This is a genomic window from Desulfonispora thiosulfatigenes DSM 11270, from assembly GCF_900176035.1.
Lineage (GTDB): Bacteria > Bacillota > Peptococcia > Peptococcales > Desulfonisporaceae > Desulfonispora > Desulfonispora thiosulfatigenes.
In genome coordinates, this window is record NZ_FWWT01000023.1 from 1 (window position 1) to 57671 (window position 57671).

General features: G+C 30.5%; 54 protein-coding genes, 8 tRNA genes, 1 rRNA gene, 2 pseudogenes and 2 other annotated features (1 of these 67 running past the window's edge). Of the genes and pseudogenes, 17 read left to right on the top strand and 48 right to left on the bottom strand.

Annotated features, from left to right (window positions below):
* The 3 genes from B8965_RS11190 to tyrS all read right to left on the bottom strand — a co-directional run.
* Nucleotides 1–281 (bottom strand): 16S ribosomal RNA (locus B8965_RS11190); the annotation flags it as partial.
* Between the two features lie 312 nt (nucleotides 282–593).
* Nucleotides 594–1289: a sporulation protein YunB gene (gene yunB, locus B8965_RS11195; protein WP_084054286.1), complete on the bottom strand. Its 696-nt coding sequence runs from the start codon at nucleotides 1287–1289 to the stop codon at nucleotides 594–596.
* Nucleotides 1290–1350: 61 nt separating this feature from the next.
* Nucleotides 1351–2580, bottom strand: coding sequence for a tyrosine--tRNA ligase (gene tyrS / locus B8965_RS11200; RefSeq protein WP_084054287.1), 1230 nt, complete (start codon nucleotides 2578–2580; stop codon nucleotides 1351–1353).
* 48 nt (nucleotides 2581–2628) lie between these two features.
* Nucleotides 2629–2828 (bottom strand) — a binding site (T-box leader).
* A gap of 143 nt (nucleotides 2829–2971) precedes the next feature.
* Here tyrS and B8965_RS11205 point away from each other — a divergent pair.
* Nucleotides 2972–5836, top strand: coding sequence for a PBP1A family penicillin-binding protein (locus tag B8965_RS11205; RefSeq protein WP_084054288.1), 2865 nt, complete (start codon nucleotides 2972–2974; stop codon nucleotides 5834–5836).
* A 31-nt stretch (nucleotides 5837–5867) separates the two neighbouring features.
* Here the strand turns inward: B8965_RS11205 and B8965_RS11210 are convergent, their stop codons facing one another.
* From B8965_RS11210 to ytxC, 12 genes are all read right to left on the bottom strand, one after another.
* Complete coding sequence (locus tag B8965_RS11210; RefSeq protein ID WP_084054289.1) at nucleotides 5868–8234, bottom strand: endonuclease MutS2; 2367 nt, start codon at nucleotides 8232–8234, stop codon at nucleotides 5868–5870.
* 28 nt (nucleotides 8235–8262) lie between these two features.
* Nucleotides 8263–10800, bottom strand: a complete 2538-nt coding sequence (locus B8965_RS11215) for a U32 family peptidase (protein ID WP_084054290.1) — start codon at nucleotides 10798–10800, stop codon at nucleotides 8263–8265.
* Between the two features lie 15 nt (nucleotides 10801–10815).
* The gene (locus tag B8965_RS11220) at nucleotides 10816–11763 is read right to left on the bottom strand and encodes a Nif3-like dinuclear metal center hexameric protein (RefSeq protein WP_084054291.1); all 948 of its coding nucleotides are present in this window, start codon (nucleotides 11761–11763) and stop codon (nucleotides 10816–10818) included.
* A gap of 96 nt (nucleotides 11764–11859) precedes the next feature.
* The gene (locus B8965_RS11225; protein ID WP_084054292.1) at nucleotides 11860–12123 is read right to left on the bottom strand and encodes a cell division protein ZapA; all 264 of its coding nucleotides are present in this window, start codon (nucleotides 12121–12123) and stop codon (nucleotides 11860–11862) included.
* A gap of 86 nt (nucleotides 12124–12209) precedes the next feature.
* The gene (gene pheT / locus B8965_RS11230) at nucleotides 12210–14645 is read right to left on the bottom strand and encodes a phenylalanine--tRNA ligase subunit beta (protein WP_084054293.1); all 2436 of its coding nucleotides are present in this window, start codon (nucleotides 14643–14645) and stop codon (nucleotides 12210–12212) included.
* An 11-nt stretch (nucleotides 14646–14656) separates the two neighbouring features.
* Nucleotides 14657–15679: a phenylalanine--tRNA ligase subunit alpha gene (pheS, locus tag B8965_RS11235; protein WP_084054294.1), complete on the bottom strand. Its 1023-nt coding sequence runs from the start codon at nucleotides 15677–15679 to the stop codon at nucleotides 14657–14659.
* Between the two features lie 131 nt (nucleotides 15680–15810).
* Entirely contained in the window at nucleotides 15811–16587 is a 777-nt protein-coding gene (locus tag B8965_RS11240) for a TrmH family RNA methyltransferase (protein WP_084054295.1), read from the bottom strand.
* Between the two features lie 71 nt (nucleotides 16588–16658).
* Nucleotides 16659–17009 (bottom strand): 50S ribosomal protein L20, encoded by a 351-nt coding sequence (rplT, locus tag B8965_RS11245; protein ID WP_084054296.1) that lies wholly within the window; start codon nucleotides 17007–17009, stop codon nucleotides 16659–16661.
* 22 nt (nucleotides 17010–17031) lie between these two features.
* On the bottom strand, nucleotides 17032–17229 hold the full coding sequence (gene rpmI, locus B8965_RS11250) for a 50S ribosomal protein L35 (RefSeq protein WP_084054297.1): 198 nt from the start codon (nucleotides 17227–17229) through the stop codon (nucleotides 17032–17034).
* A 15-nt stretch (nucleotides 17230–17244) separates the two neighbouring features.
* Nucleotides 17245–17763 carry a translation initiation factor IF-3 gene (infC, locus tag B8965_RS11255; RefSeq protein WP_423237181.1) on the bottom strand — a complete coding sequence of 173 codons (519 nt, stop codon included), beginning with the start codon at nucleotides 17761–17763 and terminating at the stop codon, nucleotides 17245–17247.
* Nucleotides 17764–17774: 11 nt separating this feature from the next.
* Nucleotides 17775–17902, bottom strand: a sequence feature (ribosomal protein L20 leader region).
* A gap of 50 nt (nucleotides 17903–17952) precedes the next feature.
* Nucleotides 17953–19863, bottom strand: coding sequence for a threonine--tRNA ligase (gene thrS, locus B8965_RS11260; protein WP_084054299.1), 1911 nt, complete (start codon nucleotides 19861–19863; stop codon nucleotides 17953–17955).
* Between the two features lie 291 nt (nucleotides 19864–20154).
* Nucleotides 20155–21009: a putative sporulation protein YtxC gene (gene ytxC / locus B8965_RS11265; protein WP_084054300.1), complete on the bottom strand. Its 855-nt coding sequence runs from the start codon at nucleotides 21007–21009 to the stop codon at nucleotides 20155–20157.
* Nucleotides 21010–21158: 149 nt separating this feature from the next.
* Here ytxC and B8965_RS11270 point away from each other — a divergent pair.
* Nucleotides 21159–21235 (top strand) — tRNA-Pro (locus tag B8965_RS11270).
* A gap of 36 nt (nucleotides 21236–21271) precedes the next feature.
* Here the strand turns inward: B8965_RS11270 and B8965_RS11275 are convergent.
* From B8965_RS11275 to B8965_RS11295, 5 genes are all read right to left on the bottom strand, one after another.
* Entirely contained in the window at nucleotides 21272–21484 is a 213-nt protein-coding gene (locus B8965_RS11275) for a YlzJ-like family protein (protein ID WP_084054301.1), read from the bottom strand.
* Nucleotides 21484–22236, bottom strand: a complete 753-nt coding sequence (locus B8965_RS11280) for a ClpP family protease (protein ID WP_200805923.1) — start codon at nucleotides 22234–22236, stop codon at nucleotides 21484–21486. Before B8965_RS11280 ends, B8965_RS11275 begins: the two co-directional genes overlap by 1 nt.
* Nucleotides 22237–22316: 80 nt before the next feature.
* Nucleotides 22317–23981, bottom strand: a complete 1665-nt coding sequence (locus B8965_RS11285) for a ribonuclease J (RefSeq protein ID WP_084054302.1) — start codon at nucleotides 23979–23981, stop codon at nucleotides 22317–22319.
* A 212-nt stretch (nucleotides 23982–24193) separates the two neighbouring features.
* Nucleotides 24194–25753: an MBL fold metallo-hydrolase RNA specificity domain-containing protein gene (locus tag B8965_RS11290; RefSeq protein WP_084054303.1), complete on the bottom strand. Its 1560-nt coding sequence runs from the start codon at nucleotides 25751–25753 to the stop codon at nucleotides 24194–24196.
* A 100-nt stretch (nucleotides 25754–25853) separates the two neighbouring features.
* A complete protein-coding gene (locus B8965_RS11295; protein ID WP_084054304.1) occupies nucleotides 25854–26480 on the bottom strand; it encodes a hypothetical protein in 627 nt (208 codons plus the stop codon).
* 162 nt (nucleotides 26481–26642) lie between these two features.
* Here B8965_RS11295 and B8965_RS11300 point away from each other — a divergent pair.
* From B8965_RS11300 to B8965_RS12515, 4 genes are all read left to right on the top strand, one after another.
* Nucleotides 26643–26719, top strand: a tRNA-Glu gene (locus B8965_RS11300).
* Between the two features lie 11 nt (nucleotides 26720–26730).
* Nucleotides 26731–26816, top strand: a tRNA-Tyr gene (locus tag B8965_RS11305).
* A gap of 5 nt (nucleotides 26817–26821) precedes the next feature.
* Nucleotides 26822–26896, top strand: a tRNA-Gln gene (locus tag B8965_RS11310).
* Nucleotides 26897–27274: 378 nt separating this feature from the next.
* Nucleotides 27275–27673, top strand: coding sequence for a potassium channel family protein (locus B8965_RS12515; protein WP_159446346.1), 399 nt, complete (start codon nucleotides 27275–27277; stop codon nucleotides 27671–27673).
* A 239-nt stretch (nucleotides 27674–27912) separates the two neighbouring features.
* Here B8965_RS12515 and B8965_RS11320 read toward each other — a convergent pair whose 3' ends face one another.
* The gene (locus tag B8965_RS11320; protein ID WP_084054306.1) at nucleotides 27913–28743 is read right to left on the bottom strand and encodes a CvfB family protein; all 831 of its coding nucleotides are present in this window, start codon (nucleotides 28741–28743) and stop codon (nucleotides 27913–27915) included.
* A 59-nt stretch (nucleotides 28744–28802) separates the two neighbouring features.
* Nucleotides 28803–29450 (bottom strand): PAQR family membrane homeostasis protein TrhA, encoded by a 648-nt coding sequence (trhA, locus tag B8965_RS11325; RefSeq protein WP_084054307.1) that lies wholly within the window; start codon nucleotides 29448–29450, stop codon nucleotides 28803–28805.
* A gap of 226 nt (nucleotides 29451–29676) precedes the next feature.
* On the opposite strand from trhA, the gene B8965_RS11330 reads away from it, so the two are divergent.
* Together B8965_RS11330 and B8965_RS11335 are read left to right on the top strand one after the other, a co-directional pair.
* Nucleotides 29677–30435 (top strand): 3'-5' exonuclease, encoded by a 759-nt coding sequence (locus B8965_RS11330; protein ID WP_084054308.1) that lies wholly within the window; start codon nucleotides 29677–29679, stop codon nucleotides 30433–30435.
* Nucleotides 30436–30542: 107 nt separating this feature from the next.
* Nucleotides 30543–31673 (top strand): amidase domain-containing protein, encoded by a 1131-nt coding sequence (locus B8965_RS11335; RefSeq protein WP_084054309.1) that lies wholly within the window; start codon nucleotides 30543–30545, stop codon nucleotides 31671–31673.
* A 117-nt stretch (nucleotides 31674–31790) separates the two neighbouring features.
* On the opposite strand, the gene B8965_RS11340 is transcribed toward B8965_RS11335, so the two are convergent.
* From B8965_RS11340 to B8965_RS11370, 7 genes are all read right to left on the bottom strand, one after another.
* Nucleotides 31791–32639 (bottom strand): hypothetical protein, encoded by an 849-nt coding sequence (locus tag B8965_RS11340; protein WP_144015918.1) that lies wholly within the window; start codon nucleotides 32637–32639, stop codon nucleotides 31791–31793.
* 175 nt (nucleotides 32640–32814) lie between these two features.
* A tRNA-Gly gene (locus B8965_RS11345) sits at nucleotides 32815–32889 on the bottom strand.
* A gap of 5 nt (nucleotides 32890–32894) precedes the next feature.
* Nucleotides 32895–32970, bottom strand: a tRNA-Phe gene (locus tag B8965_RS11350).
* 3 nt (nucleotides 32971–32973) lie between these two features.
* A tRNA-Asp gene (locus B8965_RS11355) sits at nucleotides 32974–33049 on the bottom strand.
* Nucleotides 33050–33060: 11 nt separating this feature from the next.
* Nucleotides 33061–33136: transfer RNA gene (locus tag B8965_RS11360), tRNA-Val, on the bottom strand.
* Nucleotides 33137–33285: 149 nt separating this feature from the next.
* Nucleotides 33286–34143, bottom strand: a complete 858-nt coding sequence (gene speB, locus B8965_RS11365) for an agmatinase (protein ID WP_084054311.1) — start codon at nucleotides 34141–34143, stop codon at nucleotides 33286–33288.
* Between the two features lie 134 nt (nucleotides 34144–34277).
* Nucleotides 34278–34724 carry an NUDIX domain-containing protein gene (locus B8965_RS11370; protein ID WP_159446347.1) on the bottom strand — a complete coding sequence of 149 codons (447 nt, stop codon included), beginning with the start codon at nucleotides 34722–34724 and terminating at the stop codon, nucleotides 34278–34280.
* Nucleotides 34725–34956: 232 nt separating this feature from the next.
* Here B8965_RS11370 and B8965_RS11375 point away from each other — a divergent pair, with 232 nt between their 5' ends.
* Complete coding sequence (locus B8965_RS11375; protein ID WP_084054313.1) at nucleotides 34957–35142, top strand: 2-hydroxymuconate tautomerase; 186 nt, start codon at nucleotides 34957–34959, stop codon at nucleotides 35140–35142.
* A 47-nt stretch (nucleotides 35143–35189) separates the two neighbouring features.
* Nucleotides 35190–37888: pseudogene (locus tag B8965_RS11385) on the top strand (UPF0182 family membrane protein).
* A 22-nt stretch (nucleotides 37889–37910) separates the two neighbouring features.
* Here B8965_RS11385 and B8965_RS11390 read toward each other — a convergent pair.
* The gene (locus B8965_RS11390) at nucleotides 37911–38171 is read right to left on the bottom strand and encodes a hypothetical protein (protein ID WP_084054316.1); all 261 of its coding nucleotides are present in this window, start codon (nucleotides 38169–38171) and stop codon (nucleotides 37911–37913) included.
* Nucleotides 38172–38355: 184 nt separating this feature from the next.
* On the opposite strand from B8965_RS11390, the gene B8965_RS11395 reads away from it, so the two are divergent.
* The 4 genes and pseudogenes from B8965_RS11395 to B8965_RS11405 all read left to right on the top strand — a co-directional run bounded on the left by B8965_RS11395 (nucleotide 38356) and on the right by B8965_RS11405 (nucleotide 40391).
* On the top strand, nucleotides 38356–39027 hold the full coding sequence (locus B8965_RS11395; protein WP_084054317.1) for a hypothetical protein: 672 nt from the start codon (nucleotides 38356–38358) through the stop codon (nucleotides 39025–39027).
* Nucleotides 39028–39255: 228 nt separating this feature from the next.
* Nucleotides 39256–39576, top strand: a complete 321-nt coding sequence (locus B8965_RS11400; RefSeq protein WP_084054318.1) for a hypothetical protein — start codon at nucleotides 39256–39258, stop codon at nucleotides 39574–39576.
* A 44-nt stretch (nucleotides 39577–39620) separates the two neighbouring features.
* A pseudogene (locus B8965_RS13090) lies at nucleotides 39621–39713 on the top strand (hypothetical protein); the annotation flags it as partial.
* A 15-nt stretch (nucleotides 39714–39728) separates the two neighbouring features.
* A complete protein-coding gene (locus B8965_RS11405; protein WP_084054319.1) occupies nucleotides 39729–40391 on the top strand; it encodes a M23 family metallopeptidase in 663 nt (220 codons plus the stop codon).
* Nucleotides 40392–40400: 9 nt separating this feature from the next.
* Here B8965_RS11405 and B8965_RS11410 read toward each other — a convergent pair whose 3' ends face one another.
* Genes B8965_RS11410 through B8965_RS11420 form a run of 3 tightly spaced genes read right to left on the bottom strand, consistent with a single transcriptional unit; the run spans nucleotide 40401 to nucleotide 43555 of the window.
* Nucleotides 40401–40688: a cysteine-rich small domain-containing protein gene (locus B8965_RS11410; protein ID WP_084054320.1), complete on the bottom strand. Its 288-nt coding sequence runs from the start codon at nucleotides 40686–40688 to the stop codon at nucleotides 40401–40403.
* 15 nt (nucleotides 40689–40703) lie between these two features.
* Nucleotides 40704–42299, bottom strand: coding sequence for an NAD(P)/FAD-dependent oxidoreductase (locus tag B8965_RS11415; RefSeq protein WP_084054321.1), 1596 nt, complete (start codon nucleotides 42297–42299; stop codon nucleotides 40704–40706).
* Between the two features lie 17 nt (nucleotides 42300–42316).
* Entirely contained in the window at nucleotides 42317–43555 is a 1239-nt protein-coding gene (locus B8965_RS11420; protein WP_084054322.1) for a BaiN/RdsA family NAD(P)/FAD-dependent oxidoreductase, read from the bottom strand.
* Between the two features lie 127 nt (nucleotides 43556–43682).
* On the opposite strand from B8965_RS11420, the gene B8965_RS11425 reads away from it, so the two are divergent.
* Nucleotides 43683–44588 (top strand): diaminopimelate dehydrogenase, encoded by a 906-nt coding sequence (locus B8965_RS11425; RefSeq protein ID WP_084054323.1) that lies wholly within the window; start codon nucleotides 43683–43685, stop codon nucleotides 44586–44588.
* Nucleotides 44589–44651: 63 nt separating this feature from the next.
* Here the strand turns inward: B8965_RS11425 and B8965_RS11430 are convergent, their stop codons facing one another.
* Both B8965_RS11430 and B8965_RS11435 read right to left on the bottom strand, forming a co-directional pair.
* A complete protein-coding gene (locus B8965_RS11430; RefSeq protein ID WP_084054324.1) occupies nucleotides 44652–45008 on the bottom strand; it encodes a hypothetical protein in 357 nt (118 codons plus the stop codon).
* Between the two features lie 115 nt (nucleotides 45009–45123).
* Nucleotides 45124–45489 (bottom strand): iron-sulfur cluster assembly scaffold protein, encoded by a 366-nt coding sequence (locus B8965_RS11435; protein WP_084054325.1) that lies wholly within the window; start codon nucleotides 45487–45489, stop codon nucleotides 45124–45126.
* A 235-nt stretch (nucleotides 45490–45724) separates the two neighbouring features.
* On the opposite strand from B8965_RS11435, the gene B8965_RS11440 reads away from it, so the two are divergent.
* Nucleotides 45725–46018 (top strand): hypothetical protein, encoded by a 294-nt coding sequence (locus tag B8965_RS11440; protein ID WP_084054326.1) that lies wholly within the window; start codon nucleotides 45725–45727, stop codon nucleotides 46016–46018.
* Between the two features lie 4 nt (nucleotides 46019–46022).
* Here the strand turns inward: B8965_RS11440 and B8965_RS11445 are convergent, their stop codons facing one another.
* Nucleotides 46023–46706, bottom strand: a complete 684-nt coding sequence (locus B8965_RS11445; protein WP_084054327.1) for a lysophospholipid acyltransferase family protein — start codon at nucleotides 46704–46706, stop codon at nucleotides 46023–46025.
* A gap of 199 nt (nucleotides 46707–46905) precedes the next feature.
* Between B8965_RS11445 and B8965_RS11450 the strand changes: the two genes are divergently transcribed.
* The gene (locus tag B8965_RS11450) at nucleotides 46906–47406 is read left to right on the top strand and encodes an ECF transporter S component (RefSeq protein ID WP_084054328.1); all 501 of its coding nucleotides are present in this window, start codon (nucleotides 46906–46908) and stop codon (nucleotides 47404–47406) included.
* Nucleotides 47407–47468: 62 nt separating this feature from the next.
* Here B8965_RS11450 and B8965_RS11455 read toward each other — a convergent pair whose 3' ends face one another.
* The 12 genes from B8965_RS11455 to B8965_RS11510 all read right to left on the bottom strand — a co-directional run.
* The gene (locus B8965_RS11455; protein WP_084054329.1) at nucleotides 47469–48131 is read right to left on the bottom strand and encodes a tetratricopeptide repeat protein; all 663 of its coding nucleotides are present in this window, start codon (nucleotides 48129–48131) and stop codon (nucleotides 47469–47471) included.
* Between the two features lie 405 nt (nucleotides 48132–48536).
* A complete protein-coding gene (locus B8965_RS11460) occupies nucleotides 48537–50174 on the bottom strand; it encodes an FAD-dependent oxidoreductase (RefSeq protein WP_084054330.1) in 1638 nt (545 codons plus the stop codon).
* A gap of 58 nt (nucleotides 50175–50232) precedes the next feature.
* Nucleotides 50233–50514 (bottom strand): ArsR/SmtB family transcription factor, encoded by a 282-nt coding sequence (locus B8965_RS11465; RefSeq protein ID WP_084054331.1) that lies wholly within the window; start codon nucleotides 50512–50514, stop codon nucleotides 50233–50235.
* Nucleotides 50515–50674: 160 nt separating this feature from the next.
* On the bottom strand, nucleotides 50675–51037 hold the full coding sequence (gene spoVAE / locus B8965_RS11470; protein ID WP_084054332.1) for a stage V sporulation protein AE: 363 nt from the start codon (nucleotides 51035–51037) through the stop codon (nucleotides 50675–50677).
* Nucleotides 51038–51040: 3 nt separating this feature from the next.
* Nucleotides 51041–52066 carry a stage V sporulation protein AD gene (spoVAD, locus tag B8965_RS11475; protein ID WP_084054333.1) on the bottom strand — a complete coding sequence of 342 codons (1026 nt, stop codon included), beginning with the start codon at nucleotides 52064–52066 and terminating at the stop codon, nucleotides 51041–51043.
* An 11-nt stretch (nucleotides 52067–52077) separates the two neighbouring features.
* On the bottom strand, nucleotides 52078–52506 hold the full coding sequence (spoVAC, locus tag B8965_RS11480; protein ID WP_144015925.1) for a stage V sporulation protein AC: 429 nt from the start codon (nucleotides 52504–52506) through the stop codon (nucleotides 52078–52080).
* A 403-nt stretch (nucleotides 52507–52909) separates the two neighbouring features.
* The gene (locus B8965_RS11485; protein WP_084054334.1) at nucleotides 52910–53695 is read right to left on the bottom strand and encodes a polysaccharide deacetylase family protein; all 786 of its coding nucleotides are present in this window, start codon (nucleotides 53693–53695) and stop codon (nucleotides 52910–52912) included.
* Nucleotides 53696–53786: 91 nt separating this feature from the next.
* The gene (guaB, locus tag B8965_RS11490; protein ID WP_084054335.1) at nucleotides 53787–55238 is read right to left on the bottom strand and encodes an IMP dehydrogenase; all 1452 of its coding nucleotides are present in this window, start codon (nucleotides 55236–55238) and stop codon (nucleotides 53787–53789) included.
* Between the two features lie 79 nt (nucleotides 55239–55317).
* Nucleotides 55318–55929 (bottom strand): histidine phosphatase family protein, encoded by a 612-nt coding sequence (locus B8965_RS11495; protein ID WP_084054336.1) that lies wholly within the window; start codon nucleotides 55927–55929, stop codon nucleotides 55318–55320.
* A 137-nt stretch (nucleotides 55930–56066) separates the two neighbouring features.
* Nucleotides 56067–56309 carry a hypothetical protein gene (locus B8965_RS11500; protein WP_084054337.1) on the bottom strand — a complete coding sequence of 81 codons (243 nt, stop codon included), beginning with the start codon at nucleotides 56307–56309 and terminating at the stop codon, nucleotides 56067–56069.
* Between the two features lie 59 nt (nucleotides 56310–56368).
* Nucleotides 56369–57190, bottom strand: coding sequence for a PHP domain-containing protein (locus B8965_RS11505; RefSeq protein ID WP_084054338.1), 822 nt, complete (start codon nucleotides 57188–57190; stop codon nucleotides 56369–56371).
* Nucleotides 57190–57671: the 3' portion of a dipeptidase gene (locus B8965_RS11510; protein WP_084054339.1), read on the bottom strand. 466 nt of this gene lie beyond the right edge of the window; 482 of the gene's 948 nt are visible here — the last part of the coding sequence; its start codon lies off the right edge, out of view; it ends in the stop codon at nucleotides 57190–57192. The genes B8965_RS11505 and B8965_RS11510 overlap by 1 nt, the downstream gene beginning before the upstream one ends.

Sequence of the window (57671 nt, forward strand, 5' to 3'; positions counted from 1 at the left end):
CTCACCAACTAGCTAATCAGACGCGGGTCCATCCATAAGCGATAGCATTGTAAAGAGGCCATCTTTACTTAATCTACCATGCGGTAAATTAAGCTTATTCGGTATTAGCACCGGTTTCCCGGAGTTATCCCCAACTTATGGGCAGGTTACCCACGCGTTACTCACCCGTCCGCCACTAACTTTTAGTATTTAGTAAACTAAAAACTAAAAGTCCGTTCGACTTGCATGTGTTAGGCATGCCGCCAGCGTTCGTCCTGAGCCAGGATCAAACTCTCCATTAATATCCTGCAAGCTCAAAACCAACTTTTGGCTTTGTTATTTATCCGTTTGTTACTTGTGGTCTGTTTCTTTATAACTGTTTGATTTTCAAAGAACAACTTGGTAAGAAGATGTGATGCTCATGTATGTTTCAACATTTTGCATTTAATTATGAATTTCTCTCTTCTTTTGTTTTTTTCTTGTGTTTTACATCCCCTCTTGGCGACAAAACTTATCTTATCACTCCCTACGACTTATGTCAACAATATTTTATAGTTATTTTACTTTTTTCTTGTTAAAGTCTTAAATAACACTTCTATTTCAGTTTTATCTCCTTATTTTGTCTGATTTTGTAGCCCGCTATATAAACTAGATTTTAGTAAATCATCTATACCCTCAACTTTAACAACCGTATTTGGTACAGAACCAACTATAATAGTCTCCGCTATTGGTGCTTTAACGCTTACTACCTCTTTCTCATATAATAAAGGTATAACAATTTTAACCGATGTTTTAACATCTAAGTACAGAATATGTCTGGTTTGATTGATACCTGCTTCATAAAAATCTTGTAATAATTCAACATTCATTTTACCTACAGGTAAAACCGAAACCTTAATTTTTGGTCCTGAATTTGCAAAGAGTTCACTTCCTATAGCTTGCCCAAAGGGTATTTCTATGTTTTGTTGAGATAAATTATCTAATTCTTTTTTTACTTCGATACTTACTTTAGAGATTAATTTGCTTATTTTTATTGTGTCTGCTTGGATAAACGTAATCTTATCTTCATTGTCTTTATGTATATTTACTAAATCATTATACTCAGTATTTTCAAGCACTTGATTATAAATAACTTCATTAATAATTTCTGTTGCCTCCAAATTTGCTTTTGACAAAGCAATTTCTTTAACGGTTGGTCTAATTTTATTTTCTATAAATACAAAAACAAGGGAAGTCATAAGCAATATTACAATTACATTAAATGTAAATCTCATTCTAAAATCCCTTTTACTTCTCCATTTCCGTCTCAAAATACACACCTCCTAACATACTACAATATATGTAGGAGGTGCCTAATGGTGAATAAATATATTAAATAATAATAAATTGGTGATATACCTTTTTACCCTTTTTAATCATCATTTTATTATCTATAAAATCTTCTTCATTTAATATGATATTAAAATCAGTTACCCTTACATCATTTTTTGAAAGTCCACCTTGTTGAATAAGTCTTCTACCTTCACTTTTAGATGAAATAAGTTTTGCCTCGATTAAAAGAGTTGTTAATTCTAAATCTTCTTTTAGTCTTTCTTTTTGTACTTCCGTACTTGGTATTGATTGAGAACTTCCTCCCGAACCAAATAAAGTTTTTGTAGCTTCTTCTGCTTTTTTTGCTTCTTCTTCACCATGAACTAATTTAGTAACTTCATAAGCTAAAATTTCTTTTGCTTTATTAATTTCCGCACCTTCTAAAGCAGCAAGCCTTTTAACTTCATCCATAGGTATAAATGTTAATAAGGATAAACATTTTTCTACATCAGGATCGTCTACATTTCTCCAGTACTGATAAAAGTCATATGGAGATGTTTTCTTTGGATCTAGCCAAACAGCACCAGCTTGAGTTTTACCCATTTTTTTACCTTCGCTAGTTGTTAAAAGTTTAAATGTTAAACCATAAGCTGATCCTCCAGTAGACCTTCTAATTAAATCTACTCCTCCTAAAATGTTAGACCACTGATCACTTCCACCTAGTTGCATTTTACAATTATACCTATTATATAGCTCAAGAAAATCATATGATTGCATAAGCATATAGTTAAATTCTAAAAAGGATAAGCCTTTTTCAAGGCGAGTTTTAAAGCACTCTGCTGTTAGCATTCTATTTACAGAAAAGTGTCTTCCTATATCTCTGATAAATTCTACATAATTTAAATTTAATAACCAATCAGCATTATCTACTAATTCTGCTTTATCTTCTCCAAATTCAATAAACTTTGTAAAGGTTTCTTTAAATGATTGAACATTTGTATTAATTTGTTCTCTATTGAGCATTTGCCTCATATCTGTCCTGCCTGATGGATCCCCAATCATGACAGTCCCTCCACCAATTAAAGCAAGAGGTTTATGCCCAGCCTTTTGCATATGCATCATTACCATTATTTGAATAAAATGTCCTACATGCAAACTATCAGCAGTTGGGTCAAACCCCGTATAAAAGGTTACTGATTCATTTTCTAATAGTTTAATTATTTCATCTTCGTGTGTAGATTGATCAATATAACCTCTTTCTAATAACGTATTGTAAACATTCTGCGCCATTATAGTTACACTCCTTCTAAAAAAATATAAAAAAGAGCCTTCCAGTCCGCTAAGGACGGGAAGGCCCGTGGTACCACCTTAATTTGCATAAATATGCCTCTTAATCTTTATATCGTAAGATAAACGCAATGCTTTCACACTGAAACTCCAAGATGTAATTCACTTTTATGTGGTTACAGACTTTTCACCACCAGTCTGTTCTCTGCTTTTTAACCAAATAAAGCTACTAGTCTTTTCATCATTTTATATCATTATGAACTTATTTAATTGCTTAATTATTGGTTATTCTATCAAATATACTTTAAAATTACAACAATAAATTTTACTCTTTGTTTTATAGTATTAGCTATTATGCTATAATAATTCAAGTGGAAAAGAAGGAGGGAAAATTATGCGAAAAAATAAAAGTAAGAAGTTAAATAATTATAAAACTATATTAATAGTTTTACTTGTGCTTGCTTTTATTGTTGGAGGAGCAGGTATTGGCTTTGTCGTTGCTGCTCTGAAAAATGTACCTAGTATTGACAGTTCCAATATAGAGGCATTTGCAGTTTCATCATCAATATATGATAAAGATGAAAAGCTAGTAGACAAACTTCATGGTGTAGAAAACCGTGATCCAGTAAAATTAGAAGATATATCACCAAATATGGTTAATGCGTTGCTAGCAATAGAGGATCAGCGTTTTTACAAACATATTGGTATAGATCCCTTTAGAATTGCTGGTGCTGCTGTTGCTAATATAAAAAAAGGACATACTGCTCAAGGGGGTAGTACCTTAACCCAACAATTAGTAAAAGTATCTATGTTAGATCCAAAAGATAAAACGCTTAAAAGAAAAATTCAAGAGGCAGTTATTTCTTTAAAAGTTGAAAATGATTATACCAAAGACGAAATTATTAATTTTTATTTAAATACTGTATATTTTGGTGATGGTGCATACGGTGTTGAGGCAGCCGCAAAAAACTTCTTTGCAAAAAATGCGAAAGATTTAACTATTGATGAGGCTGCTCTTCTTGCAGGAGTAATTCAAAATCCATATAAACATTCACCTTTATATCATCCCGAAAATGCTAAAACAAGAAGAGATATTGTTTTAAATGCAATGGTTGATTTTAATAAACTATCCCAAGAAGAAGCTAATAAATTAAAAGAAAAACCAATCAAAATTGCAGAAAAGAAAAAATCTAAAGATAAATCATATGCATATCAATCTTTTATTGATCACGTTGTTGAATCTGCCATTGATAATTTAGATATAGCTGATGATTCTAGTAAGCTGTATACCGGTGGCTATAAAATATATACTACCTTAGATACAGATATTCAAAGTAATATGGAAGATGTTTATGCTAATTCAAAAAATTTCCCAAGCTCTAAAAAAGGATCGCTTATTCAATCGGCTATGGTTGTTCTAGATCCTAAAACTGGGGAAATTAAAGGATTAATGGGTGGTAGAGAGCAAACAGGAAGAAGAAATTTTAATAGAGCAACTCAAGCACTTCGTCAACCTGGTTCGGTGTTTAAACCACTTGCAGTATATGCACCTGCTTTAGAAAAAGGATATAATCCAGCTACTGTAATTGATGATTTTCCACAAGCTTATAAATCAAGTTCAGGAACAAAGGTCTTTGAAAACTATGACCATAGATATCGAGGACTTATCTCTATGCGTACAGCTTTACAATATTCAATTAATACTGCAGCAGTTAAAATGTTGCAACAAATTGGGGTAGAAGAAGGTTATAAATTTGCTAAAAAAGCGGGTATTTCCTCTTTAGTATCAAGTGGTTCTAGAAATGATATGGGTTTATCCCTTGCTTTAGGTGGACTTACTAAAGGAGCTAGCCCCTTAGAAATTACTTCTGCCTACGGAGTTTTTGCTAACGGTGGAGTATATGTACCTCCTCATTGCATAACGCGTATAGAAGATTCTAAAGGTAATGTAATTTGGGAGAATAAATCAAAAAAAGAAATAGTTATGTCACCTGAATCTGCATACTTAATAAATGATATGTTACAGACTGTTGTCACTAGTGGTACAGGACGTAATGCTAGTATTCCTGGCAGACAAGTTGCAGGTAAAACTGGTACTACTTCATTTAATGTTGATGTTTGGTTTGTTGGATATACTCCTGACCTAGTAAGTTCGGTTTGGATGGGTTATGACAAAAATGATAATATGTCCAGAGTTTCTGGGGGTGGTAATTGTGCACCTATATGGAAAAAGGTAATGGAAAAGGCTCATAAGGATTTACCTACTAGCAAGTTTACAAGACCATCCAATATTATAAGCACAAGTATAGATACAAAATCAGGAATGAGACCAAGTAACTTGACACCTAATGAATTTATTAAATCAGAATTATTTAATCGTAAATTCGTTCCAAAAGAAACCTCAAAAGTTTGGGTTATGGCTTCGGTTTGTCCTGATTCTTCACAATTAATAACTGATAACTGTCCAGATGCTGTAGACAAGGTATTCCTAAAAAGAGAAAAACCATGGTCTACAAGTGGTTTTTCTGGTAAGTTAAAAGGTATCGCACCTGAAGATGCAAAACTAGAAGTTCCAAAACAAAAGTGTTTAATTCATGGAGAAGGTGGCCCTAAAATTAGACTTCATGGTGGCTTAATAGATAATGAATCAGCTGTTAAACTTTCATGGTCTTATAGTAAAGCTACGGAGAATACAAAGTTTCAAATTTATCGTTCCAGCGAAAGAAACTTTATACCTAGTTCACAAACCTTTTTAGACAGTTCAAGTGAACTTGAGTTTCTAGATAAGTCAATAAAAAAAGGTGAAAAATATTATTATCGGGTAATAGCAATTGATACTGAAACAGATCTGCAAAGTCCGGCATCTAATGAAGTGGAAATTTCAGGAACTAACTCTAATAATACAGAACAACCTGGAAATAACGTTTCATTAAAAGCGCCAAAACTTCGTTATCAAATAAAAGATCAAACTCAAGTCAGATTAAGTTGGAATAAACCAGGTTCAGGTAATCAAATTACTTATTTTGTTTTTAAATCTGAGTCTCCTGGATTCTCGGCTGGCATTGATACTCAAATTGGTAAAGGCTCCATAATATCAAATACCTCGTTTACCGATACTAGTGTAGAATCAGGTAAAACTTACTATTATAAAGTTATCGGGCAAGATGCTAATAGCAATCAAAGCCCTTTATCAAATGAGATAAAGGTTACAATAAGAAATAATAGTGACAATGATGAAGCTGAAGATGGTGATGACTAAAAAAATGACCTGGAATAATAATTATTCCAGGTCATTTTTTAAATTCAACAATTGTAACTCCTTCTCCACCTTCTTTAAATCCACCTGTGCGATAAGTTTTAACATGTGGATGCATCTTTAGCATATCTCTAATTGTATTACGTAAAATACCCTCACCTTTTCCATGAATTAAAGATACTTGAGCAAGACCTACTAAATAGGCATCATCTAAGTATTTATCAACTAAATCTAAAGCCTCTTCTACTCTTGTTCCTCTAAAATCTAATTCAGTCTTGATGGTCTTACTTTTATCAATCATCATTTTTCCAATACCTGTTTTATCTGCCTTAGCTCTTTTAGTAGCAGCAGTTAATTCATTTATTTTTACATTTACCTTCATAACTCCCACTTGAACTTGTAGTTCATCATTACTATTAGGAAGCGAAGCTACTATAGCTCTTTGATTAATTTTAGGTACAAATACTTCATCGCCTATTTCTAGCTTTTTAAGTATTTTTCCAGCTACCTTTGGTCCTTTAAGCATATTACCCGTTAAATTATTTTCCTTTGATTCTAATCTTTTCTTTAATTCGATAGCTTTATTATCAGCTTTTAAAAATTCTTCTTTTGCTACGGATCTAATTTCTTTAATTATCGCTTCACTTTCTTTTCTAGCTTCTTTAATAATTTCTAAAGCTTTTTCTTCTGCTTTTCGTACTATATCTTCTTCTTTTGTTTTTATAGTTAGTTGTTCTTCTTCTATTTGTGCTAATTTTGATTTAATTTCTTGCAGTTTTTCTTCCGATTCTTTTGTATTAAGCTCACTTTGTAATTTATTTATTTCCAAAGATTGAATTAATTTTGCAGCATCTTTTTCATTTTCACTAATAAGTTTTCGACCCTTGTCTACTATATACTGAGGTAAGCCTAATTTTTGGGCAATATCAAAAGCATTACTTTTTCCCGGGACTCCAATTAATAAACGATAGGTTGGCCTTAAAGTTTTTATATCAAATTCAACACTTGCGTTTTGAACCCTTTCTTCTTTAAAAGCAAAAGTTTTTAACTCACTATAATGTGTAGTCGCTATTGATCTCGCTCTACTTTTGAGAATTGTCTCTAAAATAGATATTGCTAAAGCTGCACCTTCAGAAGGATCAGTACCTGCACCTAGTTCATCAAAAAAGATTAATGAATCTTCATCTGCTTTTTCTAATATATTGATAATATTAGTCATATGAGAAGAAAATGTACTTAATGATTGCTCAATACTTTGCTCATCACCTATGTCTGCATATATTTTAGGAAAAATACCAATTACACTACCATTATCGGCTGGGATATGAAGACCACATTGAGCCATTAAAACAAATAATCCTACAGTTTTTAAGGTTACTGTTTTCCCCCCAGTATTTGGACCTGTTATAACTAATAAATCAAATTCTTCACCTAATGTAATTGTTAATGGGACTACTTCATCCTTAGAAATTAATGGATGACGTCCTTTTATTATCGATATTTGTTTTTCTGTCACAATTTTAGGCTCTATAGCATTTATTTTTTCACTAAACCTTGCTTTAGCAAAAGTAAAATCAATATGTGCTAAAACTTCTTGATTAGTTTCTAATTCTTCTACGTACTCATTAATTTTTTCAGTTAATTCTTTGAGTATTTTTGTTATTTCTTCTTTTTCTTCCAGGCTATACTTTTTTAAATCATTGTTTAAAGATAAAATACTCATAGGTTCGATAAATAATGTTGCTCCACTTGAAGATTGATCATGTACTATACCTGGTATTTTATTTCTATACTCCTGTTTCACTGGTACTACATAGCGTTCATCTCTTATTGTTACAATTGCTTCTTGTAGATATTTTTGACTTCTTTCTGATCTAACTAAATTATCAAGTTTTTCTTTGATTCTGTTTTGTAAGGTTACAATTTTTTTACGTATTTGATTAAGAGCAATTGAAGCATTATCTAGAACTTTTCCATCATTAGCTATGGTATTTTGAATTTCTTGTTCAACATCAGTTAATACTGTGAGCTGCTCAGCCCACCACTGCATACGTGGAGTACTATATTGTTTTTTTCTTTCTCCTAAAAATTTTTTCAATTTGCGACTGGCTAATAAGGTATCATAAATTTTTAAAAACTCTTCAGGTTCTAAGATTCCACCAATTTTAGCCTTTCTAATCAAATTTTTTATATCTATAATTCCTCCTAAGGGAATTATAGGTTCAAATCTTCTAATATTTACGCCTTCGGTTGTTTCCTTTTGCCATATTATCAATGTTTCATAATCAGCAATAGGCTCTAAATTATTCACTAGTTCTCTACCTAAAGAAGAACTACACTCTTTTACTAACATACTAATAATTTTGTCTAGTTCTAATTTTTGGATTGTAAATTTATTCATTTACGTCACCCTTTTGTTAAATTTATTTCTATAAAACTCCTCTAAAATAATGTCCTGATGTATACCCCTCTGGTTCTAACTTGCTAAGCTCAGAAATATTTTTATCTTTAACTTCGAATTTTCCTTTATTTTTAGTCCACTCATTAATAGTTTCTCTATAAATTTTGGTTACTTTTCTAATCCATTCTGGACTTTCTTTTAAAGCTTCTATTCTAAAGACATCAATGCCAGATGAAAGTAAACTTTTTATATCTTTATATAAACTAAGAGGTTTAGAATTATAAACTATCATACGACATTTATCATCCATCTCAACGGGAAAAATGAAATTCATTCTATCCTTTAAGCCAAAATTTCCTTTATTACAAGCATTACTACAAAAATTAGTACTTGTTTTATTTCCTTTAATAGCTCCTACCACACAATATTCGCTTGTCATTAATGGAAAATTACCATGCACTATAGCTTCCAGTGGCATATTACCTTTATAAGCAAAGTTATTAATTTGTCCTAAAGTAAGCTCTGGCGAAAGCGTTATCTGCACAACTTCGCTTTCTAATAAATGCTTAATTGTTAAATCATTAAAAATATTTAAAGTATAATCTGCTAAAATATTCTCCCATTCTTGTTCTTTAACTAGTTGTAAAACTCCCATATTACCTACGAGAACGCCATCGAATTGATATTTTTTAAGTTTTGCTACCACTTCGGCAAAATCATTAAAATCTTTTTCATGTATATAGGTAGGCAATCTTAAAATAGCCTTAATTCTTTTTTTATGGCAATAATCTATGTCATGTTGTAAGTTTTTAAAGCTAAAGGTTTCATGATTTTTTAATCCGTACCAATTAAAATAAACTTGATCTACTTCTTCATCTACTGCAGCCTTTACAGAAGCGGAATTACTCACTACAATAGAAAGCTTAGTCTTATCATATTTAACTTCTTGCGGTGGTATACTAGAAATTAAATTATTTACTCTTTCTTCGTAATCATTGTAAGGAAGTATTTCTTTTTTATATTTATTATTTCTTTGACTTAATAAATTATCTACTATTTCTCTTCTTATTTTATTCATTTCACTTATAGGTACCATTAAATCTCCATCAATATTTACATCTAAACTAGCAAGTTCAAAAGGTGTATTACCTAACCTTTCAAATTGTTTAAAAAGCAAATCTCTAGTAACAGGAATTTTAATAGCCTTTTGCGCTAAATACTCTCCTCTTGTAAATACATGATATCCTTCTTCATCACTTGCACTAACTTCCATAACCTTACCTTCTGATATATTAATATCTAAATATAAACTAATCTTACGTATTTCTCTATTAGATGAATAGCTTTCCGTAGCTTCCTTCATTAACTCTACGTCAAAGGTTTTAAAAACCCTGTCTCCAACCCTAGGAATTCCTTGTTTAATTATTATTTCAATCTCTTGACCACTAACTGCCTTAAGTATCTTATTTCCATTATAATATATTTCGTTTACTTTACTGGCTATCCTGCCACCTTTAGTTACCCATATTTCATAGCCATCGCCTACATTTAAGGATTCCTTAAGTTTTATTTGCACTCTTTCATTATTAACTTGAGTAATTCTCCCTATTAATAATCCTCTATTATTAGGTCTTTTTAAACTCATTAAATTTTTACCTTCATTACCAAAATAATAGGCAGATGTAAATTCACGATTAAATATTTGTTCTAATTCCTTTTCTTGTTTTTCCTCAACTCTAAATTCATTTAGTCCTTCATAATAATTATCTAAAGCTTTACGATAGTTTTTAATCACTATTGCTACATACTCTGGTCTTTTCATTCTACCTTCTATTTTAAAAGAATTTATTCCAGCTTCGATTAACTTAGGTATATGCTCTATTGTTTTAATATCTTTTGTGCTTAATAAATGCTCTCCTGAATCATTAGTATCTATTACTAAATTTTTATTTCTATCTATTAAGCTATATTTAAGTCTACAGGGCTGAGCACACTTTCCTCGATTACCACTTCGCCCACCAATTAAACTGCTCATTAAACACTGACCAGAGTACGCCACACATAAAGCGCCATGTACAAATGTTTCTATTTCAATGTGGCTATTTTGTTTAATTAACTTTATATTTTCTAATGATACTTCTCTAGCTAATACAACTCGTTTAAATCCTAAGTTTTCCATATAATTTACACCTTTTGAATTATGCACTGTCATTTGGGTGCTTGCATGCAAAGGAAAATCGGGTAATACTTGTTTTATTAAACTAGCTACACCTAAATCTTGAACAATAAAAGCATCTACTTGTGCTTTCACTAATTCATATATATAATCAATAAATTCATTTATTTCTTCGTTTGCAAGTAATGTATTTAAAGTTACATAGATTTTTACATCTCGTTCATGAGCAAATTCTACTGCTTTTTCTAGTTCTTGTTGGTCAAAATTATTTGCACTTTGTCTAGCGTTGAATGACTTTCCCCCTAGATAAACTGCGTTTGCACCATTTTCGATAGCTGCTTTTAATGAATCTAAACTCCCAGCTGGAGCTAAAAGTTCTATTTTTCCCATTAAGTATTCCTCCAATTATCGCTTAATTCGCATTAAGCCAGAACACGGAATAATATTTACTCCACATTTTTCAATCTCATCTAATATTAAGTTCATGCCAAGTGAATCACTGGCCATATGTCCTGCAATTATAACATTAATATGATATTTTTCAGCTTCTTTTTTATGTTTGTCACCCATATGCATACTGACAATTGTACCAACTCCTGCAAGTGATAACTTTTCATATACATTATCCGGACCACTTGTACCACCTGTCATATCTACCAAAATTTTGCCTACTTTTCGTTTTTCGCTGCCTACTATAATTTCAGGACCTATTCCCATATATTTTGCTTCCTGGTATTCCTTAATACTTAGTAATACATTAATTACATCTTCTAATATTTCAGGGTTTTCTTTTGCAAATATATTTTCTAAATAAGCTTGTACTAAATTATCTGCAGGTGTATGACAGCACATTAAAGGAATATTTAATAATTTGGCAGCATCTATCGTACGATTATGATTAAGAGGAAGTAAAGATCTTTTTACTTCACTAATTCTAGAATCTAAAATACCTTCTGCAACATTAATAGGTATCCCTAGTTTACATAATAGATCTTCTTGAATATTCATAACTTCGTTTAAATTTGCTAAAGCTTTACCTTCTGGATGATGAGCAATAATTAAATCTATATTAGCACCTTTTTCATTTAGTCTATCAGCTAAAATCATCTCACTAGTTTCTATATCTATACCAGCTAAAACTGTTTTTATTTCTTTATTTTCATCGCCAAATAAAATCCTTGTATCGCTATATGGATTAAATAATTTTTCTTGATCAAAATACATTTTTTCTTTTTCTGTTAAGCTATTATATTTTTGTGTTTCTTCTTGAAGTAACTTTTCAATATTATTACCTCTTGGATCTACACTTTTACCTTTTTCTATTAATAAATGATATATATCTTTTATATTCATAACAAAACCTCCTTCTTACTAGTTATGCCCTTTTTTATATATTTTACAATGGAAAACCTGGCTTAAATCGGCCAGGTTTTTATGTAACCATTTATACTATTTATTATCTTCTTCGAGTATTTGCACTAACTTATCATAATCATTTTTAAAAGTAAAAAGTTCATCTGCAATATTTAATGCGGCTAAAACAGCAACTTGCTTTAATGATAGGCTTGGGGTTCTTTGAGCTACATATTGCATTTTACGATCCACATATTCAGCGACTAATTGCATTTGCCTTTCATGTGTATCACCTTTAATTGTATAGATATCACCAAAAATCTCAACCTTAACTCTTTTTTTATTTGAACCTTCGTACAAGGTGACACCTCCTTTATCGCCTATTAATTATTCGTTACCTTTTTATAAATTCCTGCAATAAATTTTATTAATAAAGTTTTTCTTTTCTAAGCTCTAAGGCTAGCATTAAACTTTTGTTCTAAGCTTTTTTGAATTTTTTCATAAATACTATTTATTTCCTCATCAACTAAAGTCCGATCATGAGCCTGGAAAATTAAAGAGAAAGCTAAACTTTTATATTTATCGGCAATTTGATTTCCTTGATACAAATCAAATAGTTTTACATCACGTAATAATTCTCCGCCCATTACTTTAATGTTTTCCATAACTTCATATGCTTCAATTTCTTCGCTTAAAACTATTGCAAGGTCTCTTGTAGTTCCTGGGTATTTTGGTAAACTCTCGTATTTAATTACATTTGAATCTATTTGCATTAATTTTTCTACATTTATTTCAGCAATATAATTTCTTGCAGGTAAATCAAAATTTTCACTTACTTTAGGATGAATTTCCCCAAGTACACCGATTAATTGATCCTGGACATAAATGTTAGCTGTTTTTCCAGGATGATAACTCTCATTATCTTTAACAGCTTTAAATATAGCAGATTCTATATTTAACTTTTTCAGTAAATATTCTACTATACCTTTTAAATAATAAAAATCTACTTCGCTGCCCTTTTCTTGCCAATATGATGTCTGCTTACCTCTTAGTGCTATTCCTAACACCCATTCTTCATCAGGTAACTGATTGTTTTCTGGAAAACCTTTAGGTAAATATACCTTTCCTAATTCAAATAAACCTAAACTTTCATTACGCCTATTTACATTTTTACGCATAGTTTCTAATAAACTAGGTAATAGTGTTGTGCGCATAACTCCTTGTTCTTCTGATAAAGGATTCATTACGGTTACAACTTCTCTTCTTACATCATTTTCTTGTAAAAGAATTTTATCTAAATTGTTTTTATTTATAAAACTAAAGTTAATTATTTCGTTCAATCCTATTGATTCTAGATTCTCTATTATACTATCTCTAAATTTCTGATCTTTAGTCTTACATCCTAAATTTGTGTTTCCATAAGGAAGTGTAACTGGAATATTATCATATCCATATATCCTAGCTATTTCTTCAATTAAGTCTTCTTCAATCGTAACATCCGGTCTATAAGGAGGAACTTCAATATTAATAGAAGATTCATCTTCATTTAAAATAGTAAACTGTAGACTTTGTAGAATTTCTTTAATTGTGTCATTACTTAAATCAGTTCCTAAACAATCATTTACCTTTCGTAATTTTAAGTTAACATTTGTCCTATTCTTAGGCTGTACATACTTATCAACATGACCTTTTAGTACTTTACCTTCAGCTAAACTCTCGATGAGACTAGCTGCTCTATCTAAAGCCATAATTACTGTTTCAATATTGATACCTTTTTCAAAACGCATAGATGACTCTGAGCGAAGACCTAATTTAGTAGATGTCTTTCGGACACTTTGTGGATTAAAATAAGCAGACTCAAGCAAAATTGTCTTGGTATTAGATGAAACTTCCGTACTTGCTCCACCCATAACACCAGCTAACGCAATAGGTTTCAGAGAGTCAGTAATTACAAGCATACTTTCATCTAACTGTCTTTCTAATTCATCTAAAGTGGTCATATTTTCTTTATCACTGGCTTTTCTAACAACAATTTTCTTCTGTTTTAATAAATCATAATCAAAAGCATGAAGTGGTTGTCCCATTTCTAACATTACAAAGTTTGTAATATCAACCACATTATTGATAGCCCTGATCCCAGCACAATTTAACTTATGTTGTAACCAAAGAGGTGAAGGCTTTATTTGTACATTTTCAATTACTCTTGCAGAATATCGTGGGCATAAATCAGCATCTTGTATCTCAATATCTATAAATTCTTCAATTTGTTTATCTATTTCATTTAAATTACAGTTAGGAAAGTTAATTTCCTTACCTACAATTACAGATATTTCACGAGCAACATTTATAACGCTTAAACAATCTGAACGATTTGGTGTTAAATCAAGTTCTAAAATTGAGTCCTCTATATTTAATACTTCAACTATACTTTTACCTAAAGGTGCATTTTCATCAAGAACTAAGATACCTTCTTTTTGCTCAGGCGTTAAAAAATCTTCATTTAATCCTAATTCTTTAGCTGAGCAAATCATTCCTAATGATTCTACTCCTCTTAGTTTTGCTTTTTTAATTTTAAAATCTCCTGGTAATTTTGCCCCTACCATCGCAAATGGTATCTTTTGTCCGGCATCAACATTCGGAGCACCACAAACTACTTGAAAAGAGTTTGTTCCATCGGTAGTAACTTCGCAGACCTTTAACTTATCAGCATCTGGGTGCTTACTTGCATTAACTACCTTAGCTACCACTACACTTGTAATTCCTTTGTTTAAATTCTGTACTTTATCTATAGCAATTCCCCTAGCAGTTAGTTCTTTAGCTAATTCTTCAGGGGTTAAATCTATATCTATGTAATCTTTTAACCAATTAAAAGAAATATTCATTTTCTTACCTCCTAAAACTGACGTAAAAATCTTATATCATTTTCATACATTAACCTTAAATCATTAATGCCATATTTAAGCATAGCAATCCGTTCTACTCCCATACCAAAGGCAAAACCAGTTACTTCATTTGGGTCATAACCCCCAAATTTAAGTACATTAGGATGTACCATTCCTGAACCTAATATTTCTAACCAACCTGTATGAGAACAAGCTCTACAGCCTTTTCCTTCACATAGTCCACAAGATATATCTACTTCTGCACTTGGTTCTGTAAAAGGAAAGAAACTTGGTCTTAATCTGATTTCTCTTTCAGTGCCAAACATTTGCCTAGCAAAATTTAATAAAACACCTTTTAAATCACTCATTTTGATGTTTTTATCAATTACTAAACCTTCGATTTGATGAAACATCGGTGAATGAGTAGCATCATCATCTTTTCTATAAACCTTACCAGGACAAATAATTTTAAGTGGTATGGCAGGTGCCTTTTTATTCATTGTTCTAACCTGTACAGGTGATGTGTGTGTCCGCAGTAAAACATCTGGTGTTATATAAAAAGAATCTTGCATATCTCTAGCAGGATGATCTTTAGGTAGATTCAGAGCCTCAAAATTATAGTAATCAGTTTCAATTTCAGGTCCTTCGGCTATCTCAAAGCCCAGCCCCATAAAAATTTGCTTAGTTTCATCGATAACTTTAGTTATAGGGTGCTTACTGCCAAAGGCAAAATCTTTTCCCGTTAAAGTAACATCTATAGTTTCTTCTGCTAATTTAGTATTTAATTCATTTTCTTTTAATACTTTTAGTTGCTTATCTAAGATAAGATTTAACTCATCTCTGATTTCATTAGCTAACTGACCAATTATTGGTCTTTCTTCTTCAGATAATTTTCCCATTCCTCGTAAAACACTTGTTAACTCACCTTTTTTTCCTAAGTATTTTACTTTTAAATTATTTAAATTATCAACGCATTCTGCCATTTTTAAGTTATTTGCTGCTTCAGCTTTAATTTTTTCTAATTCTTGCCTCACCTTTATACCTCCCTTTTGTGTCCATTCAAAATATTTATAAAAAAAACTTTCTGTCCACACCGGGACGGAAAGTTATAATCCGTAGTACCACCCCAAAAATTATACCATAAAAAATCTATAAATCCAAATAATTACCTATGTTGACGTACAATTTCGTATATAATTATTCCTGCAGCTACGGCAACATTTAATGATTCCGCCTTAGGATCTAAGGGAATAGAAATTGTAATATCACCTTTTTTAAAATTCAGAGGCCCATTAGCTTCATTTCCTAATACCACTGCAACCTTTTTAGGATAATTATAACTAAAATGTTCTTCTGTACCATTTATATCAGCTACTACTACAGTAAATTGTTCATTTTTTAATTTATCAGATAATTGCGTGGGATTTTCAATATAAAAAATAGGCAAAGAAAAAATAGCACCCATCGTTGATCGTAAAGTTTTCTCATTATAAATATCAACTGTGCCTTTAATGCAAAATATTGCGCCTACCCCAGCACCCAAGGCTGTCCTAAAAATGGTTCCTAAATTACCTGGATCCTGCACACCATCAATTATAAGTATTAGTTCCTTTTCATAAACTTCCTTTATGTCCCACTGTGGTTTATTTATTATTGCTGCTATACCTTGTGGATTTACTGTAAATAAGTTTTTAGCTAATAATTTATTATTTACTACGAAATATTCTTTTTCATACATTAGTAACAAATTTTTAATGCTATCATTATCTAATAGTTCATCGCTCACTAATAAACACTCTATATTAGCTTGACTTTTTAAGGCTTCTTCACAAAATCTAAATCCTTCAATAACAAACTGATTAAGCTCTTGTCTATATTTTCTTTTATGTAAGGCTTTAAGTTTTTTAATCCAGTGATTTTGTTCAGAATTAATAATATCCACTTATAAATTCCCTACCTATCCTTAAAACTAAGTACATGTACAAAAGCAGACCAATTGGTCTGCTTGATATATTAGTTATTTTTTGCTACTTCAGCTAATTTAGTAAAAGCACTTGGATCGCTAATAGCTAAATCTGATAGCATTTTGCGGTTAATTTCGATATTAGCCTTTTTAAGACCATTGATTAAACGGCTATAAGAAATACCATTTAATCTAGCTGCAGCATTAATACGTGTAATCCATAATCTACGGAAGTCTCTTTTACGAGCCTTTCTATGAATATATGCAAACATTAAAGATCTCATAACAGCTTGGTTAGCTACTCTGAAAATTTTAGATCTTGAACCACGGTAACCTTTAGCCATTTTTAATATTTTTTTATGTTTACGACGTGAATTAACACCTCTTTTAATTCTTGCCATTGTTCATACCTCCTTGTGTCTCCTATTTGTAAGGAATTAATTGTTGAATTCTTTTAGCATCACCTTTAAACATGATAGCTGATTTACGAAGTTTACGTTTTCTTTTAGTTGATTTTTTTTCTAAGATATGGCTTTTGAAAGCTTTATTTCTTTTAATTTTACCAGTACCTGTTTTACCAAAACGTTTTGCTGCACCTCTATGTGTTTTCATTTTAGGCACGATAACTCCCCCTCTCTATTGCTGCTCACTAATCGGTGTTAAAACCATTGTCATGTTTCTACCTTCAACTTTAGGAACTTTTTCTACTTTTGCTATATCTTTAACATGGTCAGCTAAACGAAGACATAATTGTTTTCCTAATTCAGGGTGAGTTATTTCTCTACCTCTAAACATAATAGTTACTTTAACTTTATCCCCGTCTTTTAGAAAACGAATAGCATTTTTTGTTTTAGTCATAAAATCATGATCTTCTATGTTAGGTCTTAATTTAACTTCTTTTATGTTAATGATTTTTTGATTTTTGCGTGCTTCTCGTTCTTTTTTACTTTGTTCATACTTGTATTTACCATAATCCATTATTCTACAAACAGGGGGTCTTCCTGTAGGTGCTACTTCTACTACATCCAATCCCTTTTCAGTAGCAATATCAATAGCTTCTTTTGGAGACATTATTCCTAACTGACCACCTTGTTCGTCAACGAGTCTTATTTCTTTAACACGAATTTCTTCATTAATCCTTAAATCTTTACTAATACTTGTCACCTCCAAAATAAATAAAGCGGATGGAAAAATCCATCCGCAAAGCAAGCATAAAAAGCATAGTAAATGCATTATGTTTAACCCTATAAGCTTGAGCCATAAGGTGAGAAGCGGACGGCTTCTTCTTTAACTTTTTTTTCATCACAATAACATATTTATACTAACATAACAGTATAGTTAAAGTCAATTATTTTTTTCATTTACTTCACTAATCACTTTTTCTTTGAATTCTTGGAAAGAAACTGAACCTAAATCACCTTCGCCACGCTTTCGAAGTCCCACTGTATTACTTTCTTCTTCACGATTACCTATTATTAGCATATAAGGTGTTTTTTGAAGTTGTGCTTCTCTTATTTTATAGCCTATTTTTTCATTTCTAGTATCAACTTCTACCCTAATATTTGCATTTTTTAATTCTTTTTCTAACTCTTTACAATATGAAATTTGCTTTTCGCTAATAGGTAATATTTTAACTTGAACTGGAGAAAGCCAAAGTGGGAATGCCCCAGCATAGTGTTCTGTTAAAATTCCAATAAAACGTTCAATACTACCAAACACCACACGATGAATCATTACAGGACGGTGTTTTTCCCCATCTTCACCAATATAAGTTAAATCGAATTTTTCTGGCATTTGAAAATCTAGTTGTATTGTACCGCACTGCCATGTACGTCCTAATGAATCTGTTAGATGAAAGTCAATTTTAGGACCATAAAAAGCTCCATCACCTTCATTAACAATATATTCCCTATCGTTTTCTTTTAAGGCTTCTTCTAAAGCACTAATTGCTTTTTCCCAAATTTCATCAGATCCTAAAGCTTTTTCTGGCTTTGTAGATAATTCTACATGATAATCAAAACCAAATAACTTATATACTTCATCTATTAAATTCATTACAGACTTAATCTCTTCTTTAATTTGACTAGGAAGCATGAAAATATGAGCATCATCTTGAGTAAAAGCTCTTACTCTCATTAAGCCATGTAAAGCTCCTGATAACTCATGTCTATGAACTAAACCTAGTTCTGCTAATCTTATTGGTAAGTCACGATAGCTGTGAAGCATACTGTTGTAGACAAGCATACCACCTGGGCAATTCATCGGTTTAATAGAAAAATCGTTTTTATCAATTTCTGTAAAATACATATTATCTTTATAATGATCCCAGTGCCCAGAACGTTCCCATAATTCTCTGTTTAAAATAATAGGAGATTTTATTTCATCATAGCCATTCTTTTTATGAAGTTCACGCCAATAATTTTCTAATTCGTTTCTAAGCACCATGCCTTTAGGATAGAAAAATGGGAAACCAGGACCTTCATCCATTATGGTAAATAAGCCTAATTCTTGTCCTAATTTACGATGATCACGACGCTTAGCTTCTTCTATGCGGAAAAGATGTTCTTCTAAGTCAGTTTTTTTAGGGAACGAAGTTCCATATATTCTTTGTAGCATTTTATTCTTTTCGCTACCCTTCCAATATGCCCCTGCTAAACTTAATAATTTAGGTGCTTTTATTACTCCCGTTGTAGCAACATGAGGACCTGCACAAAGATCTACAAAATCACCTTGCTCATAAATAGAAATAATTGCATCTTCAGGTAAATCATTTATTAACTCAACTTTATATGGTTCATTTTTGTCTGCAAAAAAAGTTATTGCTTCATCTCTTGATAATTCTTTTCGAACAAAAGGTTTGTTTTCTTTAATAATTCGATTCATCTCAACTTCTATTTTTTCTAAGTCTAAAGGAGTGAATTTATGTTCAGAGTCAAAATCATAATAAAACCCATCTTTTATTGAAGGACCTATCCCTAATATTGTTCCAGGAAATAAGTTTTTTACAGCTTGTGCTAAAATATGAGAAGAACTATGTCTAAATACATGTTGTCCCTCTAAATCATCAAATGTTAAAATTGCTACTTGTGCATCTTCTTTTATAACATAATCAAGTCCTACCACTACATCATTAACCTTAGCTCCTACAGCCTTTTTTGCAAGACCTCTACTAATGCTATTTGCGATATCTAAAGGAGTAATTTCTGTATTTTCGTATTCTCTCACAGAATTGTCTGGCAACGTTATTTTAATCATCAATTTACCTCCACCATTTATTTATAAAAAAATCCCACCCCTAGCAAGGGGCGAGATTTAACTTCAGATATTTATGAACTACTTGTCCTTATCCTCGCTTTTAACTAATAGGATTATTTAATAATATTATAATTTTTAAAAAATACTATGTCAATGAAATAAAGAATAAACCTTAATTAAGTCCTATTATTAGTCCTAAATTGCCACCTAAATATGCACTTATTATATCATTTTTATTATATAGTAACAAATATAAAAAAAAGCAAATAAAAGGTGTGAAAAATTCACCTTTTATTTGCAGAGTTCGCACCCTTTACAACATCCTACTTTTTTCCCAAATACATTTTTAATTGTTTTATAAGTATCTTTATATTTGTCTTCAAAACCTAGGTGCACAACTAAATATCTTGGGGCTAATGTTATTAACGCACTAATTAATAAGTCCTCGTAATTAATATTATGATCGACATAATCTATAGTAAACCCATTTAGGTATTCACTTTCTATCTTACTTCCGTCCTTATTTACTAAATTAAAGAAATCATTTTCACCAAGAGTTATATTAACTTCTTCTACTTTAGGTTCTTGTATATCTACAAAATACTTTAATAATCTTATAAACTCTAAATATTCTTTTTCCATAATAAATTCATCTACGCTTGAATCAACTAGTTTTTCAATTTCAAACATTAAATCCTTTAACCTAAAATTAACAAATCCTTCCAAAACTAATTCTTGGTGTTTATCTAAATCTTCTAACACCCTTTTCATTACTTTATTTTTTCTTTCTGTAGTACTATAGCCACTTTCCTTGTCTTTAAATATCTCAATTACGGTATCTTCTATATTTGTTTTTTCTTCTTTATTGAAATAGTAATATTGATCTCTTATTACCTTTTTAACTAAAATATGAGCCCAATCATCCATGATAATATTTGTGACTATCTTTGCAAGTAAATTTTTTAGCTTTTCAGTTGAGATAGTCCTTCCAGGTTTATCACAATCTAAAAAAGCAATATCTCCTTTATAATTAATTTTATATGCTAAATCTTTTTCCTCTAAACCAAGAGTTGCAATTTCATGTTTAAATTTATCGATAAGTAGTTCAGGATTATTTTTGGTTCCAATTAAAATTGGTTCTTGCAAAAAATTCACTCCTTTCCTGCCTTATTAGTATATGAAATTGTTAAAACAGTATACTGAAAAAATCAATATAAATTTATAAAAGCTGTTTTTTTAAAAAGAAAAAATGTTTTGACAAATATACAATGTTGAGATATAATAAGAAATGTTGACGGGGCGTAGCGCAGTTTGGTAGCGCACCTGGTTTGGGACCAGGGGGCCGGGGGTTCGAATCCCTCCGCCCCGACCAAAAAAATCACTTGAATTTTATTCAAGTGATTTTTTTTTATTGACCAACTATTGATCCTGGTTGTAATACAGGATTAAGATAATTAGATAAGTCTGTACTATAAATACGTACAACCCTAAACTTGTTCCATCCTAGAGGTTCTACTTGCATTTGTATACCATTATATTCAATATCCTGATAATTTTGGGGTTCTGGTTCTTCATACATAATTACTTCTAGGGGAACATTAGTGTACAAAACATCTGCCATTAATGAATCCCTCCTCCATTTTTTCTCTCTTCTATTAATTGTCTCAGCTTTCTGGTTGCCTGAGAGATTGTACCTACCTCATCAATTAATCCATATTTAACAGCATCTTCCCCAACTACCACAGTTCCTATGTCCTGGGAAAGCTCGCCCACTTTAAACATTAAATCTCTAAAGGTTTGTGCTGTAATATTTGAGTTACCAGTAACAAATCTTACAACTCTTTCTTGCATTCTATCTAAATAATCTAAAGTAGCTGGAACTCCAATTACTAAGCCTGTTAATCTTATAGGATGAATAGTCATGGTTGCTGAGGGAGCTATAAAGGAATAATTAGCAGAAACTCCTATTGGTACTCCGATACTATGTCCTCCGCCCATTACAATTGATACTGTCGGTTTAGATAGTCCTTTAATTGTTTCGGCTATAGCAAGACCTGCTTCTACATCGCCTCCCACAGTATTTAAAACAACCAACATTCCTTCAATTTCAGGATTTTCTTCAATCGCAATTAATTGTGGGATTATATGCTCATATTTGGTAGTTTTATTTTGAGGTGGTAAAATTGAATGACCTTCTACTTGTCCTATAATAGTCATACAATGAATATTACTTTTATAAGTTGGAATATTAGTTTGACCTAATTCTGTTATATTTTCAACTGGTATATTTCTGTGCATTGGATTTTGAACTGGTGGTTCAATTGTAGGTTGCATTGTTGGTGGTTTATTATTTTGAAAAGAATCATTATACATTATTTACATCACTCCTTTAATAATATCATTACTATTGTGCTAAAAATTACAAAAAAAATACACAGAGAAAATACTCTGTGTTAAATTTCCATTATTATAGGCAAAATCATTGGACGTCTTCTAGTTTTTTCATATAAAAATTTACCAAGTGCGTCTCTAATACTTGCTTTAATAGCTGCCCATTCGGTTATATTTTTTTCATAGCACTTATCTAAAGCGAATTTAACTTTTACTTTCGCTTCATCCATTAATGCTTCAGCTTCTCTTACATAAACAAATCCTCTAGATACGATATCTGGTCCTGCTACAACTTGTTTTTGATCTCTATCTAATGTAACAACAATAATTAAAATTCCATCTTGAGATAATTGTTTGCGGTCTCTTAAAACAATATTCCCAACATCACCAATTCCTAAACCATCTACTAAGACTCTGCCAGAATGAACTTTCCCAGCAATACATCCCTTATCTTTTGTGAACTCCATAATATTTCCATTTTCTCCAATGAAAATATTTTCAGCTGGTATCCCAACTTCTTGAGCCAATTGTGAATGTTGCACAAGCATTCTATATTCCCCATGAACAGGAACGAAAAATTTAGGTTTTACTAAATTTAACATTAACTTAAGTTCTTCTTTACTCGCATGACCTGATACGTGGATTCCTGAAACTGATTCGTAAATAACATCTGCACCTAATTTGAATAATTGATCTATAGTTTTAGATACTAATTTTTCATTTCCTGGAATAGGTGTAGCAGATACAATAACAGTATCTCCTTTTTCGATTTGTACACGACGATGATCAGACATAGCCATTCTTGTTAATGCAGACATTGGTTCACCTTGACTGCCTGTAGTAAGTACAACGATCTTATTTCTAGGGTAGATATTAATTTCATCTAATTCCACAATAGTTCCTTCAGGTATATTTAAATATCCTAATTCTGATGCTCTATTAACAACGTTAACCATACTTCTACCAGCTATGGCAACCTTACGCTCATACTTGTGTGCAGAATCTATAACTTGTTGCACTCTATGAACATTAGAAGCAAATGTCGCAATAATAATTCTCTCTTTTGCTAATCTATATACTTCATCAAAGGTTTGTCCTACAACCTTTTCAGACATAGTATACCCGGGTCTTTCGACATTCGTACTATCAGATAAAAGAACTAATACACCATCATTACCTAGTTCTGCTATACGTTGATAATCAATTACTTGTCCATCAACTGGGGTTTGATCAAACTTAAAATCCCCTGTATGCAGGATAGTTCCTACAGGTGTGTGTATTCCCATTCCTACTGCATCTGGAATACTATGGCTAACTCTAAAGAACTCTATTTCAAAATTACCTAATTTGACCTTATCCCTTGGTTTCATAATGTTTAATTTTGCTTCTTGTGAAAAATTGGTTTCTTTTAATTTACCTTCTAATAATCCCAAGGTAAGTTTTGTTCCATAAATAGGTACATTTAATTCTTTTAAAACAAAGGGTAAAGCTCCTATGTGATCTTCATGTCCATGAGTTAAAAATATTCCTTTTACTTGTTCACGGTTTTCTAATAGATAAGTGATATCTGGTATAACTACATCAATTCCTAATAACTCATCTTCTGGAAACATTAACCCAGAATCAATTACTATAATTTCAGTCCCGTACTTAATTGCCATCATATTTTTCCCAATTTCCCCTAGACCGCCTAAAGGAATTAGAAAAACCTTCTCTTCTTTTTTTATAAAATTCCACTCCTTTTTAAAAATTTAGCCGAACCAGACATATCTCTTTAATTATATCCTATTTGCCGAATAAGAACAAGCTAGTTACTAATAGTTTTCATATATTTGGTATTATCGGTTTTTTGCCCTAAAAAATTCTACCAATATAAAAAAGGTTGTAATAAGTATATTATTACAACCTTTTACCTTTTTTATAATTATTATTCATTTTTTTAAATTTTATTTATTTGATCTTTTAGATTTAATAATTTATCAATAATCTCTTTTTTTCTATTCTCTGATAGCATTTCTTTTAAATTACTTTTAAGACCTTCAAATTCATTGATAATACTATCAATATCAAGATTTCCTTCTACTTTGGGAACCTGGGTTAAATCCTTTTTACCTTTATCAAGTACAAAGGTTTCATCTAATTTAGGAACAATTACTTCATTATCAGTTTCATCTTTAATAATTTGGGCAAGGGTATTTATAGAATCAGTTTCGCCATGCACTAAAAATATCTTTTTAGGTTTATTAGAAAAATGTTTTACCCAATCTACCAAACCTTTTTGATCAGCATGTGCTGAAAAACCTTCGATTCTTTCAATATTTGCATTAACTGCAACTTCTTCGCCATGTATCCTTACTAATTCTTCACCATCTAGTATTCTTCTACCTAAAGTACCCTCAGCTTGATATCCCACAAAAAGAATTGTTGATTCGCCTCGCCATAAATTATGTTTTAAGTGGTGCTTAATTCTACCTGCATCACACATCCCACTAGCTGAAATAATTATAGCATTTTTCCTAATTTCATTAATAGCTTTTGATTCATCAGCTGTTTCCGTAAAATGTAAGCCATCAAACTTAAAGATACATGAATCATCTTGAGCATGTAGTTCTTTAGCATCATCATCATATACAGAAGGAAACTTGCAAAAAATTTCTGTTGCTTTTATAGCTAAGGGACTATCCACATATACATTAATATCAGGCATCTCATTACTTTCAACTAATTGCCTTAACTTATAAATTAAATCCTGTGTTCTCTCAACTGCAAAAGCCGGGATAACCAGATTGCCACCTTTTTGCATAGTTTTATTTATTATTCTTACTAATTGAGTAAGCTTATCTTCTGTTTCTAAATGAAATCTATTTCCATAGGTTGACTCCATGATTACATAATCTGCTGTATCTATCATCGTTGGATCATTTATTATCGGTTGATTTTCTTTTCCTAGGTCACCAGAAAAAACAAGTTTCTCGCCATCAGCATATAATTCAATAATAGCTGAACCCATTATATGTCCAGCGTCTTTAAAAACTGCCTTTACACCAGGTAAAATATCATTTTCCAGATTATATGACGTACCAACAAACTTATAAATACACCTTTCTGCATCTTCTACAGTATATATAGGTTCTAATAAAGGTTTACCTGCTCTTTTTAGCTTTCTGTTTTTCCTTTCAACTTCAATTTCTTGAATGTGACCACTATCTGGTAATAAAATACTGCATAATTCTTTAGTAACATAAGTAGTATATATGTATCCCTTATAGCCCTTTTTGTATAACTTCGGAATTAATCCACTATGATCTATATGTGCATGAGATAATAATACAGCATCTATTTCACCTGGATTAAAAGGAAATTCCTCATAGTTTCGTTCTTTTAATTTTCTAGATCCTTGAACTAAGCCACAATCTATTAAAATTTTACCAGCCGAACATTCTACTAAGAAACATGAACCTGCTACAAATTCTGCTGCGCCGTGGAAAGTAATTTTCATATATACACCTCCTAAAAATTTTAACATACTATTTAGTATTAAATTATTGTTCTTTATTATACTATAACATAAAAAAAACGTACTTTTAAAAAAGTACGCCTTATATTGAATTTTTTAAAGCCCTTCCTAGACGTCTATAATCATTTCTTATTTCTTTTGGAACATAAAATATTTTAATTCCTTGTTTCTTACAGAAATATTCTACACTCTTATTAAATTTCTTAGAAGTTAGAGCTACTTTCTTATCAGATAAATAAGCATCTACTATTTGACCTCGAATTGAAAAATTATATAATATTTTTCCTTTCGGATACACTTTTTTAATAGACTTTTGTAATTCATTTTCGGTAGAATTGCTTAACTCTTTATACTGTTCTTTTTCATCATTCAAATTTTCTGGATTTATCGTTTCATTAAGCATCTCGTTTAACTCTTCAGATTCTTGCCCGTTAGCTGCTTTTATAACTTTGGCTAATTCCGCATCTAAAGTAGATATATTCAGATTATTTGGTAACCTTTCTTTAATAAGCTGGGTTAACATTGGTTCAATATAATCGATATTACCTTCAACAAAATTTGTTAACAAAGGTATTAATTCCTCGGTTTTCTTTATTGCACTATCTTTATAAGCTTGATAGTCTTTTGTATCTACCTCTAGATTAAGGATTATGTTAACCAACTCATCAACTTTAGTTATAATGTTTTTTTCTAAAGATTCTCTACCCATATTTCATCTCTCCTTGCACTTATATTACTAAACTATTATTCAAATAGTGGACAAAATATGCTAACTATCTAATTATCTTTTTTAAGAAAGTTTAAAATATATTTTTATATGTTGACAAGTCTCTTGTTTTTAGTTAAAATGCTAATTGTCTTCACATTAGATGGCCCGTTGGAGAAGTGGCTGAACTCACTAGCCTTTCACGCTAGCACTCAGGGGTTCGAATCCCCTACGGGTCACCATTATAATATACGGAGAGGTTCCCGAGTCGGCCAAAGGGGGCAGACTGTAAATCTGCTGGCAACGCCTTCACAGGTTCGAATCCTGTCCTCTCCACCATATTTTGGGGTATCGCCAAGCGGTAAGGCACGAGACTTTGACTCTCGCATTCGTAGGTTCGAATCCTGCTACCCCAGCCAAAAGCAAATCATATTTAATGATTTGCTTTTTAAATTTTAAATGTATTTTTTTCCCCGATTTACATAATCTTAAACATAATACTTTTATAAGTATGTGATAATATGATTGAATTAATATTTATTATTAACCTTCTTATTGTATTAATAATATTTTTACTTCTTTTTAAATCTAAGCTCTGGTATAGTTCCTTCCCTTTTCAATTAATTCTGTTTATTCTACCCTCGTTAGTTGGTTTTCTTTTATTGATTGTTTTAATTTCTTTTTTTAACATTCAAACTATAAAAACTTTTACTCACTATATACATATTTATACTAGTATAATTTTACTAATTCTCATTCCACAGTTTTATAAACTTTCTTGGATTAAACTAATTCAAATGCGCAATAAATTATCATCTGAGCATAGAAAAATTATTTTTGCAGCCTTTTTAATGATGGTTATGATAGTTGGGATGGTTTTTATATTTGCCATCTACTTCTATTGGTTTTCTCATATTGGAAATAACCAAGGATTATTATCAGGACTACATAATTACGAAAACATCAGACTTTTATTTACTACTTCCGTATACTTTAGTTTTGTTACCTACTTTACTCTAGGTTATGGCGATTTAGTTCCTTACGGATTCTGGATGAAATCTTTTGTTTTTTTAGAATGTATCATGTCAATTTTAAATACTGGTTTAATGTTTATTTATGTTTATAATTTTCTCTTTAATAATTTTACCGAACCTAATGACAAAACTCATCCACATAAACAAAGCAACAATATGTAATTACCATTATTTTACTTGTTTTTTTCTTTTATTAATGCACAAACTATCTACGAAATGAAAATACTTAGTAAAAGGGGGTAAAAATAATGGCTAAGAATAAAAACAGTAAGAAATCTAAAAGAAATAAGAGTGCAGCTGAGATAGCAGGTTCAGAAACTATTAACTTTGTACCTAAAGAAGATAATAATAACTAATCTTAATAAAAAATTCTTTAGAAATAAAATTTCTAAAGAATTTTTTTATATTTTTTCTATTCCTTCATTTATTTGCTTTATCTTATCTTCTTTCATTAATCTACCTAAAGCCCTTTTAAAAGCCTTTTTGCTCATCATTAATTTTTCTTTGATTATAACTGGGTCACTACTATCATTTAAGTCTAATTTTCCTCCACCTTGTTCAATTGCATCCATAATTATCTGAGTATCTGTATCCATTTGTAAATAAGCTTTTTCTCTTACACTTAAATCAAGTTTACCATCATCTCTTACTTTAATAACTCTAGCTTCAATTTTATCACCATAGTTATAAGTATTGTATAACTCATTTTTTAGGATTAAGCCATGATATTTATTATCAATTGCTAGAAAAGCTCCCATATCTTCATTAATATCATAAATAGTACCTTTTACTTTGTCATTTACCTTATAGGGAGAATCACTACTTAGTAAATCTGATATTCTCATTGTTGCACAAAGTTTATCATTTTCATTTAAATATAAACTAACAAGGCAATCTTGTCCTTTTGTAATATCATATGTTTGTTTTTTATTAGGTAGTAATAGATCTTTATCTAATCCCCAATCCAAAAATGCTCCTATCTCAGTTACATCCACCACTTTTAAACTAGCTATTTCTCCTAAATTTATTTTAGGTTCTTTAAGTGTTGCTTTTATTGTATTATCCATATCTTTATAAACAAATACCGAAATAACATCCCCTATAGAAACATTAGCCATTTCTTCTTTTTTAGGTAATAAAACTTCTATATCGGAAAATTGGCTTTTAAGATATATCCCTTCCTTTGAAACTCTAGTAATAATTAAAGTGTGTTTTTTTCCTAATTCTTGCATATTGTCTCCTTTTCAAAACGAATTTATCTTTTGTTAATAATATAACCTATTTCATTTATTTAAGTTAAGTAAAATAATATTCCCAGAAAATGCGCTACACTACCACCCAATACAAATAAATGCCAAATTGCATGATTAAAAGGGATTTTTTTATTACTATAAAAAATAACACCTAGTGTATAAATCAATCCACCTAATAATAACCATAGAAAAAGGCCTTTAGGCACAGTAGATAACATCGGTTTAATAGCAATTATTATCAGCCAACCCATAAATATATACAGAAACACAGAAACCTTTTTCAGTTTTTCCAAACTAATAATTTTAAGTACAATACCAGTAATAGCTAATGTCCAGATTAAAGTAAATAAAGTCCATCCCCAAGTTCCTCTTAGCGAAATTAAAGTTATCGGAGTATAACTACCCGCAATCAGTAAATATATTGAGCTATGATCTAAAATACGTAAAATCCTTTTAGCCTTTTCATGAAATATACTATGATAAAGGGTTGACGACATATACAGAAAAAACAAAGTAAAACCATAGATACTAAAACTAACTATTTTCCAAACGTCTCCACTTATGCTTGCAAATGAGACTAATATAACCAAGGCCACAATACTAAGTAAAGCACCAATTCCATGACTAATACTATTGAATATTTCTTCAGCTAATGTGTATCTTTTTATTATTCTCTCATTGTTCATTTAAATCCCACCTATATTTTAAAACATTTGCCTTTTACTATATTTTAACATACAATTTACTACTTTATTCAATTTTCTTTTTTATCATTAAAAAAAATTTTTATCTACTTAAAACTATAACAAATTAATTTTTTAGAGCTTAAAATACTTTTTCTAATTTTTCGAATGTTTTTTTGTTTCATTTAGTGGCATAATAAACTAAATAGGTAAGGTTGGGAGAGATAACATGAATTACATCGTCTTTGATTTAGAATATAATCAGCACTTTAATTATTCTAATGAAAAAAAAAGAACTATAAATAAACATAAATGTCCTTTTGAAATTATTCAAATTGGTGCAATTAAACTAGATAGTAATTTTAAAACAATTTCTACTTTTGATAAACTGGTAAAACCAATAATATATAAAAGGATTCATCCTTATGTAAAAAAGATTACTGGTATCACTAAAGATCAATTATCTACTGAAAAACAATTTCCAGAAATTTATGAAGAATTTGTAGAGTTCATTTCACCTGAAAAATGTGTATTTTGCATTTGGGGTGGTTCTGACATGAAAGAACTTTTTAGTAATATTAAATATCATCAACTAGATAGCACTCTAATTCCAAGGGATTATATAGATATTCAGTCTTATGCAACTAATCAATTGAACTTTACCAAAGGAAATAATGTAGGTTTAAGTAAAGCCGTCGAAATGTTTGAAATTCCCCAAAATAATGACTTTCATAATGCCTTTAATGATGCATATTATACAGCTGAGATATTTAAACTTATATATAATGAAAAAATAATACCTAAAACATATAATCAACAAAATAGTATTAGAAAAAAATCAACTTCCCCAAAGGTCGATACTTATAGACTAATCAAACAATTTGAAAAAATGTTTAACAGAAATATTTCAGATGAAGAGAAAAAAATAATTAAATTGGCTTATTTAATGGGAAAAACTAATCAATTTACTTTTAAAGCTAAAGAATAGCTAAAAAGATTTGTTTTAAATTATATTACACATATTACTAAGCAAACTACGAATACCTTCCATTGTTAAAGAATATAATTTTATGATTATATGCGGGGAGGTAAAAGATGATTTTTTTAGTTAACTTACGAAAAATTATAATATATTGTTCACTTATAACAATTTGTTTAGTAGTTGGATTAGGACTTTATTTATATAACCCATCTATAATTACATCTACTTCAATATGCAATGTAGAAAAAGATCAAATAGAATTAAAGATTAAAGAAATAATAGATTTACGTAATAAAGCTTTGTTAGAAAACAATAAAAAACACCTTGATAATTTTTATTATTTAGAACATAGACATGGACTTTGGGCCTATGAACATAATTTAATGAAAATGGAATATTTGCAAAAATGGACTCAAAAACAAGGAATACAACTAAAAAAGATAGATTCTGAAGTAATTTTAAAATCAGCAAAAAGAAAAGAAAAAGATATTGGTGTGAGTTTATTAGTATCTACTGAATATAAATACGTATATGAGGATGAACCTGACAAAGAAAATTCTTTTCGCCTAGGTGCCTACCATTACCTAGATATTACTCCTGGAGAAGGCGATGATAAGTGGGTTATAAAAAGACAGTGGTATTTAGATCCTCTGGCAACTGTCCTAGATGTTGACCCTGATAAAATTAAAGAAAACCAGGAGTTTGTTTTAACAAATGAAGGAGATAATCTTACTGATTTAAACGAAAGAAGAATAATGGCTGTCGAATATGCCGATAAATATTGCGGTGCGGCCAGTCTTCCACAATATGAATTTAAATATAACCCTGAATACATAAATCATAATGGATTAGGTGGAGATTGTACCAATTTTGCTTCCCAAGTTTTATATGAAGGTGGTAAGTTTAGTAAAGACGGAGCTTGGAACTATAAGAACGGAAAAGGAAGCAAAGCTTGGTTAAATGCTCATGGTTTTAATAATTATATGCTTTATAGTGGTAAAGCCTCTAGAATTGCTTATGGCGATTATGAACAGGTGTTTAAACCTTCATTTAAACTTTTGCCTGGTGATTATATTGCATATGAAGAAAAAGGAAAGGTTGTACATATTTCTGTTGTAACAGGGAGAGATTCTAAAGGATATACTTTAGTAAATTCTCATAACAGCGACCGTTTTCGAGTACCCTGGGATATAGGTTGGAATATTAAAGGCATAAAGTTTTCGTTAGTCAGGGTGCACTACTAGAAATTAATAAAAAAAAAGACCTGATGAATAAAGTGACCTTTATTTAGGCTCCACTTAAATATTCATTAGGTATTTTTTAGTGTTATTAGTAAATAACTCTTATTATCTTTTACCTTTTTATTCTTTTGCTATTTTTTTAATTACACTATTAATGTTTTTCATCACAATTTCCCCTTTAATTTTAGCTACCTCTTTGTTATTTATTTCAACAGCTTGAAGAAAATCATGCACAGAATAGTCTAATTGTAATAATAATTTATTTTCCTTTTTATCCATTATTAAATTAACCTTTTCAACTTCTGTAGCTAATTTTTTAATATCTTCTTTGGCTTCTGGCCATTTGCTTTCTTCAACCTCCAGCAATGCCCTTTTTGTGTAGTATTTTAATATTTCAACCCTGGGTACGTCATTGTTTTTATATAGCTCATTAATTTTTATTGTAGTTCCATATAACTCATTAGCAGATTTAAGACTTTCATTAATATTTTTACTAATAATATTATCTGTTAAGAAATTTAAATTATTTTCAAATTCATTACGCAAAGTATTAGTAATGTCTACCTTAACAACAGAGGTTTCTGCTGTATTCCATTTCAAATGAATATCACGAGCACTCTTTTCTTCCTTTTGCCAATTTGTTAAAGGATTTTCTTTAGATTTAGGTTGTTTTTCTTGTGCTTTATCATCTCCAGATTTTTTTTGCTCATTACTAGAATCCTTTTGATTTTCGGTTTGATCTTTTTGTGGATCTTGAGCAAATTCATTTTTTTTCTCAATATCTGTTATTATTTCTTCTATGTTTGTTTGAATATCCTCTAATTCCTTGGGAGCGTTTTCTTGCTCTGATGCACCTTTTTTATCTTTTGCAGGAGATTTTTCAGGAGCTTTGCTGCAACCTGTAATTTGTAGTAATAAAAAGATGGTACAGAGAGCTAATACAACTAATTTAAACTTTATTCTCATCATAATCACCTCTCTCTTAGTATTCCATAATAAAGATATAATATTTATTATGGAATATATAAAAAAAGAAGCCTTAAGCTTCTTCAGTAAAGAGAAAATTATAATAAAAATAAATAAATTTATTTCTTACTTAAAAAAAGAAACAAAAAAAGCCTTAAAATTAAAGGTAGCTTTTTTTTGGAGCGGAAGACGAGATTCGAACTCGCGACCCTCGCCTTGGCAAGGCGATGCTCTACCACTGAGCCACTTCCGCAAACATGGTGCCTCGAGGCGGAATCGAACCACCGACACGAGGATTTTCAGTCCTCTGCTCTACCGACTGAGCTATCGAGGCAAATGGCGGAGCTGACGGGAATTGAACCCGCGATCTTCGGCGTGACAGGCCGACGTGATAACCGCTACACTACAGCTCCAAATTTAGAAATGGTGGGCGATGACAGGATCGAACTGCCGACCCCCTGCTTGTAAGGCAGGTGCTCTCCCAGCTGAGCTAATCGCCCATTTCTCAAGTACAATATGTATTGTATCAAAAACAATTTCTTGTGTCAATACTTTTGTTTCCCTCGAGCACATTTATTATTATAGCAGCATCTTTTTAAACTGTCAACAAAAAATAGTATTTCAATAAATATCGAAATACTATTCAATTTTATTTTTGATAATTTAGTATTATTTCCCTTACAAGCTTGGCAGCTAATAGGGCAGTTCTATCAGAATGGTCATTCATAGGAGAGACTTCCACAACATCTATCCCTACGACATTTAAATCTTTCATTAAAAGTACTGCATCTAATATCTCTTTAGACGTACATCCTCCTGGTTCTGGAGTCCCAGTTCCAGGGGCAAAGGCTGGATCTACAACGTCAATGTCAATAGTTATATAAACAGGTCTATTTTTAAGTTTTGTAATTATTTCCTTTAAAGGATCTAGTACTTCGTTAATATACATATTAGTATTGTTTTTTGCATATTCAAACTCTTCTTTATCACCTGAGCGTATACCAAATTGGTATACATTTTTTCCGCCTATCTTTTCACATATTTTCCTAATAACTGTTGCGTGAGAATTTTCCTCACCTAAATAATCTTTTCGTAAATCAGCATGTGCATCAAAATGCAATAAAGCTAATTCCGGATAATTATTACTGTATTCATTTACAATAGGCCATGTAATTAAATGTTCTCCACCTAAATATATTGGAAATTTATTATCTTTAATTATTTGCCCAGCTACTTTACTTATTATGTTTAAACTTTGAGACACGTTTCCAAAAGGAAGTGAAATGTCACCTGCATCATAAAAGGAATAATCCCTTAAATCTTTTTGACAGTAAAAGCTAAATTCTTCTATACCATATGATACTGTACGAATTTGCTGTGGTCCTGACCGAGAACCTGGTCTGTAACTAACAGTATAATCCATAGGAACCCCTATTATAATTATATCAGAATTTTTATAACTATCATTACTAGCAATATATCCTGTTAATCTTTCTGTATATTCCATTAATTTTCTCCTTAACTTAATATTTATTAAAAATAATTATATCGAGATTAACGTTTTTTGTCAGTACATTTTTGCCAAAAAAATAAGACTGAATTTAGAATTGTCATTACAGTCTTATTTTTACCAGTATAATATTAATTATTCACAATCCTTAATTTTCTCCCATATGTCTGAAATTCTTGGTACTTTTTATATGAATAGCTAATTAATCCCTTGTGTTGTTGAAAGGATAACTTTTCTATTGCTTCCTCTATCGAAAAAAATCCAGCCTCCATATATCCATCAGTTTTATTTAAAGAATATTCGCCTGTTTTTGATTCCATTAAAAACCAACTAATTAAATTATAATGTCTATTTTTTTGAGAATGAAAATTATGATAAAAACTAGTTTCTCCTAAATAAGATAATAACTCAGCGTTAACACCGCATTCAGATTTTACTTTTTGTAATGCTAGTTCACTTATTTCATTACCTTTTTTGATTGCACTCTGTGGTAATACCCATTCACTTTTATCATTTTTTATAATAAATATCTTATTATTATAAAAAATTACTCCACCCACACAATGTCTAGTTAACAATATTAACCCTCCATTCATTTTTAGATTCTTGGAGAAATAAACAATACTAATTTAGTTTTGATAACCTTCAGGTTACAATTAAAGCTATTTTTAAAATTCTTACTACCATTATATGTATTTATTATTTAAATGATTAAATTTTGTCACAAATATATATAATTACATTAATAAGCAGGTATATTAAAGCTTTTAGAGAAATATAATAAAATTATTAAATAAAGGGGGTTTAAATATGCCGATAGTACAAATTGATTTGCTTGAAGGTAGAACCGTAGAGCAAAAAAGGGAATTAGTTACTAAAGTTACTGAAGCAATTTCTGAGTCAGTCAACTGTTCTAAGGATAATGTAACTATAATCTTAAGAGATATGCCTACTCACCACCTAGCTAAGGCTGGAGTATTAAAATGCGATGAATAAAAAGCCATTATTGGCTTTTTATTATTTAGAAACTAAAGGAGTACATTATGAACATAAGAAAACTTAAAGTATTACTCTATTTACCTTTAGCCATAATTATATTGTCTTTTATACCGAAGATAGTTAATTTATGGATTGATTTTCTCTGGTTTACCGAAGTAGGATATAAAGGTGTTTTTCTAAAAACCCTACTTTTAAAATCAGTAATAAGTATTGGTTCTTTTTTAATTACCTTTATAGTTATTTCATTGACTTTAAGTTTACGATCTAAAAACAAACCTAAAACTAAAGTGATAGATAATGAGGATGTAATTGAAATAAAGCCAAGTGGCAATAAGAATAATTATTCTATTATTTTTGCTATTTCATTTATAGTTTCATTATTATTTTCGCTTGTAGTATCAACAAGTTTATGGGATCAATTATTACTCTTTTTAAATCAAGTTCCCTTTGGACTTTCTGATCCAGTTTTTAATAAAGACTTAAGTTTTTATACTTTTAACTTAAATTTTTATGAAACAATATATTCGTTTGTTTTTTACTTTTCTTTTTAATTGCCTTTGTTAATTTCATCTATACAGTAATTAAATTGGGAATTGGAAATTTTACCTTTAAAACGGCTATAAGACAATTTGGTTATTATTTTGTGATTTTCTTTATTCTACTTGCAGTTGGGTATAGATTTAAAATGTACAATCTATTATTTACCTCCCATGAATCATTTTTTGGTGCAGGTTATACAAACCTTAAATTCAACTTACCATATTATCTTATTTCTATTGCCACTTGTATAATTTCTGCTATTTTATTATTTTGGGCATTAAAGAAAAGAAATAACAAATTACTAGTAATAGCACCTCTTTTATTAATACTGGTTACATTTATAGGGGGTCTTGGTCAAGGTATTGTACAAAGGTTCATCGTACAACCCAATGAGATAAGGAAAGAAGAGCCCTATATTAAAAGAAATATTGAAATGACTTCTAAGGCTTTTAATCTAAATAACATACAAGAAATTGAGTATCCTGGAGATGCGGATATGAGTCCAGAAGATTTACAAAGTTCACAAGAAGTTATTAGTAACATTAGGATTAATGACGTCCGCCCTGCTAAAATTATCTACAATCAGCTCCAAAGTATGAGACCTTATTATTCATTTAGTGAAGTAGATATTGATCGGTACAATTTAAATGGACAACCAACTCAAGTTTTTATTTCAGCAAGGGAAATGGTTTTAGATGACTTACCTAGCCAGGCTCAAACTTGGATAAATAAATATCTAAAATATACACATGGTTATGGTGCAGTAGTTACTCCTGCAAATCAAATAACATCGCAAGGTCAACCAGAACTAATAGTTAAAGACCTACCACCTAAAACTAATTTTAAAGAACTTGAAATCAAAAGACCTGAAATATATTACGGTAACTATACTAATGATTATGTAATAGTTAACTCTGGGGAAAAAGAATTTGATTACCCTTCTGGAAATAGTAATGTTGAAACAGAATATAAAGGAAAAGCTGGGATACCTTTAAATCTAATGAACAAGGCCGTCTTTGCTTTAAACAAAGGAAATGTAAAATTACTCATTTCAAACTTAATTACTAATGATAGTAAAATTTTAATTAATCGTAATGTAGAACAAAGAATTAAAAAAATTGCACCTTTTTTTACATACGATGATGATCCTTACTTGGTGATTGATAAAGGTAATCTTTACTGGATTATTGATGCTTATACTTCTTCTAATAAATACCCTTACTCAGAACCAATATCTTCAAATAAGTGGTATAAAGGAATTAATTACATCCGAAATTCAGTAAAAGTCGTAGTTAATGCGTATGATGGTAAAACAGATTTTTATTTAATTGATGAAAAGGATCCTATTGTACAGTCATATGCTAAGGCATTTCCTGGTTTATTAAAACCTAGATCTCAAATGCCTGAAGGCTTACAAGAACACTTACGCTACCCAGTTGATCTTTTTGATATACAAACTAAGGTTTATCGAAATTATCATATGACCAATCCAAGAGTATTTTATAATCGTGAAGATGCCTGGAATATTGCTAAAGAAATTTATAACAATGATCCTAAACCACAATTTATGGATCCTTATTATCTAAATATGAAATTTCCTAAATCAGATAAATTAGAGTTTGTATTAATGCGTCCCTTTACTCCGATTAACAAAGATCAAATGATTGGTTGGCTTGGTGCAAGAAATGACGGCGATAAATATGGTGAATTAGTTTTATTTAAGTTTTCAAAACAAAAATTGATTTATGGACCTATGCAAATTGAATCTAGGATAAATCAAGACTCCGTTATTTCCAAAGAATTATCTTTATGGGATCAAAAAGGTTCAAATGTACTTAGAGGTAATTTATTGGTAATCCCAATTAATGGTTCCCTCCTTTATGTCGAACCGCTATATATTCAGGCTGACAATGAAAACAGTTTACCTGAAGTTAAAAGAATCATAGTTTCGTATAAAGAACACATTGTCATGGAAGAAACTTTAATAAAAGGTCTTGAAAAAATATTTGGTAAAGAGATTTCTGATAATAAAACAAATGATGAACCTAATGATAATCAACTAGAAACACCAGATCTAAAATCTTTAGCTAAACAAGCTCAAGAAGCTTTAGATGAAGCCAAAACTACCTCTCAAAATGGTAATTGGGCTGAATATGGTAAAGCCTTAAATAAGTTAGAAAGTATTTTAAAACAATTAGAATAATTAACTGTGCAGGAGCTAGATATTAGCTCCTGTTTTTTTCTGGCTCTTGTTGTTTTATCTCTTTTAATCCCCAGTTAAAATCTATTAGTTTCCAAGTTATTTTTAAAAAAATGAGGACACTAATTCCAAATAGCACGCTAATTATTTCAACACCACTATCTTCGGCTAATTTTCTTTCATTAAAAACCCACATTACTTCTTTAGAATTTATTAATTTAAAATAACCAGCAACTACAAGAGATATTAAACCCAACAGAGAAATTATTCTTAAAGATTTATTCATAGAACTTCCTCCCCTTATTAGAGTTTATTCAATACAGCTTGAACATTTACCAAATAATTAAAAAATTAATAAAAAACTTTCTCCATTTTTTTACACACATATAATTGTTAGTTTTAGTAAATAAATATTAATGAATTAATAATGTAGCTTATATAGATTAGCTACAAATTGGGAGGTTTTTTTAATGAGAAATCAACAAAATATGAATAACCAGTTTTCAAATTCATCTAATGCATCAATTTCGACCATGGGTCCAGATACTTTCCAAAATAGTCCTTATAACCAAAGTGGATATAATATGGGACAGCCTAATAATCAATTAAATCAACAACAACAAGAACAAGAATATTTACAACAAGTACGTCAAGAGTTAAGTAATCAAGGTTCATACGGACAATCTTATAATCAACAACCAATGAATCAGTATTCACAAAACAATAATCAGCCTTATAATCAAAGTTCTATGAATCAATACTCTCAAAATAGTTATCAATCATCTTACAATCAACCAAGCCAATCCTTTGCAAGTAATAACAATCCTAATGCATCTGTCTCGACTATGGGACCAGATACTTTCCAAAATAGTCCTTATAACCAAAGTGGATTTAATGTGGGTCAGCCTTATGCTCAATACAATCAACAACAGCAAGAACAAGAATACTTGCAAAATGTTCGCCAAGAATTAAGTAACCAAGGTTCATACGGGTATGCGCAAAGACCTATGAATCAGTATTCACAAAACAGCTCACAACCGTACAATCAAAATTCTATGAATCAATACTCTCAAAATAACTATCAATCAAATACAAAACAAAGACCTTCTATGCAAAACTCATTTAATCAAAGTCAGTACTAAAACTAATAACCATTTAACTAAATAACTTAAGATTATTTTTGGGGTAACATAATATGTTACCCTTTTTTGTATTCACTATTTACATTTTTTAACATATAATATCTTGAAGTTTGCTTTTTTTTAACGATATAGATAATTATCTCCTAAAAAAAAGGTATGAACGAATTAATGTCGAATATAAATAACGGATAAAAATTTTCAAATATCTTATCAATGGGAGTGTTATATGTGACAAAAAATATTCTTAAATCTATTAGTATTCTTGTAATTTTGAGTTTTTTTATAACTATACATACACCAGTATTTGCTTCACAATTAGATGATTACAGAAAACAGCAAAAATCACTAAATACACAAATTAATTCTGTTAAAAATAAAATTAAACAAACAGAAACCAAGAAAAAAGCCACTTTAAATGATATAGATGCAATAAATAAAAATATACAACAAACTAATAATGAGCTTGTTACACTTGATAATAAACTTGACATAGCTCAAAAAAATATTAATACTGCACAAAAAGAAATTTCTGAAAAGAAAAAGAAGTAGAAGAAAGAACAGAGATTTTAGAAGAACGTTTATGTGATATATATATACAAGGTGATGTAAATATTTTAGAAGTACTTTTTCAATCAACAAACATTTCAGAATTTTTAACACGTTTTGAATTATTAAAGAGTATTGCTGAAAATGATACTGAATTGCTAACTACCCTTGAACAAGAAAGAAAAATACTAGATACTAAAAAAAGAAAACTAGAAGCTGTAAAAAAAGATATAGCTTATTTAAAATCTAGTAGAGAAAGTAAAAAAGAAGAATTAAGAATGGCCAGCATAAACAAGCAAGAACTAGTAAAAGTACTTGATACTGAAAAAAAATCATATGAACAAGGATTAAATGATATAGAAAAACAATCTAGGCAAATTACGAGCCAAATTCAAAAATTACAATCTTCTTCAAGTGGTTCAAAGCCTAGTAATATGCTTTGGCCAACGCCTGGATATACGAGAATAACATCTCCTTATGGTTGGAGAAACCATCCTATATTAAATAGTAAAAGATTTCATACTGGTATAGATATAGCTGCTCCACATGGCGCAAATGCTGTAGCTGTGGCAAGTGGTAAAGTTATTTTTGTAGGTTGGAATGGTGCTTATGGTAATACAGTAATAATTGATCATGGTGGTGGAATTTCTACTTTATATGCTCATCTATCTTCTTTTATAGTTAGTACTGGTACTCAAGTTTCTGTAAATCAATCTGTTGCAAGGATTGGTTCTACTGGTTGGTCTACTGGACCACATTTGCATTTTGAAGTTCGAAATAATGGTAACCATATAAACCCGTATAGCTTTTTAAAGTAAAAAATGACCTTAAAGGTCATTTTTTTTGTCTAAATTAATATTATCTTTACTTGCTAGTTTAATTATTTGTCCAATTTTACTCATAATATGTTCATATCCATTATCTACATGGGGTATCGAGCATTTTGAACAATCTTTTATACCCTTAGTATAAATAAAATTACCACCACATTTATCTTTTAAGGCATATAAAGGACAATAACAAAATAGACAATTAAACTCTTTTTGATTATCTATTTTATGACAAGGAAAATACTCACATTTATTATTTTGAAAAAATTTATAGTTTGACTCCATATGCAAACTCCTATTTCATACTTTTGGCGTATATTTTAAAGCTACCTGCTCTGCTGCTCGAATCCCATCTACAGCAGAAGACATTATACCACCAGCATGTCCTGCACCTTCTCCTATTGGATATAAGCCTATTATGTTTGATTGATAGTTTTCATCTCTTTCTATTCTAATCGGAGAAGAGCTCCTAGTTTCTACTCCAGTTAAAATGGCATCTTTAGATGCAAAACCCTTAATTTTAGAGTCAAAATATATTAAAGCTTCTTTTATTGTTTCCACAACAAAATCTGGTAGGCAATTTTTTAATTCACTAAACTTAACATCAGGTTTATAAGTGGGTTTTACAAACCCTAATTCATTACTTTTCTTGTCATTTAAAAAATCCCCTACTAATTGTACTGGCGCAAAATAACTTTCTCCAGTTAATTTATATGCCAGCCTTTCCCACTTTCGTTGAAACTCAATACCTGCTAAAGGATCACTACTCTCAAAATCCGTAGGGCTAACCCCTACTAAGATTGCTGAATTAGCATTTAATCCTGCTCTACTGTATTCACTCATACCATTTACTACTACGCCCCCTGCCTCAGAACTAGAGGCGACTACATATCCTCCTGGACACATACAAAAGGTATAGGCAGACCTTCCTGATGGACTGTGATACACAAGCTTATAGTCGGCAGCACCAAGCTTAGGATTTTGTGCATATTCTCCATATTGATTTTTATCAATTAATTGCTGAGGATGTTCAATTCGTACTCCTATTGAAAAAGGTTTTTGATTAATTTTAATCCCTTTATTATATAAAACTTCAAAGGTATCCCTAGCACTATGACCTATTCCTAATAAAACTACACTACATTTTAAAGCATCTTCATTATTTATAACAACTGACTCTATTTGATTGTTTTGAATAACTATATCAGTAACCTTTGAATTAAATCTAACTTCTCCGCCCAAGTCAATAATTTGCTTTCTAATTTGTTTTACTATATTTCTTAAAAGGTCAGTTCCAACATGAGGCTTTTTAGAATAAATTATGCTCTCTGGCGCACCCGCTTTTATAAATTCCTCTAAAACTTTTCGACATCTCTCATCACTAATAAGTGTAGTCAATTTCCCATCAGAAAATGTACCAGCACCACCTTCACCAAATTGCACATTACTTTCCGTATTAAGAATTCTTTCTTCCCAAAACGTAGAGACAGTTTTAAACCTTTCATCTACATTTTCTCCTCTTTCTAAAAGAATGGGTCTAAATCCCATTTGAGCTAATATTAGTCCCGCGAATAAACCAGAAGGACCTGTTCCAATAATTACAGGTCTATGGGCTAATTTAATATTTCCAATAGATACTTCTTTATAAGACATATCAGGAGTTTTAGTTATACCTTTATTAGAAAGTTTCTTTAAAATAACCTCTTCGTTCTTTACCTTAACATCTACAGTGTAAATGAAATATATTAAGTCTTTTTTCCTTGCATCAATTGACTTTCTATATATTTGATATTTAATTAACTGATTTTCTTTAAGCTTAAGTATATTTATTATTTTCTTTTTTAAAGACTTTTCATCTTCATCTATTCTTAATTTAATATTATTAATTCTAAGCATAAAAACACCCTCCATTACTACTTACTAGCATTTATCCCTGCTAAATATCCTGATGACCATGCCCATTGAAGATTAAAACCACCACACTGCCCATCAATATCTAATATTTCTCCAGCAAAAAAAAGACCTTTTACTAATTTGGACTCTAAAGTTTTTTGATTTACTTCATTTGTATTAATTCCACCTGCAGTAACCTGGGCATCTTGCCATGATTTAGTGCCTATAATTTGAAAGCGCCAATCTGTTAATATTGTAACCAAGTTTTCTTTTTCTTCTTTTGTTAAATTCGCTACACTCTTGTTTATGTCTTTTATTCCTATTTCTTTTAAAATTACTGGTATAATTCTTTTATTAATAAGTCCTACTAAACTAAATTCGACAGACTTTTTTGGTCTGTCCATAAACCTTTTAGTTAAGTACGCATTTAATTCATCTCGATTCATATTATCTATAATTTTAACCTTTAAGATAGCTTCCTCATTTTTATTTAATAATTCTGCAGCCTTTCTACTTAATTGTAAAATAGGAGGTCCAGATATCCCATAACTCGTAAATAAAATATCACCATAATCAGTATATAATAGTTTATTATTATTAAAAAGTCCTGCTGTACCTTTAAACTTCACGCCTTGAATTTGTTTAAATAAATTCCCTGCTAATTTCAATTGCACTAAACCAGGATAAAGATCTGTTACTGTATGTCCAAAACTTTTAGCTAATTCATAACCCTCACCATTAGATCCTGACGAAGGCATTGCTTTACCACCAGTTGCTAAAATAATCCTATCAGTCTTATGAACCTTACCATTTTCACTAACTACTGTGAATTTAGACCCTTTCTTACTAATACTTCGTACATCTGAGTTTGTAATCAGTTTAATCCCTAGTTCTTCAACTTCATATCTTAAAACATCCAATATACTAGTTGCTTGATCTGACCTTGGAAAAACTTTTCCTGCTTCCTCTATTTTATGGGAGATGCCCAGTTTTTCAAAAAAATCGATAGTATCATGAACATTAAAACTTGCTAATGAGGAATATACAAATTTAGGGTTTTTACCTGAATAGCAGTTTACCTCTACATTTAGATTAGTAAAATTACATCTTCCATTTCCAGTTACTAATATTTTTTTTCCTATTCTATCATTTTTTTCTATGATAGTTACATCAGCGTAATTTTGTTTAGCAAAAATGGCAGCAACTATTCCTGCAGCTCCTCCACCAATTATAATTATGTTGTTATTTGAGCCAGACATTTAATCACCTCTAGTTTAATTATACTTTTTATAAAATTGTATACAATATATATATCTTCTGTTTCTTGTAGTTTTTCTAACTATGAATTAAGATATAACCATTAATTTAAAAATGGAGGGTAAATAAATGGAAAAAATACGTGTAGCAATTGTTGGATATGGTAATATTGGAAAGTTTGCAGTTGAAGCTGTAAATGAAGCCCCTGATATGGAATTAGTAGGAGTTGTAAGACGTCCTAGTTCTTTATCTAAACCAATTCCTCCAGAACTTAATAATATTACTGTTGTCTCAGATATTGATGAATTAGAAAATGTAGATGTAGCCTTGATTAGTATGCCTTCACGCCTGGTTGAAGAAACTGCAGTACAACTTTTAAATAAAGGTATTAGTACAGTAGATAGTTTTGACATTCACTCAAAAATTGTTGATCTAAGAAATAATCTTAATTTAATAGCCCAAGATAATAATTCTGTAGCAATTATTTCTTCTGGCTGGGATCCAGGGTCAGATTCTATGATTAGAGGTATTATGGAATTTATGGCGCCTAGAGGTGTTACCGACACTAATTTTGGTCCTGGTATGAGTATGGGACATTCCGTTGCCGTTAAAGCAATAGAAGGTGTAGTTGATGCTTTATCTGTAACTATTCCTTTAGGCACTGGTATTCATAGAAGGATGGTTTATATTCAAATAGAACCAGAATCTAACTTCGATCAAATAAAAGAAAACATACTTAAAGATCCATATTTCGTTAATGATGAAACACATGTAAAACTTGTTCCAAATGTAAAAGACTTAATTGATGTAGGTCACGGAGTTTTAATGGAACGTAAAGGAGTTTCAGGTTCTACTCATAATCAATTATTAAAATATGAAATGAGGATTAATAATCCTGCTCTAACTTCTCAAATAATGGTTGCTAGTGCTAGAGCTTGTTTAAAGCAAAACCCTGGTTCATATACTTTAATTGAAATACCAATAATTGACCTTATTTATGGTGATCGTGAGGAACTTATTCATAAGCTAGTTTAAATAAAAGGATATCTCTTAATTAAGAGATATCCTTTTATTTTACTATTTAATTTTTAGTCCTTATTAACAGTCATCCTGATCATCGTCATAATCGTAGTCATATTCATCATCATTATCAATTGGTTGCATTGGAAACATTCCTGGCATACCCATCATCGGATTCATTGGAAACATTCCCGGCATACCCATCATCGGACACATTGGATTCATTCCCGGCATACCCATCATCGGATTCATTGGGTTCATTGGATACATTCCTGGCATACCGTTATTCATATTTCCTGGCATACAAGGGCACATCGGACACATTGGATTCATATTATTTCCTGGCATAGGGTTCATTGGATGATTAGGAGGTTTAACTCCCGTACTAGGTTTTTTATGATGCATCTCTTCAATATGATTTAGATTTTCAGACATAAATAATTAATCCCCTTTCAATAAAAGTATTTTCTCTACACTTATATCATATGAACAAAGATACTTTTGTGTTAAGTAATATTGAAAGGTATGGAATTATTATATTTAATTTAATTTAATTTAAAATATAATTAATTAATGCAGCATGCAGTGCTTTTCCACCTAAATATGAGCAGTGCATTTTTTCTTCAGGTAATCCATTATCTAATGCTTCCAAAATATCTACATCTGTTATTTCAGCGGCATCTTCTAAATGTTTTCCCTTTATAAGCTCAGAATAAACACTGGTAGTTGCAATAGCACCTGGACAACCATTAACCTGATATTTAACGTCAGTTATTATGTTATCTTCAATCTTTAAAAATAATTCTACATAGTCACCACAATTAGGATCCCCTCCTGTACCAACTGCATCAGGGTTTTCCATTATTCCTAAATTTCTTGGATTATCAAAATGGTCTAAGACTTTATCGTTATACATAAAACTCATCCTTTCTAGCAATAATAAGTAAAATAGATATCTTTTTATAAAATGATAAAATTTAATAATATTTATTATCAAATCTTGTTATTTTACATATAATTTAATATAATTAATTATTATAATAATAAAAAGAAACAAAGCATACATAGTATTAATAATATTTATTAGACGTTGATTTGATTTTGAATTTCTATTCCCAATCTATTATTAAAAAAAATAAGGAGCGATTAACATGGTTAATGTAAACGCTGTTTTAATTGGGGGCTTGTTTGTCTTTTACTTTAGTTTATTATTTGAAGTAATGATTAAAGCTGATGAAGAAAAATATTTAAAATCAATAACCTGGGAAAATCAATTAATTAAATTAAGTGATTATATCTTAGTTCACACTAGTAAAGAGTCCTATCATGGTATCTTTAGAGGTCTAATAACTCAAAATGGTGAATGGATTTTTATTATGTCCTGTGAAGGAAATCCCAGGGTAAAAATACCTTGGACCCATATTAATGCAATTACAAAAGTATAATTAGTTATTTATAACACCCTTTATATTCAACTGGAACTAAATTAGCAACCTTTTGCATTATTTCATCAATTAGTTTATTATCAGGGTTAATATCCAAATCTTCTAAATAAAATGGTTCCCCAATATTTACATTAACAGTTGCATTAATAAACCATTCATTACTCATATTACCTTCTTCATTAATTGGCAACAGTTTTTCAGTTCCCCATATTCCAATCGGTATTATAGGAGAATTAGCTTGTTTAGCAATTAAGGACACACCAGATCTACCTTTTAACATTTTACCAGTTCTACTTCTTGTCCCCTCCGGAAAAACAAGAATGGATTTACCACCTTTTAGGGTGTCTATACTTTGTCTTAATGCTTTTCTATCAGGTTTATTAGGTTGAATCTCTATATGAGGCACTAAGTCTAACATTAAATTTGTTGATAATTCTCCTTGTAGTTTAACGCCTGCTAAAAAATAAACTTCCTTAACTTCTTTTAAAGTATAATGTAATATAAGTCCATCTGCATTGGATAAATGATTGGATATAAAAACAAAAGAACCTGCCTTGGGAATATTTTCTATGCCGCTTACTTTTAAGTTGGCATATTTTTTGATAAAATGTCTAGCTATTTTATCAAGTACATTAACTCGTATTATTTTAGGCATCTTTGATAACAAATTAAATAACACTTTATACATAGTTCATCTCCCTTCATATATTGCTCTAAAGTCGAACATGCTTACCCTTTAATTCTAACACAAATTTGTAAAACATTACTAAATATAATTTATAATAGTGAATTTTAAAATATTCTTTAAAACATATTGACCTAATATAGTTTAAATTATATAATACTGACAAGACATCTGTCATTACAATTTATCAGGGGGAGTTTAAATGAATACAAAAACACTAGTTATCGGTGCTTTACTTACTTCACTTGCACTTATTATTCCTTTAGCCTTTGGGGGCTTTTTAGGAGTCAATATTCCTCCTTTTAGTGCTACCCTTGCTTCTCATGTACCTGTCATGTTAGCTATGACTATTAATCCTTTAGTAGCTTTTATGGTTGGAGCTGGTTCAGCATTTGGTTTTTTAATTAAATTAGGTCCTATTGTAGGAGCCAGGGCCTTTACCCATGTTATCTTTGCTGTAATGGGTGCTAAACTGATTCAAAAAGGATTTTCTTTTAAAAATGTCTTACTAGTTACTGCACCTATTCATGCTATAGCTGAAGCACTAATTGTAATTCCTTTTGGGTTTTCTTTATATGATATTGGAATGGTTATTGGAGTGGGAACCTTTCTGCATCATTTAGTTGATTCTGGTATTGCACTTGTTGTTTATGGTCTTCTAGCTACTTCAATGGGATTAAATCTAGCAAAACAAGTTAGATAGCTTAACTTATTAACTAAGTGGAACTTTAAATTAGATAATTTAAAGTTCCACTTAGTTTTTTGTTACCCTTTTATTCTTGCTAGTATCGCCCAGCGTCTATATAATCTTTTTAGATACTTTGGTCCTCCATTATATATTTCTAGTGCTTTTTTAAACATTTCTTTGGCCTTTTTTTGATCATATTTACTTATCACTTCTCCAGCTTTATACAGGGTTTCAACTGTTCCATAATAATGCAGATTCCCTATATAGTCATTTATATTATTTTCATTTTTCTTACTAGAATAGGCTTCTGCAAGTAAATAAATATAAGGCTCACCATATCCTATTTTAGGATTAATATCAATTGCTGTTTCTAGCTCAGTTATACCCAAATCAATTTTATTTTGTAAATAATACGCTTTACCTAATAAAAAATGGGTTTCTGCATAATTGTCCATCTTATCTAAGGTTTTCATGAAGTTTTCCTCTGCTTTTTGGTATTTATTGTCCTCTAAATATAAAGAACCTAATTCTCTATACGCATTAATATTTGCAGGATTAAGCTTTATAGTAGATTTTAAATTTGCAATTTTTCTCTTTCTTTTTAAAGGTTTGAATATATCAGGTATAATTCCAATAAATTTACGTTCAACAAGTATAAATGCAATTATGAGTATTCCCAAAGAAATAATTGGATTACCTATTATTCTTGTTAAAAAATAATAATAAATAAAATAACGCAAGCTTTTCCCTCCTCATACATATTATAAGCAAATATTTTCAATTAATCTAATATTTTTTCACTTTCTTTATACCTTTGCCATCTACATTTAGTCAAATTAAAAGCCACCCAAAGGGTGACTTTTATTAGCTTACTCTTTTTCTAATATAAATAATAGTACTAAGAATAATTATAGCATTAATTAAAACCATTAAACAATACGTCCTTTCGCTCATAATCTGTTTTGTGCTTTTTTATTATTATATACTTATTTGGGATATTTTACAATAAACTCTAGTCATAAAATGATACCCTTGTACCTTAATGTTAATATATCATGACAAAACTCTTCACACCTTAGCTATTCCCAAACTAGTCTGTTTTTATTAAAAAAGGTTTCTAGACTAATCTAGAAACCTTTTACTTACTATTTATTTAATACAACACTTCTATAACCGCCAATTAAATTTTTCACCTTTTCATATCCATTAGACCTTAAAACCTGCTCAGCAATGTATCCTCTTATACCGATTTGACAAAATACTACTATTTCTTTATCTTTAGGAATTTCATCTAAACTTTCACGTAGCTCTGATAACGGAATATGAGTTGCGTTTTCCATTTTTCCTAAATCTAGTTCATAAATTTCCCTAACATCTAGAATAAAAGAATCGTCTTTATTTATATCATCTAATTCATCAATATAAATAGGTGACATTCTACCTTCCATTAAGTTTTGAGCAGAATAACCAATCATATTAACTGGGTCTTTTGCTGAACCAAAAGGAGGAGCGTATACTAGTTCTAGATCTTGCAAGTCTATTACAGTTTTTCCAAATCTCATTGCAGTAGCTAATACATCAATTCTCTTATCTACCATGTCCTTACCTACAGCTTGAGCACCTAAAATTTTTCCTTCATCATTAAATATTACTTTAAGTGTCATTTGAGATGCACCTGGGTAATATTTTGCATGTGAAAATGGATGTATAGTAACTGATTTGTGTTCAATACCTTTATTTGTTAATTGACGCTCATTAAGTCCAGTTGCCCCAACTTGTAAATCAAATACTTTTGCAATCGCTGTTCCTTGAGTACCATTATAAGTTACTTTTCTTCCCATAATATTATCAGCTGCTATTCTTCCTTGTTTATTAGCAGGACCAGCTAAAGGTATCTTAGCTTCACTACCATCTACAAAGTGCTTTATCTCTATAGCATCTCCAACAGCATAAATGAACGGATCAGATGTTTGTAGATAATCATCTACTTTAATAGCTCCAGTATTACCAATTAAAAGACCAGCATCTTTAGCTAACTTAATATCAGGTCTTACTCCAATCGCTAATATAATCATATCAGCTTCGATTTCTTTTCCACTACTTAATTCTATACCAGTATCAGTTATTTTGTTTAATCCATCTCCTAAAACTAAATTAACTTTATGTTTTTTTATTTCTGATTGAACTTGTCCAACCATATCAGTATCTAAAAACGTCATAACTTGTGGTGCCATATCTACTACAGAAACTTCTATACCTATATGGGCGAGGTTTTCCATCATTTCAATTCCAATAAAACCGCCACCTATAACAGCAGCTTTTTTAGGATTGTTTTTTGCTATATAATCTAAAATACGTTCAGTATCTGGTATATTTCTTACTGTAAATACATTTTCATTAGCTATTCCTTCTATAGGTGGGATAATTGGCTCAGCACCAGGAGAAAGTACTAAATAGTCATAACCTTCTGTATATGTACTACCATCCTCTAGATTTTTAACTTCAACTTCCTTTTTTTCTGGGTTAATCGAGGTTACTTCGTTGAACACTCTAATATCTAAAGCAAACTTTTCTTCCATTTCTTCAGGCGTAGAAACTAATAAATTATCCTGATCTCTAATTATTCCTCCAACATGATATGGTAAACCGCAGTTGGCAAATGAAATATGTTCACCCTTTTCAAAAATTACAACATGTGATTTTTCACTAAGTCTTTTTAATCTAGCAGCACATGTAGCACCACCTGCTACACCACCAACTATTAAAATTTTCTTTTCACACATATAAATCCCTCCCAAGCTTATTATATTTTAATAATACAATGGATAAAACTCAAGTCCCTTACTCAAGGGACTCAATAAGGTTAAGAATACTATCGCTAGCTATTTTATAATTAACTTCTACACCATGACGCTCACCTTCAATTACGCCAGCAGCTTTTAGTTTCGATAAGTGTTGTGATACTGTCGACTGTGGAATAGCTAATCCCCCCTGCATAGTAGATACATTACAGGACCCCAATCGTATTAAATTTTTCACAATACATAACCTTATAGGATGTGCTAATGCTTTTAATAATTCAGCCTGCCTTACTAATTCTTTATATTGGCTAGAATTTACCACTTTTAGCCCCCCAATATATATATTATAACCACATCCATTATTATATCAGTATTTAATAATATATAAATATGAAATTCATAAATTATTGCATATTCTCTAACTTTTTTTTAAAATCAATAAAAAAAAATTCAATTATTTAGATATTTTCAAAATATCTTAACTATCCTTTAGGATCAAAGATAGTAGCAATTGTATATCCAAGTATAATGGCAATAACAATTCCTGCAGAAGTGGCTTCCATTCCTCCTGAAAATGCCCCTATAATTCCATTTTCTTTGACACCCTTAATTGCTCCTTGAGCTAATGCATGTCCAAATCCTGAAAGTGGCACAGTTGCACCTGCACCCGCTAGTTTAACTAAACCGTCATATAATCCTAAACCACTAATAACTGCTCCTGTTGTAACATAACCTACTAATACATGGGCTGGGGTAATAATGAAAGGCGTTAAATCCATAATTAGTTGCCCTATTACACATATAATTCCTCCAATTAAAAAAGCCATTGGTAAATTTTCTAGCATCACTTAACCTCCTATAACCTTCTTTTCAATTAAAACACCATGGGCTATACCAGGAATCGATTCTCCTTGTTGACTACTTGTAGGACTTAACAAAGCTCCTGTACCCACTAGTAACATACTCTTCCACTTATTATTTAATAGTTGAGGTAGTAAATATCCAGCTAAGACAGAAGAAGAACAACCTGCTCCGCTTCCTCCAGCATGTACATCTTGACTAGGATCAAAAACTAATACTCCACAATCTGTAAAGTTAGAGGAAATATCAAAACCCTCTTCTTGTACTAAATCTTTACAGAGAACTCTTCCTATATTACCTAGATCTCCTGTCACAATTAAATCAATATCCTCTGGTTTTTTACCTGTGTCCTTAAAATAAGTAACTATAGTATCGGCTGCTGCAGGTGCCATTGCGGCACCCATATTCATAGCATTTGAAATACCCATATCTATAACCTTGCCAAAAATTCCTTGAGTTATCATTAGTTGATCGATCTGGTTTTCTAAAACAAAAGAACCACTTCCTGTAACTGTCCACTGAGCTGTCATTGCTCTTTGCACACCTAACTCCGTAGGAAAACGCAATTGCCTTTCTGCGGTTTCATAATGACTTGAGGTCGCCACTCCCACCTTTTGTCCATAATTACCATCAATAATCATTGACCCTAATATCAAGCCTTCGACTAAAGTAGAACAAGCACCATATAAACCGATATACGGAACACCAAAAGAGCGAGCTGTAAAGTTTGAACAGATGATTTGATTTAGTAAATCCCCTGCTAAAAAATACTCTAAATCACTAGGTATATAATTCTTTTTTTCTAGAGCTATCTCCATAGCACTTTGAAGCATTTTTTGTTCAGATTTTTCCCAGGTTTTTTCATGATCATAATTATTATCTAAAGTATGTTCGAACCATTTTCCAAGTGGACCGTTTTTTTCCTTTTTCCCAACAACACATCCAAATGATGATATAGATACTGGATTTATAAAATTAATTGTTTGATTTCCTATTTTTCTATTTAAATTCATTTTATCAACCTCTATAAAATAATATAGTAAATTAAGCCTATAAGTGCAGAAACTAATGTACCATATAAAAGAACTGGACCAGCAATAGTAAATACCTTCGCTCCTATTCCATAGACATATCCTTCTCGTTTAAATTCTAAAGCAGATGATACTATAGAGTTTGCAAAACCAGTTATGGGTACCATTGATCCTGCCCCAGCAAACTTACCAATTTCATCGTAAACACCTAGTCCTGTAAGTAAGGCGCTAATTACAATTAAAAAAATAGAAGTCATCATACCTGCTTCATTATCTGTAAATCCATTTATCGTAAAAGTATTTAAAACTATTTGACCCAAGGTGCAAATTATTCCACCAACCAAAAAAGCTGCTAAAGCATTTTTTATTATTGGTGGTTTAGGTTTAGCCTTTTTTGCTTTACTCTTATAAACCAATTGCATATGTTTATTTACTTTGGTTTGTTGATTTTCAATTTGTTTTCGAATACTTCTTAATTCGTCTCTTTCTGCCTTTTGTGCCTTTCCTTCCTGCATAACTATTTTTTGATGATCAATTTGCATCTTAGTCAAGATGTCTTGCATCTCTTGTTTTGTCATGGAATCTAATTTTGTTAATGTCTGATTTCTGCATGATATGTTTTCTGCAAATTTTTTTAAGCCCATATTTTTCACCTCTTAGCTTATTATTGCACGAGTACTCAAATTTATGCTTTAAACAAAAAAAAGAGACACAAATTTATGTGTCTCTAAAATTAAACTCTACATTATCTTTTATTGCAATATTAAGTGAACTTAATAAAACATAAGAGGTCTTAAAAAAAAATCCCTTATAATATAGAATTTTTTACTTATTTGATTTTTGTGCTCCTTGTATATCAACCGTATAATTATCCTTATAAATTAAATCTGACACAGGTATTATTTCATACCCTTCTTTAACAGCATACTCAATGATGTTCTCAAGAGCTGCTGCTGTAAAGGCACCATTATTATGAAATAATACAATAGCACCAGGATGAAGTTTTTTTGTTACTCTTTCTATTATATCATTTTCTGTCATATTATTTTTCCAATCTAATGAATCTATACTCCATTGAATAGGATAGTATCCAGCATTATTAATAATGCTTATTACTTTATTATTATATTCACCAAATGGGGGTCTAAAAACCTTGGCCTCATATCCAGTTATTTCTTTAATTAAATTAGCATTGCCTTGTAATTCTTCTAAAACTTGATTTTCAGATAAATTATTTAAATGTGGATGAGTAACACTATGCATACCTATTTCATGACCCTTTTCTGCAATTGTTTTGGCTACATCTGGATAATCTTTTAACCAAATATTAGTTAAGAAAAATGTTGTTTTAATTTTATGTTTTTCTAGTGTTTCTAATAATTTTGGTGTAAACTCTGCCCCCCATGTTGCATCAAAACTGATGGCAACCTTTTTCTCTTTTGTATCAACAAAATAAATTGGTTTTAAATCTTGATTTTGCACTAATACACCTATACTTTTATCTGCTGCTTTAAAAATTCCCTGATGAAAAACTCCGATTGTACAAACAAGAATTATGGCTATTAAGGATATTTTAGCTAATTTTTTCCGTGATAAATTTATTAACTTCAATATAATAGTACTCCCTTCCTTTATTATTTTTATTTAATACTTATGCTTTAAATATAAAAAAAGAAGGCATAATGCCTTCTTTTTTTATATTTTACATATTATAATTTGGGGCTTCATTTGTAATAAAAATATCATGTGGATGACTTTCTTTTAGTCCAGATCCTGTTTGTAAAACAAATCTAGCATCTTCTTTCATGCCGGTTATGTTAGATACTCCACAATAACCCATAGAAGCCCTTACACCACCCATTAATTGATAAACCGTATCCGCAATCGGTCCCTTATTTGGAACTCTTCCTTCTACACCTTCTGGTACTAGTTTTTTTACATTTTCTTGGAAGTATCTATCACTACTTCCATTTTTCATTGCTCCCATTGAACCCATACCTCTATAAACCTTGTAACTTCTTCCTTGATATATTTCAATTTCTCCTGGACTTTCTTCTGTACCCGCAAAGATGCTTCCTAACATAACTACACTAGCGCCTGCAGCTATTGCCTTAGATATATCACCAGAATAACGAATACCACCATCAGCAATTACAGGTATATTATATTCTTTAGCTACTTTAGCACAATCATTTATTGCTGTTATTTGTGGTACGCCAACCCCAGCAACAATTCTTGTAGTACAAATTGAACCTGGTCCAATTCCAACCTTAACGGCATCTACTCCAGCTTCTATTAAATCTTTAGTTGCCTCACCGGTAGCAATATTACCTGCTATTATTTGTACACTTGGATATAAACTTTTAATTTTCTTTACTGTCTCAATAACACCTTGAGAATGTCCATGTGCTGTATCTACAACAATTATATCAACATTTGCACTAACTAATGCTTTAGTTCTATCTAGGGTATCAGAGCTAACTCCTACAGCTGCTCCTACTAACAATCTTCCTTGACTATCCTTAGCTGAGTTAGGATACTTTACAGCTTTTTCAATATCTTTAATCGTTATTAGTCCTTTAAGGTTATAATCATCATCAACTAAAGGTAATTTCTCGATACGATATTTTTGTAAAAGATTTTTAGCTTCAGTTAAATTAGTATTAATAGTTCCAGTGATTAAATTATCTTTAGTCATAACATCTTTTATAGGAATATTATAATTTGTCACGAATCTAATATCCCTGTTTGTTATAATACCTACTAGTTTGTTTTCAACTGTAATCGGAACTCCTGAAATATGGTATTGAGCCATTAATTCTAATGCGTCAACAATTAAATGATCTGGACTTAAGAAAAAAGGATCTGTTATAACCCCATGTTCAGATCTTTTTACTCGATCTACTTCCAGTGCTTGTTGCTTTATAGACATATTTTTATGAATAATACCTATTCCGCCTTCACGCGCAATTGCTCTAGCAAGTTTCGATTCAGTTACTGTATCCATACCTGCACTCATTAACGGTATATTAAGTTTTATTGTTTTAGTTAAATTAGTTGAAGTGTTAACTTCCCTGGGTAATATATTTGATTTAGCCGGCACTAATAAAACATCATCAAATGTGTATCCTGTTTTTAAAATTTTATTTTCCACTACTAATCCCCCTATTTAATTTTTAGATAAAATTATATCATATAGTTTTAATTGTGACATTATTTTTTTATGTAATCACCTATAAATTTTCAATGTGATTAATATCATTAAATACTACTAATGTACCTTTAGTATCGTTAAATTCAACAATTGTTATACCTGTATTACCTTGAATCATTTTTCTCACATTTTTGAGCTCAATATCCAAAAAATAAGATAAGATAGTAGCTATCGTAAGTCCATGTGAAACTACTACTACAGTTTTATTATTATGTTTTTCTAGAATCTCATTTATTTGGTTCACAGCTCGATTTTGTAAGTCTTTTATAGATTCTGCTTTGGGGATTTGGACACTTTCAGGATCTTTAAACCACTTTTCTACTAGCTCAGGATATTCATTTTTAAGTTCCTCATAAGTTTTCCCTTCCCAAACTCCAAAATTAAATTCCCTAAGTCCTATACTTGGACTTACTTTCAATTCCTGTTCTAATCCTATAATTTCAGCAGTTTTATATGCCCTTTGTAAATCACTTGCATATATTACATCTACTTTATCTTCTTTTAGTTTTTGTGCAACTAAATCTGCTTGCATAATACCTGTTTCATCTAAATGTATGTCTGTTTGTCCTTGATATTTTCTTTTAGCATTCCATAAAGTTTGCCCATGTCTAATAAAAATTATTTTAGTCATAATCCACCTTCCTATTAAATTATATTGTATCAGTTATCCCCCAACTCTCAAAGGAAATAATCTATAATTAATAATATTAATACTATTATAAAAATAAGCAATTACAAACAAAAGGTGCCCTAGTATAAAGAGCACCTTTAATAACTTTTTTTGCGAGATTCTAATTCAAGAATCCTTTTATTTTTATCCCATAACCAATAAACATATTTTAAATTATCTTTATGTAATTTTTTATTTTCACTTTCATACTTTATAGATAATAATCTTTTTTCTTTTTCAGTCTTTTCTAATAAATTCATTAATACTCTCCGACTTACTCTCAGATATTCAACTTGGTTTTCTAAATATTCTATTCTTTTCTTTAAATTTTCAACTTCCATTTTTACTCAAACCTCCTAGCATCTTTTCTACTATTATATTCTAGGAAGTAAAAATATAATCAAAAATTTGCCATTTTCAATTCTTCCACATATTTATAATCTAGTTTTATATTACCTAACATAAAACTAGCATCTTTATTTTTTCCATGCCAGTCTGATCCTCCAGTTAAAAGCAAATCATGCTTTTTTGCAATACTCGCATATTTTTTACTCATTTTTTTGGTATGATCAGGATGCCAAACTTCTATGCCCATTAATCCAAGGTTAACTAACTGTGGAATGATATCATCATCATTCAAAATGCCCGGGTGAGCTATAATTGGTATACCCTGGGCTTTTAATATCAAATCTAAAGCCTCTTGAGGAGTGATTTTATATCTTTCTACATATGCAGGACATCCTGGTGATAGAAGCTGATTAAAGGCTTCTTTAACGCTTCTAATATAACCCTTCTCAACTAACAACCTCGCAATATGAGGTCTTCCTACTGACCCATTTCCTGAAAGCTTAATAATTTCTTCATAATTAATTTTATAATTTAATTTATTTAATATAAATACTATTTTTTCCATTCTATCTCTGCGTGCAGATTGCATTACTTTTAGTTTATTTTGTAAATTATAATTATTTTGGTTACAAAAATAACCTAAAATATGAATTTCTTTTTTATCCCAAACTGTGCTTATTTCTATACCGGGTATAACTTCAATGCCCAATTTATCGCCAACACTAACTGCTTCTTCTATTCCATCAAAGGTATCGTGATCTGTTATAGATATTGCGCTAAAACCGATTTCTTTAGCCTTTTCTACAACATTAGTAGGAGAATACTGACCATCAGAAAATAAGGTATGTATATGCAAATCTGCAAATCTATTCACTATTTCAACACCTGCTTTAATATCCTTAGAAAGTTATTACCCATAATATTACCAATTTCCCGTGAAGTAAAACCTTCTCTTTCTAAGGCTACGATTAAATTAGGTACCTTAGTAACATCTTCTAGTCCTTTAGGAGTACAATCTATCCCATCAAAATCAGATCCTAATCCTACGTGCTCAGTACCCATTATTTCTGAAGCATGAACAATATGCTTTATAACATCATTAATATCAGCATTATGTGGATTTTTATTTAAAAAATCTGGGCAATAATTAATCCCTATTACACCACCATTTTTAGCTAGTGCCTTTAATTGCTTATCTGATAGATTTCGATGATGTTCAGTTAATGAACGACAACAAGAATGCGACGCTACTATAGGAAACTGCGAAGTTTCAATAACATCCCAAAATCCATTCACTGCTAAATGGGATACATCGATTAACATGCCTAATTTATTCATTTCACTTACAACACTTC

Bases quoted from the DNA above. Each gene is read 5' to 3' on its own strand.
- tyrS (WP_084054287.1), bottom strand. From the start codon at position 2,580: ATGGCGCAGAATGTTTACAATACGTTATTAGAAAGAGGTTATATTGAT.
- B8965_RS11205 (WP_084054288.1), top strand. From the start codon at position 2,972: ATGCGAAAAAATAAAAGTAAGAAGTTAAATAATTATAAAACTATATTA.
- B8965_RS11210 (WP_084054289.1), bottom strand. From the start codon at position 8,234: ATGAATAAATTTACAATCCAAAAATTAGAACTAGACAAAATTATTAGT.
- B8965_RS11215 (WP_084054290.1), bottom strand. From the start codon at position 10,800: ATGGGAAAAATAGAACTTTTAGCTCCAGCTGGGAGTTTAGATTCATTA.
- B8965_RS11220 (WP_084054291.1), bottom strand. From the start codon at position 11,763: ATGAATATAAAAGATATATATCATTTATTAATAGAAAAAGGTAAAAGT.
- pheT (WP_084054293.1), bottom strand. From the start codon at position 14,645: ATGAATATTTCTTTTAATTGGTTAAAAGATTACATAGATATAGATTTA.
- rplT (WP_084054296.1), bottom strand. From the start codon at position 17,009: ATGGCAAGAATTAAAAGAGGTGTTAATTCACGTCGTAAACATAAAAAA.
- thrS (WP_084054299.1), bottom strand. From the start codon at position 19,863: ATGATTAAAATAACGTTGCCAGACAATTCTGTGAGAGAATACGAAAAT.
- B8965_RS11275 (WP_084054301.1), bottom strand. From the start codon at position 21,484: ATGGCAGATGTTTTGTACACTAATGTTCCCCTAGAAGTAATTATGTAT.
- B8965_RS11280 (WP_200805923.1), bottom strand. From the start codon at position 22,236: ATGTATAATGATTCTTTTCAAAATAATAAACCACCAACAATGCAACCT.
- B8965_RS11290 (WP_084054303.1), bottom strand. From the start codon at position 25,753: ATGAAAATTACTTTCCACGGCGCAGCAGAATTTGTAGCAGGTTCATGT.
- B8965_RS11295 (WP_084054304.1), bottom strand. From the start codon at position 26,480: ATGGGTAGAGAATCTTTAGAAAAAAACATTATAACTAAAGTTGATGAG.
- B8965_RS12515 (WP_159446346.1), top strand. From the start codon at position 27,275: ATGCGCAATAAATTATCATCTGAGCATAGAAAAATTATTTTTGCAGCC.
- B8965_RS11320 (WP_084054306.1), bottom strand. From the start codon at position 28,743: ATGCAAGAATTAGGAAAAAAACACACTTTAATTATTACTAGAGTTTCA.
- trhA (WP_084054307.1), bottom strand. From the start codon at position 29,450: ATGAACAATGAGAGAATAATAAAAAGATACACATTAGCTGAAGAAATA.
- B8965_RS11330 (WP_084054308.1), top strand. From the start codon at position 29,677: ATGAATTACATCGTCTTTGATTTAGAATATAATCAGCACTTTAATTAT.
- B8965_RS11335 (WP_084054309.1), top strand. From the start codon at position 30,543: ATGATTTTTTTAGTTAACTTACGAAAAATTATAATATATTGTTCACTT.
- B8965_RS11340 (WP_144015918.1), bottom strand. From the start codon at position 32,639: ATGATGAGAATAAAGTTTAAATTAGTTGTATTAGCTCTCTGTACCATC.
- speB (WP_084054311.1), bottom strand. From the start codon at position 34,143: ATGGAATATACAGAAAGATTAACAGGATATATTGCTAGTAATGATAGT.
- B8965_RS11375 (WP_084054313.1), top strand. From the start codon at position 34,957: ATGCCGATAGTACAAATTGATTTGCTTGAAGGTAGAACCGTAGAGCAA.
- B8965_RS11390 (WP_084054316.1), bottom strand. From the start codon at position 38,171: ATGAATAAATCTTTAAGAATAATTTCTCTGTTGGGTTTAATATCTCTT.
- B8965_RS11395 (WP_084054317.1), top strand. From the start codon at position 38,356: ATGAGAAATCAACAAAATATGAATAACCAGTTTTCAAATTCATCTAAT.
- B8965_RS11410 (WP_084054320.1), bottom strand. From the start codon at position 40,688: ATGGAGTCAAACTATAAATTTTTTCAAAATAATAAATGTGAGTATTTT.
- B8965_RS11415 (WP_084054321.1), bottom strand. From the start codon at position 42,299: ATGCTTAGAATTAATAATATTAAATTAAGAATAGATGAAGATGAAAAG.
- B8965_RS11420 (WP_084054322.1), bottom strand. From the start codon at position 43,555: ATGTCTGGCTCAAATAACAACATAATTATAATTGGTGGAGGAGCTGCA.
- B8965_RS11425 (WP_084054323.1), top strand. From the start codon at position 43,683: ATGGAAAAAATACGTGTAGCAATTGTTGGATATGGTAATATTGGAAAG.
- B8965_RS11430 (WP_084054324.1), bottom strand. From the start codon at position 45,008: ATGTCTGAAAATCTAAATCATATTGAAGAGATGCATCATAAAAAACCT.
- B8965_RS11435 (WP_084054325.1), bottom strand. From the start codon at position 45,489: ATGTATAACGATAAAGTCTTAGACCATTTTGATAATCCAAGAAATTTA.
- B8965_RS11440 (WP_084054326.1), top strand. From the start codon at position 45,725: ATGGTTAATGTAAACGCTGTTTTAATTGGGGGCTTGTTTGTCTTTTAC.
- B8965_RS11445 (WP_084054327.1), bottom strand. From the start codon at position 46,706: ATGTATAAAGTGTTATTTAATTTGTTATCAAAGATGCCTAAAATAATA.
- B8965_RS11450 (WP_084054328.1), top strand. From the start codon at position 46,906: ATGAATACAAAAACACTAGTTATCGGTGCTTTACTTACTTCACTTGCA.
- B8965_RS11460 (WP_084054330.1), bottom strand. From the start codon at position 50,174: ATGTGTGAAAAGAAAATTTTAATAGTTGGTGGTGTAGCAGGTGGTGCT.
- spoVAE (WP_084054332.1), bottom strand. From the start codon at position 51,037: ATGCTAGAAAATTTACCAATGGCTTTTTTAATTGGAGGAATTATATGT.
- spoVAD (WP_084054333.1), bottom strand. From the start codon at position 52,066: ATGAATTTAAATAGAAAAATAGGAAATCAAACAATTAATTTTATAAAT.
- spoVAC (WP_144015925.1), bottom strand. From the start codon at position 52,506: ATGCAATTGGTTTATAAGAGTAAAGCAAAAAAGGCTAAACCTAAACCA.
- B8965_RS11495 (WP_084054336.1), bottom strand. From the start codon at position 55,929: ATGACTAAAATAATTTTTATTAGACATGGGCAAACTTTATGGAATGCT.
- B8965_RS11500 (WP_084054337.1), bottom strand. From the start codon at position 56,309: ATGGAAGTTGAAAATTTAAAGAAAAGAATAGAATATTTAGAAAACCAA.